The sequence below is a fragment of the Leptospira fletcheri genome, from assembly GCF_004769195.1.
GTDB lineage: Bacteria > Spirochaetota > Leptospiria > Leptospirales > Leptospiraceae > Leptospira_B > Leptospira_B fletcheri.
This window is the reverse complement of sequence record NZ_RQET01000009.1, coordinates 1-57,671: the sequence shown is the minus strand read 5'-3', so window position 1 is coordinate 57,671 and position 57,671 is coordinate 1. Positions and strand designations below refer to the sequence as shown.

Genomic DNA, 57,671 nt, shown 5'->3' with positions numbered 1-57,671 from the left:
TTCTCCCCGAAACCGGATCCAGGACATAGGTGCGGTGCAATCTCCAATCGATGAAGTTGATCGGATAAACGACCAAATCGGGGCTTAACTCCAAAATTTTTTTCCGGAGAAGATACGCGTCCAAAGGAGTCATTCCTGCATAGGAAAGAAATTCCGCCTCCACTTCTTTCCCGGACAATGCGTACACCTCGCTTTCCAATAACGATCGATCCAAAGAATAATGCGCGATGCTCGACCCGACGATCAGTATGCGGAATTTCGTCTTCGGCTTCTTTCGAATCCGGAAATACTCGTAAAGAAAATTGTAGAAATGGTTCGTACTCCAAGCGGACTCGTTCGGCACCCTCCAGATCGCCGCTCCGAAAACGAAAAAATCCAGACAAAAAATCAAAACGATTCCCCCGAATACGACTCCAAGGCGGGAAGAGGAAAATCTTGTCGGAGAAGAATCCATATCGAAACTCGGCTTTTCCAGGCTCGCTTGAAAGAACCGTTTGTCCAGAACTAGTTTCCGTTTTCTTCTTTACCTTTCCTAAGCGTAAAACCAAATTTCCCGAGTGTACTGGATACTTATTTCCTCGATCCTGTTTCTACTGAGCTTAGCCGCGACTTTAGCCAGGTGCCCGGTCGAGATTTATTGGAATCCGGACGTTCTTTATCTCCCTACCGTACTCACGGACGTACTACAAAACGGTGGATCTTTGCGCAGTTGGTCCTTGGCTTCTTCCCCGTACTTATTTCCGGATTTGCCCTTGGTATTTTTATCAAGCGTCATCGCAGGACATCCGTTCTGGGGCTTGGTCGGATTTTCCGTCTTGCAGGTCTGTTTTTTTGTCTGGGCCTTAGGTAGATTCCTAAGGACATTGGAACCTCAGGTCCCGAGTCTATACAGTTTTTCTTACGCGTTATTGACCGTTTCCTTCCTGCTTTTACTCGCCGAAAAATTTCCGGTCCTTTACCTGTTTCTCGTTCCCACGATGCATATCGGCGCCTTTCTCACCGCACTTTGGGCCTGGCCGTACCTGTACAACGAAAAGGCCCCCAGAATGTTTTTTTTTCCGACCCTCTCCCTGCTCGTAATGTCGGATCGATTCCTATTGTTAGAATTATACGTACCGGCTCTTCTCGCCTGGGCACGTCGTTACGGCAGAGGAGGCCTGGAATTCCCCACAATTTCCCTCAGATTTTTCCTTTCCGGCCTGATCGGATTCGGCCTCCACGCGCTTTTGAGGACGTTTTTGTCCATGCAGGCACCCAATCGATTGCCGATCCTGGAAGCTTGCAAACGGAACTTGGAAGATTTTTTCCAGTGGGTGCTGCACGGGGAACTACCCGGGATTTTTCTATTTTTTGCACTTTTGACCGCAATTTGGGCTTTGTTTCGGGGAAAAGAAAGAGGATTTAGCTTCGGATTTGCCGGGTATTTCCAACTGATTTTGATCGGAATTCCGCCTTTCACCGGGCTATATTCGGACGAAACCGGGCTTCGCTATACCGTCCCTGCATTTTACATGGTACCGGCTCTTTTGGGAGCGCTGGTCATTTCCCGCCATTTGGGCAAACGCAAGAATTCCAGAAACGTAGCCCTTCTCGGCGCCATACTAGGACTGGGAGGATATACGATTTTCAGTTCCCCCAAGTCGTTGCAGGAAAGTTGGATCTTCGCAGGAATTCCCACACCGCCCGAAGCGAAATGCGTGGACGAACTCCACCGGACCGAACCGTTTGTCTCCGTCGTTGCGGATGGAAAAACCGCTAAAAGAATCCTAGTCTATTCCCGGGAAAAAATCAGAGCGATCTCCGTAGACTACAGCACCCTCGAAGGCTCCCATCTTCTTTCCAACCGGGAGTGGTACCTATTTCCGCCGGAGGGACCTTACGCAGTGATTCCTGAAGGATTGGGAGAAGCGAGAGTCCGGTCCTTTTATGGAAATCCCGATCAGATCCTGGAATGCCCGAATGACAACAAGGCGGTTTGGATTTACACGGAACCGAACACCATCCGGAACCTACTGCAAAGACCTTTTCAGAAAACGAAATAGAGAAACGGCTGAGATTCCGCGGATAAAAGAACCGCCGACACCAATGCGGTCACGATTCCGCAGGTAAAAATCCATGCAGGCAAACGTTCCAGCCAGCAGGTAAAACTTCCTCGGCTTTCCTCTCTTTTTCCGATCCAAGTCCCCAGAAGAAACAAAAGCAAGCAGCCGAAAAATATTTTGAGCGACTGATCCCCTGGAGAAACTCCTGCGGAGGAAAGAAAAAACAGCTTCGAAAACACCGCTTGCGTCCGCCCCCAATCGGGAGAACGGAAAAAAACCCAAGCAAGAACCACGGAGAACACCACTACGCACCTGTAGAGAAAACGAAAAACGGAAGAATCGAAAGCGGATTGGAAAAGGGAAAACCGAGCAAAAAATTTTTCCAAGGCAAGAAATATTCCATGAATTCCTCCCCAGACCACGAAATTCCAACTAGCTCCGTGCCAGAGTCCGCCCAAGAGCATGGTAACGAATAAATTCGAGTACGTACGGACCTCTCCGTTTCGATTTCCTCCGAGAGGAATGTACAGATAATTCTTCAACCAAGAAGAAAGGGAAATGTGCCACCGCCTCCAAAAATCGGAAAAGTTGGATGCCAAGTACGGCATCCTGAAATTTTCTGTTAAGCGAAATCCCAAAAGCAGAGCGGAGCCGATCGCAATATCCGTATATCCGCTAAAATCGAAATAAATCTGCAAAGCGTAGGCAAAAACTCCTACCCATGCGAAGGCGGAAGAAACAAAAACGGGATTCTGAAACAGTACATCCGGCAAAACGGCGATATGGTCCGCTAAAACCGCTTTTTTCCAGACACCTACCACTAATAAAACCAAACCAGACCGGAAAGGGAAATCTTCCCAAGAAAGCCAACGGTCCAGCTGGGGCAGAAACTCCTTTGCGGGAACGATCGGACCGGCCACCAATTGAGGAAAAAAAGAAAGAAATAAGGCGTATCTCCAAAAGCTCCGCTCCGGGGGAATCACACCTCGGTACACGTCGATGGTATAACTTAAGGATTGAAACGTATAGAAAGAAATCCCGACCGGCAGCACCACATTCAAAGCCGGCAATGCAGAGGAAAGCCCAAATGCCGAAAATAAGGCATTCGCACTTTGCAGGAAAAAGCCGTAGTATTTAAAAAACCCGAGAACACTCAGATTCCCACAAAGAGAAAGAAGGAGAAGTCCCTTTTTCCTCCTAGCAGAAGATTTCTCCATAGCCAAACCCACGGAATAATCCAAAACGGAAGTGGCCAAAATCAAACTCCCGAACTTGGGACTCCAGGAGAAATAAAACAAATAACTCCCCACCAAGAGGAACGGAAAGGGAATCCATCTCGGGAAAAAGGGTAATCTGGGTAAAATCCACCGTAAAAGAAAGATGCATGCGAAGAAAAGAGAATAAAGCGGGGTTGTAAAATTCATCCAATTTTTATGATTAAAATTAATCGATTAATATAAGGCATGCACGACGTAGAATTAAGATTAAAATTAGTCATAATTAATTAAAAACATAAATATTGATATATATTAAGCATGTTTATATGATTGATTTTAATCGTCAGACGGTCCATTTGCATTTTACGCCGCAATTCGGGCAAATCGCAGTAATTTCAGCCTTAACCCGCCTTCCTTTAGGGGTTTCCACCTTGCCAATCGCCACAAATTCAAAATCTACTCCCTCCGGGACATAATGTCCAGACCCATAGCGAGCAGAGCCTTCGATTAAATTTGAGCAAGCATGGCATTTTACCCTTAACTTGATGACTTCGGCCATACGTAGATAATTCCCCGCGGGAAGGCAAAGGCAAGCAGAAATACCACCTCAAATGCGCCAACTTCTCAGGCGCAGGAATTTTACCTACACATGACAATATTTCATGAAAATACAGGTGTATGAGTGTCTCGGGAACCCAGGTTCCTTGATTCTCTGCAACCCTTTCAACGGCTTCTGGTGCCCCTTTGTCGGAAGCTCTTCTACTGCTCTTTTTTCCAAGCCTAAGGCCAGTATAGCCCAGCAATGGGCACCGAACCTCAACCGAAAAGGCCGAGAAGCCTTAAATTCCTAAAGCCACCGCAGAATCTGCTACCCTAGAATGACCAAAAGCCTATCAAATATTTCCTCAGAACCCAGCCGGTGGTATTCCCAAAAAGCAGGGAGCGATCCTTGATGCCGGAATCTGCCCTCCCTTCGGCATTGCCCAGAGAAAGTCACCCACTCCACAGACTTGGTAAAGATAGACTGTCTAATTTTAAGCATTTTATTTGAGGGTCAATCCAAGCCTTTTCCGATCCAATGCCCATGATGGAACCCCCTTTTTGTAATTCTTGCTTGATTCGCTTTTCTCCAGGAAAACGAAAAATTTCTCCCCCTGAAAGCCCTGGCAAATGTCAAGGTTCGATGCTTAAAATCAGGCATTTATGCTTTTGCCCATTTTCTGCCAGTGGATGCCAGTCTCCGGGCGGGAATTGCTGTTTTTTGCAGGCATTTGCCGGTAAACCGGCAGATAAATCAAAATTCGAACGGATTTACGGCAGGGATTTTTTTCCTGTGCTACGCACAGGCCGAAATTCGATTTTTAGGCTCTTTTCCGTTTCGGAGGGACTTTCTTTTCCAAGGAGGATTTTGCAGCAGGAACATTCTTTTTTGCTCCTTTGCTTTCTAAAGCGTCCGCGTCAAACGTGACGTCTAGACCTTTTTTCTTATTTCGTTTTACCATATAAACGAAGTGTCGGACGTACTGTGCATAAGGCTCCGGAACGGATTTTGGATCGAACTCGAGGGGATTTTCCAAAAGGGAGCGCACAACTGCTTGGTTCAGATCTTCCTTGCTCGTTGCCATCAAGGTTTCGAGCCTACGAAGGATTTCGTTATCGTTCACCTCCATCGTAAGCTTTTTCATCGCATTTAGGAGCTTTTGAAACGAGGTCCGCTTTACCTTGGCAGCCATATTATGGCTTAGAATTTCAAAGGAGTCAGAAATCACAAGAATTTCTAGAATTTTAGTGCATTTGTGATCGATGCAGTCTTGTGTAAAAGGTTAGAAAAAGCTCCGACTTCAGAGAGTTTGTCGGAACGAAAATCCCGGGAGAAAGTGAGGTCTCCGCTGGAGCAGCACTCCCCGCATAGATAGCAATTCTTCTGCCTTGCTCTCCCTAACTGAAAACCCAAGCCCAGCGGGGAATCCTTGTTTCTTTCTCCCTTTCGCAAATCGTTCCGACAGGGAGAATTCCGACGCCATCACTCTTTGCACCCCTGCACTTTTAGGCAGAACAGAGATCTTCGCTCTGGACGACTCCAAGAGCAAGGTTCCGCTCGCGGGGAAAAGTAAGAAGGAGCACATTTCTACGGAGATGTTTTCAGCCGAAGGGAGAGAAACACCCAGCTCTTCTCCTAAGCCATACTCCAGATCCGAAAGAACGAACATCTTCTCATCCTCGGATTCGGAAATTTGGCGGGAGAATAGGGGCGCGCAAGTAGATCCTAAAGACGTGGATAGACCCGAAAAGGAATCCTCACCGACATGCAGACGATCCGATCCGGAAGCCGAAAAGGTTGCCACCAAAGACCGCATCTTAGGCTCGAAGAATTTCGAGCGAATCGAATCAACATGGGAACCGGGAAGAGAGAGATCGGAAAAAGCAACGGTCCGCAAATCGACTCCATCTCTCAAAACGGAAGGAGAGCATCCCAGGATCCGAGAGGACTTGGAGGAAATTTTTTTCACCTCTAGAGACGCGGTCTTTTTTTGGGAATCCCGAGAAGATGGTCGGACAATATTTTCCAGATCGGGGAAATCCGAAAGCCTCTCTTGTTCGGAATAGGAAATGCCTTCCGCCAAAACGGAATCCACTTCGGCTTGATGAATGATTGCAGAATTCGAAGAAATTTCCGAATGCGAAATCGAAAAAGAAGCTTCGGATCTTTTTTCTTCTGAAATTTCCTCAGAGGCGAAGACAGGAAAGCTCACTACGCCAAACAGCGCAATAAGCAAAAAATGTGCCAATTTTCCCTGTCTCAACCCAAAAAACATACGAATCTAGGAAGAAATTAGCCCTTTTTGTCAGAAAAGGAAGCATTTTTTGCCGTTTTTCGGAAAAATTAGGCAGATTTTCGGAAGAGCCTCTTGGTCCTAAGTTTCCATTCCCAAAGGACGATTTCCTGTTCTTTCGACCCGACCTCTCCCTGCTCTTTTTCTAAGAGCGCATAAACCATACTCGCAATGTCCCGGGAAAAGCCTTTGTCCAGTTCCGATTCGAATTCGACCTCTTTCATTTCCAGAATCATGCCGACCAACCGGAAGCCTTCATCAAGATTTTTTAATTTAAGCTGCCAGGCCTTCAGCTCTTCCTTATTTTCCTCGTTGCGAATCATAACTCCCAAAAAGGTGCGGATAAAAATCACCTCTTCCGGACGGAGAGAAAAATCCAGGAGCAATTGTTTTACTTTTTCCAGCTCCAGTTTTCGGAGATGCACTCTGGCCAAGAATACCGGATTGGTGGAGTGCATATTCAGATTCCCTTTTTCCAAGAGATCCGTAGCCCGAACCTTATTAAAGTCTACGATACTGGATTCTTCCCTAAGACTTCTTTCCAGCTCCTCTTTGCCAGGCATGATCCCGCCCGGCGCTTCCAGTTTCTGTGCCACTTTTCTCTTGATGATCAGCATGTTCAAAGCGGGAAATCTGATCTTAAGAGTCACTAAATCCTGACGGGGAAATTCTTCGTCCAAAACCAAATGGTGAAGCTCGACTCCTTCTTCCTTTGCGCGCAAAAAATCTTCGCTTTCCCGGTAGTGGAAAATAATAACAGGAAGGATATCGCATTCACTTCCGCTATTCAGAAATATGGTACGGACCTCGTTGCCAGAACTAGCGTGCTGGTAGGGAATGACCATTTTTCCTTGCCGAACATTCACAAAGCTGAGCTCTCCTAAGCGGAAATGGGAGAGGTCGAATTCATCCCCCAAAAAAGCGACCCTAGGAACCGGAACTACGATCGATTGATTTTTTGCCCCCTTGGGAACTTCCGGACCCTTGGAGGTAAATACGACGTAGGTCATTTTTGCCAGCCGGACCTTTACAAGAAATCCGCCGGGCGTCTTTCTTTCTTCGTATAAGGTATCTAATTCCAAAATTTTACCCCAGTCCCAGATTTTTTAATTTGTACTGAAGGGAGCCCCTGGATATCCCGAGCGCCTTAGACATGCGGATCTGGTTTCCGCCGAATAACTTATAAGCCAAAAGAATTTTTTGCCTCTCCAATGCCTCAACGGCCTTCCTTAAATCCAAATCGTCTGCATCCGGAATGGAGACTCCTTGAGGGCGACTGATGGTCTCTGAAAACCCTAAAAGTTCTCTCCCAGAAGTATGCAAAACTCCTTCCTCTATTAGATTCCTAAGGTCCTCTAAATTTCGATTCATTTCCGGGTGAACCAAATGAGTCCTAGCTTCCTTAGATAAGACCAGATCTCGACGCCCTTGCGCCTCCTTGGCCTCTTCAAAAAAAAGGGTTACCATTTCTTCTCTATCCTCTTTGGGCCAATTGCTCCAGATGGGTAATTCTATAAAATTGGACTCTAAGAATGATCGAAAAAAAACGAGCTCTTCCTTGGGAGAAATTTCCGAATTTTCCAAAAAGACAAGCCGAGGCCGACTTCTTTCTGCAATCGAATATTCATATAATAATTTTTGCTGCAGGGCCGAATACTCCTGGATTTTCTCAAAAATGAGGGTCCCTCCTTGGACCATGGTTTCCCATTCTTCCAGTGACTTTTCCAATTTCCCGGCTTGCTCCGGAAGCACCCCAATCACCAAAAATCCCCGGTCCGCGGATTCGTTTCGGTGCAACCATTTGGCCAAAGTCTTTTTACCGGAACTTCTGGGTCCACGGATTTTTAACATGCCCAATTTGCGATAATTGTCTAGAACCGACTTTCCCCCTCCGCTCATTCGAAATAGCAATTTCCCCATGCAGCTCCATCTTTCTTCCGTAGCTTCGCGAGAAGGGGCAAAACCGGCAGACGCCTCTTTTTTTTCGCTCCTGAATGACCGAGCGATATTTTGACAAAGAAGGGCCAAGAGCATGGTCTGCCAAGGCTCAGGAGGAGAGGAGAGTTCGATCAATAAAAATCCTTGGAGCTTTTCATCCAAATAAATTCCGGAAAGCAAACATCCTTCGGATCCACTCTTATACAAACCGGAAGCTTGGTCTTTCGTAAGAAAAAATGGAGATCTCTCCGATTCTAAAGACTGCCGGACCTCGGAGCCCCTGGACAAGAAAGTATAGAAAAAACCTTCCTCTCCGTACCCCAAGGATGCGACCTCTTCTAAGGACCCTGGCTCAAGATCGGAGGCAAGGACCAAAAGGCCCACTTCTCCTTTTAAAACCTGCAGCAAATACGGAAAAGTCTCCGGGAGTAAAAAGCGAAGCTCTTCTGCAGAAATGCTTCCATAAATTAAATCCCGAACACTGGGCTCCATGTTGGAAGATTGTTTAAAATTAAGCATGGCGTCAACCATGTACCGATCAAATCGATTACGTCGGACGTCCGACATCGGAGATAAAAATCAAGGGCCTCATATTTTTGTCGCCGGTCCGAAAAATCTTTTTTTCGGAGAATGTGTTGAATCCACTCTGCCCTTCTTACCAATGGGAAACTGAGCCCAGGAAAATTCCGTTGCCTGAGCCCCAATTTTACGTTCGCATAAGATTTTTCCTAATAAAAGTCGATTCGTTAGAAAGAAATTTACCTCTCGTAAAGGTTAGGATGTCGGACATCCGACAATTGAAATACAAGGGACCAGAATGATCGTAGTATCTATAGCCAATCAAAAAGGAGGGGAAGGCAAAACCACCACCTCCCTGAATCTAGCATGGGGGCTAGCCCGCCGAGGAAAAAAAACCCTGATCATAGACATTGATCCGCAGGCAAATTCCACGGGTATTTTTTTGAACCCGGACAACTTGGAAAAGTCCATGCACAACATTTTTCAATCGAAAGCAAAAGTGCGGGATGTAATCGTTCCCACTCACGTAGACAACCTTAGCATAGCTCCCTCCAAGTTGACTCTGGCGGAAGCGGAGACAGTTGCCGCAATTGTCGACGCCCCTTACATACTCAGGGACGCTCTATCGGACCTGGAAAAGGAGATAGATTTTTGCATCATAGACTGCCCTCCCAGTCTTTCCATCTTTACGATCAATGCCCTCGTGGCTTCAAATTATGTGATCATACCTTTACAGGCGGAAAAATTTTCCGTAGATGGAATCCTCGGTTTGCAGCAGACGATCAACAGTATCAAAAAAAGGATCAATCCCGGGTTAGAAATTCTAGGCGCCTTAGTCACCCAGCTCAAGCCTCAAACACTTTTAACAAAGACCATCATTCCCGTGCTTACAAAATATTTTAGGATTTTTGAAAATAGCATCTCGGACGGAGTCGCGGTAGGAGAATCGCATCTGGCCAAAAAATCGGTCTACGACTACAATAAATCCAGTCGGCAAGCCCAAGAATACGAAGGCTTTGTAGAGGAGTTCCTAAATGAGCTCAAAAAGTAAACGGTTAGGTTCTCTGGCCGATGTCTTCCAGGCAGAAAAACTAGAGGGCACGATCCGCAAAATCCGTTTAGAAAAAATCCGCCCTTCGGAAAACCAGCCCAGGCAAGAAAGAAAGAAAGGGATCGAAGAACTCGCCCAGAGCTTGCAAAAGGACGGACTCCTCCAGCCCATACTAGTTACAAAACAATCAAACGAAGAATTTTACACGATCATAGCGGGAGAAAGGAGATACCACGCCGCCTCTCTCTTAAATTGGACGGAAGTGGAATGCAAAATCTTGGACCGGGACGCAAAGGAAACGTTTCGACTTGCGATCATCGAGAATTTACAGAGGGAAAACTTATCTCCGTATGAAGAGATTGAGGCAATGAGCCATCTGAAAATCACCTTCTCTTATACGGATCTAGAACTTGGTAACTTATTCGGAAAAAGCAGAAGCTACATGACGGAATTGCTCGGTATCGCCGGTTTAACCAAGGAAGAATTGAAAGCTTGCAAAGATGTGGGCGTTGAAACGAAAAACCTGCTCGTCCAAGCGGCCGCTGCCTCCAAAAAAGGCACCTTCCAGGATTTTATACAAAAATTCGGAGCCGGGGAACTAAAGACCGTCAAGGACGCCAAGTCCTTTAACCGGGCAGAAGACACCCTCTTCCCCTCCGACACATCCACAATTTCGCATAAGAACCAAGAAATTTCTATCTACCCGTACAAATTGACCAAAAAAGGGAATTCCATCCTACTTTCCTGCGAAGACGAAGCGTTTTTACAAGAGCTTTATAAATTCGTAAGAAAAGAGATCCCGAAAAAATTCGGCAAATCTCCTTAATCGGAATCCGATCTCTTAAAATTCAAATTCCTTAACATATATTGTTAAGCGAAATATAAGTACAAACAAGTACTTAGCAAAAGATTTTTACTGAAAACAATCAAAACTAGCCAATGGGATTGACAGAGAAAAAAAGCGAAATATTATGTGACATAATATTCTAAACGGAAATGTAGTACTTTTCTTCCATCCCGAAGGGAGAAAGGGTTCTCTATATTCTGTTGTCCGGAAATAAAAAACTCCCCTGGAGAATTCCAGGGGCCGGACCTTCCCGAAGGAATGTTGTTGGATGAGACATAATGATTCCTATGTCGGATAATGTCAACTCCCTTCGGATTTTTTGCTTAAAATTAATTTTTTGCTCTCGGGGGCAAAAAGGATCCGTGGCATGGGAGAGCATACTCCATACATCAAATTCCTTTCTGAAATCATCGATTCCGGTGTTTGGGCACGGCTTTCTTCCGCGGCAAAGACCTTATACCTAGTTCTGCTTAAATTTAGCGATCATACCTTTAAGCCCGTATGGCCTAGTAATGAAATCCTGCTCAAGCTCACTGGACTAAAAACCAAAAAGTCGATCAATGAAGGAAAAAGAGACCTGGTAAAGGCCGGCCTACTCCAGTTTGTTCCCGGCACAGGGCATAAGAATACGATGTATTATTTCTGCTTTCATTTTCCCGGTTCTAAAATTCCACCCCAGGGGGGTATTTTTGGAAACCCCAGGGGGGTGGATCGGGATCTCTCAGGGGGTGGCGTTTCCCCGGCCGAGGGGGTTCCGGCAGTATCCCCAAACAATATAAATATAACCATTCACAATACCCAGAACCAAAAACCAAATCCGCGGAAAGACACGCAGAAATTGTCTTTAGATACCCTTTCTTCTGAATACGGGCCTGCCATTCTATCGGAAGCCATGGAAATCGCAAAGGCCCAAAACCAGGAGAGGAATCTGTACTATCTTCGAGGGATTTGCAGGAACCTATCTGCTTCTCAAAAACAGCCGAATTTTGAGCACAACTCGGAGCGATCTGGAGAAAGGGTGGAGCCTACTTCCAGACACTACGAGGCATCTTGGCAAGGATTTCTAGATTGGTGTGCTGGGCTCCTTTCCCCTTCTAGCGTGGCCGTGTTGAGAAATATCCGAGTGGAGCCGGACGGAAGAACCCTTCTGTTATTGGATCCTGTGCCCTCCTCCTTGAGGGCTATCGTTACAAAGTACTTCACAGACACAATCCACCCATCGATACTGGTTATATTTTCGGCAAAGCACGAGGAGAATCGTACGAGAGTATGAAAACGAACGTTTTGCCATTCGAGCTTATGCTTCAGTTTAAAAAAGACATTCCGAATCTACTTTCTGCGATTGCAGGAGGAAGAATTTCGGCAAATTTGAAGGACCAACTTAAACCCGTATGAACCAAGATTCCATCCGAATCAGTCACCCTCAGCCAGTAAAAATCCGAGAAGTTCGGACAAAAGGATCCTTTGACTTGAAAGAAGGAAAACTTCGGGGATATTCCGAAAGTTTGGACACGCCAGGAATAGGGATTTTGACTCTTGCTTTGGCGGAAGGGTCTAGTTTTAATCAAATTAAGTTGCATACCTCGGACCCTCAGGCTTCTTTCTTTCCGGATACGTTTCGATTCGAAGTTTCTCTGGATGGAAAAGTTTGGGAGCCGATTTTACAGGAAACCGGTTTTCGGCGTTCCAATCGAAAATTCGGCCAGTGGAATTTCTCTCTTGTTCGTGCGAATTATCTGAAATTCGTAAGCAAGGTCTCCGAAAAAGAAGGGGGAAAATGGAAGGTCGCCATCGCAGATTTAGAGGTGGGGATTTCCGGAATCGTTCAGGTGGAAGTAAGCTCTGAGCAGGACAGGCTCTGGGTAAAAGAAAATCTGATCGATGAACGTCCGGATTACGGATGGGCTTCCCATGAATCCGGGCAACCGAAAGAGGAATTCTTTCTGGTGGATTTAGGCTCCATCAGTCGGGTAAACGAACTTCGTCTACTTTCGCCCAAAACCATTCCTACCCTTTTTCCCGAAGTTTTTACGGTGTATTATAGTGAAGACGATCTTACCTGGAACCAGCTTTTGGAAGAGAACCAATTTCTTTCGGAGCCGGGAGTTTGGTACCAGTGGCGGTTTTTGCCCACAAACATCCGGTTTTTGAAATTCGTCTCCCGCCCCGTTAAGGCCGCAGGACAGGAAAAATATTCTACTCGGATTGCGGAAGTCGAACTATACGCTTCTCCGTACCTAAGCGATCTTACGCAAAAGCCGACTGCGGAGCCCCTTCCGTATGCGACTGTGCTTCGCTCCGGACTTGTCCGTTTGGCAGTGGATGGAGAAACCTCGGAAGGTGCCGCAGTTCAGGCGAATGACAGAAGGCTTAGGGATTCTTCCACCGAATACAAAGGAATCGTGGAGCTTGCTTCGGACGGAGAGGAAAAGGAAGGAGTGGTCGTCCAAGGAAACGACAGAAGGCTCAAGCACTCTACGGAAACTTCCTTCGGTTTGGTGAGACTCGCGATGAATGCCGAAACTAGGGCAGGTCGAGTTGTCCAAGGGAATGACGATAGACTGAAGCTTTCCTCTACACAATCTCCGGGAATTGTGGAACTCGCCGAAAACGGAGAGACCAAGGAAGGGGTCGCGGTCCAGGGGAACGATGACAGGCTCAAGCACGCGAATTTCGAGAGATTCGGGTTGGTCCAACTTTCTCCTCCGGGAGAAGCGAGTCCTGGAAAAGTAGTCACTTCCGATGATCCTAGGCTGCGTGCCGCTACCACCCAATCCCCCGGGGTGCTCAGATTTGCCGCCAGCGGAGAAGAGGCTGCGGAAGCGGCCATCCAGGGAAATGATAAGCGCCTAAAATTGGCCACCGCTCAATCCTTCGGGATTGTACAGTTGGCTCGCTCCGGAGAGAGCAAAGAAGGAGTGGTTGTCCAAGGAAATGACGAAAGATTGAGATCCGCCAGTACGGAATATCCGGGAATCGTATCGATCGCTCCTAAAGGAAAATCCATCCCGAACCATGTGATTTCCTCCGACGATCCTCGCTTGTCCGATTCCAGAGACCCGAAACCTCATTCCCACGAGTACGCTCCGATCGAGCACGACTTCAATTCCCATTCGGGATTTCTCAGATTAAAAGGTTCCGTGGAAGCTTCGTATCTGAATATTTCCCCTCCTCCGGAAAATAACGGCGTAGTCTATGCCAGAAACGAGAGCGAGAAAGGATCCGGAATCGTCGGCGCGGGACGGAACATCGGTGTTCTTGCCTACGGAGAAAAGTTCGGAGCTCGGGGAGATAGTTCTTCCGGTGACCGGGAATCGGCAGGTGTTCTGGGTCTTGCAAAAAGAGGCTTCGGAGGATGGTTTCATTCCCGATCGGGGTATGCGGTGTATGCCAGCGGAAAAGGGATTCCGTCTTTGAACGAGACTGGCTCCGGAAGAGCGGTCTTGGCGGAAGGAGAATCCGATTTTATTGGCACCGTGTACATGCAGACCGGAAACGGAATCGATTGTATCGCAAGATTTTTTCCGGTCCAATCTTCCGACGTCATCGGCGAAGGGGATTGGTTGGTCATGGGAGAGGACGGTCGTCTTCATAAATCCAAGAACCCGAACGCGACAAACGTAGTCGGTGTTGCCGTAAAGTCGGCGGCGTTAGTTCTGGGAGAAAAACCCCACGTAGAAGGGCAATGGTTGGTCGCGATTTCAGGCGTGGTTCCCGCTTGCGTGGAAGCCCAGTCCCATCCGATCCATCCGGGAGATCTTTTAGTGGCAGGGTTGACGGGAGGCCATGCGGTCAAGGTCGCTTCCGAAAATTTAAAACCGGGCTCCTTGGTCGGAAAGGCTCTCGGTTCCCAAAAAAGTGGACGGGGATTGATTCCCGTTCTTTTGAGCTGCGGCTGATATACTCGCGGATTGCGGATTCGCAGATAAGGAAAATATGAAAAAGATCCTAGAAATTTATAATAATGCTAAGGGACCAGTGTACTCTTTCGAGTTCTTCCCTCCGAAAACGGATGAGGGAGAAGGCAAATTGACGGAAACTTTGAGGGAACTCTCCCGTCTCCAGCCAGGGTACATTACGGTTACATACGGAGCCGGAGGTTCCACTCGGGATAAGACCATCCGACTGACTTCCGATTTGGCCAAACAATTCGATGTTCCGGCTGCAGCCCATTTTACCTGCGTCGGCGGGAACCGGGAAGAGATCCGATCTATTTTAGGAGAAATTTATGCTTCCGGAATCCGGAACCTGATGGCATTACGGGGAGATCCTCCAAAGGGTCAGGGAGAGTTTCAGAAGGCCGAAGGCGGTTTCGGACATGCGAGCGAGTTGATTTCATTCATCAAATCCGAAGGCTTCGACTTTTGCATCGGAGGAGCTTGTTATCCCGAAAAACATCCGCAGGCTCGGAGTTTGGAAGAGGACGTAGACAATCTCAAAAAGAAAGTGGACGCAGGGGCTTCCTATTTGGTTTCCCAATTGTTTTTTAAAAACGAGATTTTCGAATCCTTTCTCGGTTTGGTACGTAAGAAAGGGATCTCCGTTCCCGTGATTCCGGGGATCATGCCGATTACTTCCTTTTCCCAAATCGAACGATTTCGCGCCATGGCTGCCTGCGAATTTCCTGCGGAACTCCTTTCCGATCTGGAGGAAGTCCGCAATCGTCCCGAGGAATTCTACAGAAGAAGTTTGAATTTTAGCGTCCGACAATGCAGGGAATTGCTTTCTTTGGGCTCCCCGGGAATCCATTTGTACACTTTGAACCAATCCCACGCCAGTTACGACATTGTTCGGGAATTGGAAAATTAGGCCAAAGATCAGAGCGGAGCGAGGGAAGAAGGCACCAGACCGGTTCGGATCGCTTCCTGGTGCAGGTGTCGGATCGCGTTTCTTCCTTCTGTGCCTAGGCTTCTGGTAAAGTCGTTCACGTACAGTCCGATATGTGCGTCCACGACCTCCCTGCTCGTATCTTGGGAGTGTTTGAAAATATAATCGTACGTATTTTCCCTGTTCCGATAGGCAAGATCCAGGCTTTCCTTGATGGAACCGTCGAATTCTTCCCGGAATGTTTCTCCCAACTCTTTTCGGACGGCGATGCAACCTAACGGAATCGGGGAACCGCTGGTTTCTTCCCACCATTCCCCTAGGTCTCGGACCTTTTCCAGTCCTCTTTTTTCGTAGGTGAATCTCTCCTCGTGGATGACGATTCCGAAGTCCGCTTCCCCCTTGGTTACCTTGTCCAAAATCAAATCGTACCGCACAGGAACGGGATCGTACTTCCCTTCCAAATACAAATGGGTCAATAAATTGGCTGTGGTCCAAAGTCCGGGGACTAGGATTTTTTTTCCTTTAGGATCGGATTTCCCCTCTCCTTTTCTAGAGACGATCAAGGGCCCGCAACCTCTGCCGAGCGCCGCTCCCGAATCCAAAAGGGAATATCGGTCTGCCACATGAAAAAAGGCTGCGAAAGAAAGTTTGGAGGCGTGGAACTTGCCTTCCTTTGCGAAGCGATTCAGTTGCTCCACATCGTGCAGTTCCTCTTGGATGGAAAAGGGAGCTTTCGTCTTTCCGGAAATCAAATGATAGAAGATGAACGTATCGTTCGGACAAGGAGAATAGGCCAGGCTGATCTTCATGTTTCCAGCGAAATATTTTTCGCCGCTTTGGAAACGAAAAAAGGAGGAAGGCCTGCCGGATTCCGATGAAAATGGAAAAACGCCGACCGGCGTTCGGATTTCTTTTGGAAAAAAACACCCTTATATTCCCGAACCTTCCTCCCAAAATCCATACGATCGCCATGGATTTGGACGGCACTTTGTTGGATTCTCGAGGGAGAATCTCCAGTTTAAACTCGTACGTTCTGAACTCTGCCCTCGAAAAAGGAATGCGCCTGGTGATCGCGACCGGAAGGCGTTTCTCCTCCACCCTGCCCTTTGCTCGCGAATTCAGAGGAGATCTTTTCGTGATTTCCAATAACGGCCAGGTCATGAGGGAAAGTCCGTCGGGAGCTCGGGTCTCGGAAACCTATCTTTCTTCCGAAACGATTGCCGCGGTTTTGGACTCCGGAAAAAAAGAAGGTTTCGATCCCATCCTGCATGTGGACCATTACGAAGAGGGAATAGACATTCTGGCGGAGTCGCCGATCACGGACCCCAGATTTTATAATTACTCCGGCGGAGATACCGAGAGAAGTAGAGTGGTGGAAGATTGTTTTCTGCACGGGAGCGATCGGGTCCTCGTGGCCTGCTTTCTGTCCCAAGACAAGACTCGCTTGGAAGAATTGGAAAGAAAGCTCCTTGGTCTACCCGAGGCGGCAGAGTTTCGGACGGTTTTGACCCGGATTCACGGAGTATCCTTTTGCTTGGAGATCCTCGAAAAGAATTCCTCTAAATGGTCTGCGATTTCCTCTTTTCTGAAAGCGAACGGACTCGACCCTTCCGGAGTTGCCGCGTTCGGAGACGAGAAGAATGATTTGGAGATGTTGTCCCATGCAGGATTCGGCTTTGCGATGAAAAATGCCGTACCGTATTTAAAGGAATTCGCTCCGTATCACACTCGTTATTCGAACGACGAGGACGGAATCGCGATGACTCTTCTGGAATTAGGAATTCTTTCTTTTCCGTAACGGAGTTTCTTTTTTGATCGGAACGACTCTGCAAGCGGAGCATGCGTCTTCGTAACATCCGAACCGGATTTCTTCCTCGGAAGTTTTTCCGAAGAGACTTTTCAGAGTGGATAAAAAAGGAAAAAGAAGATAGAGAGCTGTCGCTCCGACGATTGCGTGCACAATCCAATCTTGTATCTGAGGTTCCCAGATCATAGGGCCATGTTGAAAATGGTTCTCAATTGCGGCAAGCAGAATATTTTTGAAATCTGCTGACAGTATTTTGACAAAACAGCCTGCGAATTCGGTATGCTCTTAGAAGAGATGTGGTCCACACTTAAGGTGTTTCATTCTGATTTCGGACAAAGGGACGGCTTTGTGCCGCCCGATGCATTTTCTTGGAAGACTTGCATGAGAACCGTATGGGTGACCGATTCACGCATTCATCCGGAACGGATTTCTTTACCGCAAAATTGGGAAGTAAAGACAGGGTACGAAGCCTATCGACTTCTCTTAGAAATTATCTCGGGCCTCAGGTCCAAATTGTTCGGAGAAACGGAAGTCTTAGCTCAGTTCCGTCAGAGATTCCAAGAACTTCCCGACTCAGCCTTCGGGGAATACGTAGCGAAACTCAGAGATAACTTGATCGAAGATTGTCGTTCTCTCCGCTCCGGTTATCTGCAGAATTTAGGCGAGCAGTCCTATGGTGGATTGGCGCAAAAATACATTTCCGGTTCGAATGTTCCCGTTCGGGAGATTTCCTTGTTGGGAACGGGGCAATTGGCCGAGAAAATGATTCCCTGGTTAAAAAGCGGAGGCAGACGAGTCAAAGTCGTAGGCCGGAATCCGGAGCGCTTGGATTTTTTTGCGAATTCTTTTTCCGTCTCTTCGCAACTCTGGGAAGATTGGTCTCCCCAGGGAGAAGCCTGGGTCATCGCCTCTCCGGTTCCTATGGGTCCCTGGCAAAATCGTCTTCGTCCTGGAGATTTGGTCTTGGATTTCCGGGAAGTTCCTTTGGAAACTTCTTGGCCTGATGGAGTCGTTTACATTTCCTTTGCGGAAATGATGTCCTCCTTGAAAGAGACCGAAGAAAGAACTAAAAGAGTGAGAGAAGAGCTGGACGTCGTGCTGGCTCATCTTTTGGAAGAAAGAGAACTAGAAGCGCATCAATTCGTATTCGGTTGGGAAGACCTACCTTGTCCTTCGTTCTGAGAATCGGCTCCCGAAAAAGTTCGCTCGCAAAACTCCAATCCTGCCTCGTACGCGACGCCTTGCTGAGATCTCGTTCCGACTTACAAGTGGATCTTTTTTTCAAAGAGGCCAGCGGAGACCAGGACCTCGTCACTCCTTTGTGGAAGATGGCGTCCCGCGGAGTGTTTACCCAGGATTTGACCCGGGAGTTGACGGACGGAAACGTGGATCTGGTCATCCATTCCTATAAGGATTTGGATTTGGAAGGCCATCCCGGTACGGAGACGATGATGGTCTTGCCTCGCGCGGACCAAAGGGACGTATTGCTTTGGAAGCGATCTTCTTTTGAAAATCCTCCGGAAATCTTGAACGTTCACTCTTCGAGCCCGCGTAGAGAATACAATCTTTCCGCATTTTTGCCGACCGCCCTCCCCTCCAGATACAAAGGAAAGCCGATCCAATTTCATCCCGTGAGAGGAAACGTGCAAACGAGGGTGAGGAAGTGGATGGAAGATCCTTCCATTTCCGGACTCGTAGTCGCCAAGGCGGCTTTGGACCGACTGCTTTCCGCGGACTTTTCCTTTTCCGATCTGGAGGAATACGTCGAGGTACGCACACAACTCAGGAAGATCCTGGACGAACAGATGTTCATGGTCCTTCCTTTATCAAAGAATCCGAATGCTCCGGCACAGGGCGCGCTCGCTGCAGAGTTCCGCGCGGGCGACGAAAGGGTTCGTGAACTCCTTTTGCCTTTGCGTGATCCGCAGGAAGAAGCGGATGTCGCGGAGGAAAGAAGGTTGCTTTCCGGTTTCGGTGGAGGGTGCCACCAGAAAATCGGCGTGGCAGCCTATTCTTCTTTTGCAGGCACTGTTTTATTTTTAAGAGGGAAAACCGATTCAGGTGTCGTTTTGAATACTTCCGTCCGCCTACCTGTGGAAGACTTTCCGAAGCCGGTCGATTCTTCCCGGATTCTACCCGTAAAAAAATTCGCCTCCGGGAGGGTCAGAATTCCCCTCCCCTCTTCTCCCCCTCCCGACAGATTTTGGTTCGTAGCTCGAGCGGACGCGTTTCCGGAAACTTGGCCGAATCCGGATTCCCGAACGATATTGGTCGTGGCGGGAACGACAACCTGGGAAAAATTAGCGGAAAGAGACATTTGGGTCCATGCATCCACGGATGGATTGGGGGAAGAAAATGCGAAGTCTCTCGAAGTTCTCACGGGGTCGAAACCGGATTTTATCAAGCTGACTCATGAGGAAAGTGGGATCGTAGAAGGAGCTTGGAGAAGGCTACCTACCTATAAGGTGGAATGGAAAGAAGAACCTTCGGATCTCTCGGCATACACCCATTTTTTCTGGATGAGCGCCTCTCAGTTCGCCCGAGCCTATAAAAAGGATCCTTCGATTGCGGACAAAATCCATGCGACCGGGGCCGGCTCGACGTACTCATATATTAGAAATGTTTTAGGAACTCCGGACAGGATATTCGCGTTTCCGAATTACGAATCCTGGATGACGGCCTGCGTCGGAGAAATTCCGGAGTTCCTGAAAAAGGAAAGTGGAACCCAATGAAAGAATCGTACGGAATGGGATTGAGAAGAAATCGGATCAGCCCGACTCTCAGAAACCTTATCTCCTCGGAATCTCTCCATCCGAAAAAATTGGTACAACCGCTTTTTGTAGCGGAGTCTTTGGCCGATCGCGAAGCCATGTCCTCCTTGCCGGGAGTGTTTCGGGATACGAAGGAGACCGTCTTGTCCCAGATCGAATCCGATCTCAAGGCGGGAACGGAGCATTTTCTTCTCTTTCTTGTCCCGGGGCATAAATCCGATCATTCGATCCCTGTTAAGTTTTACGAAGAAGCGATCGGCGGGATCAAAAAGAAATTTCCGGAAGCCTTTCTTTGGATAGATACCTGCTTGTGTTCGCTGACGACCCACGGTCATTGCGGCCTATTGGACAAGAAAGGTCGGATAGACAACGATAGTTCCGTCAAGAGGCTTTCGGAGATAGCGCTTTGTTATGCGAATTCCGGGGCCGATGGAATATCTCCTTCCGACATGATGGACGGAAGAGTCGCTAGTCATCGGAGGATTCTGGACTCGAACGGTTTCGAGGACGTTCCCGTCATGAGCTATTCCACTAAGTTCAAAAGTCATTTTTACGGTCCGTTCCGAGAGGCGGCAGAGTCGACTCCGGGACACGGTGATCGTTCCTCTTATCAGATCGATGTGCGTAACCGGGAGGATTCTCTTCTGTCCTCCCTTCGGGACGCGCAGGAAGGAGCCGACCTGCTCATGGTCAAGCCCGGCATGACGGCCATAGATCTGATCCGTCCGATCCGAGAAGCGACGGATCTTCCCGTCGGAGCTTACCAAGTCAGCGGGGAATACGCCTCCCTGGCTCTTCTCGCAGAAAGCGGTTTTTGTAAATTCGAGGATGCACTGCGGGAAACCTGGCAGGTATTTTCCAGGGCCGGCGCTTCCTACCTGATCACGTACGCGGCTAGACGCGGAAAGGAGATCCTCTCTTGAAATCATACGGCAGCTCCGAAGAACTTTTTCTAAGGGCCAAGAAAGTGACTCCCGGCGGAGTCCATTCCCCCGTCCGTTCCTTCCGATCCGTAGGAGGAACTCCTGTTTTTTTCCAAGCCGCAAAAGGCCCGTTGTTAACCGACGTTTCCGGTAAGGAATATCTGGATTATTGTCTGAGTTTCGGGCCTCTTCTTTTGGGTCACAGGGATCCGGAAGTGGAGGAAGTCGTACGGGAAACGGCGTCCCTTGCTTGGAGCTTCGGAGCTGCGGAACCGTACTCTCTCGAACTCGCCGAGTGGATCGTCTCCCGGATTCCGTGGGTGGAAAAAATCCGCTTCGTAAACAGCGGAACGGAAGCGGTAATGAGCGCATTACGCGTCGCTCGAGCGGCGACGGGAAGGAACAAAATCCTGAAGTTCGACGGTTGTTACCACGGCCATCTGGATTCTCTTTTGGTCAAAGCCGGTTCGGGCCTGGCGGGGGAAGCCTCTTCGGATAGCGCGGGCATCGGTTCCGAATGGATCGGCAATACGCTGGTTCTTCCTTTGGACGACGAGCGCGCCGTCGTGGATCTATTCGACAGGGAAGGAAAAAACATAGCCGTCCTAGTACTAGAACCTTTGCCGGCCAATTACGGACTCTTGGTGCAGAGGAAGGAATTCCTGCAAAAGATCGTAGAGATTGCCCGGAGTCACGGAGCCTTGGTTCTCTTTGATGAAGTGATCAGCGGGTTTCGCGTGGGTCTAAAAGGTATGAGCGGCGAGTTGGGAATCCGACCCGATCTTGTCACTTACGGAAAAATCATCGGCGGGGGATTTCCCGTCGGCGCCTATGCGGGTCGCGCGGATCTATTGGATTTGGTCGCGCCGCAAGGACCGGTGTACCAAGCGGGTACTTTGAGCGCGAGTCCGTTCGGAATGAGAGCTGGCTTGGCGACACTGGTCAAATGCGAACGGGAAAACGTTTATTCGGTTCTGGAAGAGAGGACGAAACGATTGACGGAAGGCATGCTTGCAATCTTCCGAAAATACGATCCTGATAGCGATTGGTCCTTTACCGCGCACTCTTCCCTGTTTTGGTTCCATAGGGCGACTCCTTCTCCGATTCGGACGGTCGATTCGATCCCGAGCGGCCATAAGGAGGCCTTTGCAAACGTTTTTCATCTATTGTTAACCGAAGGGGTTTATTTGGCTCCGTCCGGATACGAGGTGGGTTTTACGAGTTTTGCCCATACACCGGAGATCCTCGACAGGACCTTCGATTTGGCGGAAAAGGCATTCAAAAAAAGTAAAGTTTAAGTCCATGTCCTTCTGGAAATACAAAAAAGTCGTCTTGCCCGTAGCCTGGGTACTCATTACGGTCTCTCTCGGGGCTTGGTGGCTTTTTTTGGGACTCCGTCAGAATCGAATGGCCACGGAATTCGCCGCTCGGCTGGGCAAGAAGGCCGAACCGGAAGTCCTGGATAAATTGGAGCGCCAGAGTCTGATGATCAAGCTGGAAGGAACGTTCTTCCTTTTCATGCTCGTATCCGGAGGGCTTACCCTCGTTTGGTTGACGTTCCGCGAAGACAAGCGTAACAAGTTGATCCACGACTTCTTTTCCACCGTGACCCATGAGATCAAAACTCCGTTGGCTAGTCTGCGTCTTCAAGTGGAAAGTCTTTTGGACGAAGGTTCCAAAACCGCCCGGGACAAATTGCTCCATCGACTGCTCAAGGATTCGGTGAGAATCGAATCCCAGATGACCAAGGCGTTATATCTAGCTAGCTTGATGCGCTCGGAACGTTTGTATCTGGAAAACACGGATTTAAGCGGTCTGGAGCAAAGTCTTAGAGAAGACTGGACGGAATTAAAACTGATTACGGACTGGAAAGAGAAACGGGTCCGGGCCGATCGCAAGGCTCTGGAAAGTGTCTTTCGGAATCTTCTGGAAAATTCCCTCCAACACGGCCGAGCTACGGAGGTCCATATCTCCTCCGAAGCGGCCCCGAACGGAAGAGTGAAATTCATATTCGAAGACAACGGATCCGGATTTAAAGGGGATTCTAGATCCTTAGGACGTCCCTTCGTAAGACACACATCCACCAGCGGAAGCGGAGTCGGTCTGTACATCGTCAAAAAACTGATCGAAAAGATGAGCGGGAATTTCGTACTGCGTCCCGGTTTTTCGGACGGATTCCGCGCGGAATGGACCCTACCCTCCACGGAAAAAAAGGTTCCTACGCAATGAGAGAGAAACTGTTGCTCGTGGAAGACGATCGCTCTTTGGGAGAAACCCTGAAAGAGAGGTTGGAAAAGGAAGGCTACGAGATCGTCTGGACCGTATCCGTCCAATCCGCGAAAGTATTGGCTTTGGAAGCGAAGCCGGATCTGGTGCTATTGGACGTACGTTTGCCTGACGGAGACGGGTTCGAATTGGCTGCGGAGTTGCGGAGTCGTAAGGACTGCCCTCCTTTTCTGTTTCTTACGGCCCATTCCGGTGCACCGGAAAGGTTGCGGGGGTTCGAGCTCGGCGCCGAGGAGTTTATTCCGAAGCCTTTCCATCTAAAGGAACTTTTGATTCGAGTGAGACACGTATTAGAATCTCATAAACATTCCTTTCGGGAAGCCAGATATTCCTATCGCGGTTACCTGCTCGATTTCTCCGGATATGCGATCCGCTCTCCGAAAGGAGAGGAGACCCGGCTTTCCAAAAGAGACTGTGCCCTTTTGAATCTCTTGGTGCAAGAAAGACATAGAACCGTGAGCAGAGATGAAATTTTAGACCGCCTTTGGGGAGAGGAAAAATTCCCCACGAACAGAACTATAGATAATTCCATTGTTCGTCTTAGACAAGCCTTCGAAGACCAAGGCGAAGACGCGATCCGATCCGTAAGAGGCGTCGGTTACCAATGGACCGGAGATTTACAGGATGCCTAACCCGAAATTCGAAAATGCGCTTCGTTGCCTGCCGCAGTCGGTTCCGCCGATCTGGATGATGAGGCAGGCGGGCCGTTACCATTCCCATTACCAGAATTTAAGAAAGAAACATAGCTTCGAGGAGCTCTGCAAGATCCCCGAGTTGGCCGCAGAGGTGGCCTTCGGTCCGGTCGACGATTTCGGTTTTGATACCGCGATTCTATTTTCCGATATTCTATTTCCGTTGGAAGCGCTCGGGATGGGTCTAAAGTTTGGGGACGAAGGTCCCAAGCTGGGCTGGCAACTCGGCGGTTTGGAAGATCTGAAACGGATGCATCCTTTGGAGCAGGCAGTGGATTTTATGGGATTCCAAAAAACCGCAGTCTCTTTGACTAGAAAACGGATTCCGGAAGACAGGTCCTTGATCGGATTCGTCGGAGGAGCCTGGACCCTTTTCTGTTATGCGACCTTGGGAAAACACGACGGAAATTTGGTCCTTCCCAAAGTCTCTAAATCTTTGAGGCAGGGGTTCTACGAAAAAATCATCCCTTTATTGAAGGAAAATATTCGTCTGCAATTAGAGGGCGGTGCGGAAGTAGTGATGGTGTTCGATACTGCAGGTGGAGATTCTTCTCCGGGATTTTTCGACGAGGCGATTTTGCCTCCTTTGAAGGAATTGGTGCAGGCATTTCCCGGAAAAATCGGCTATTACGCCAAGGCTCTCCCCTCTCCGAGTCTCGATAAGGTGCGATCCCTTTCCGGGCTACTTGGGTTCGGCGTGGACCACCGCATCGACCTGACCGAGCTCTTCGGAAACGGAAGACAATTCATCCAAGGGAATTTCGACCAGGCAATGTTATTCCTGGATCCTGTCGATTTTAGGACGTATCTTTTGGAATGGCTCCGCCCTTTCTTGGACTTGCCGCCGGAAAAAAGGGCCGGGTGGGTTTGCGGTTTAGGTCACGGGGTCCTTCCTAAAACTCCGGAAGCGAATGTAAGAACCTTTGTAAAAACCGTGAGGGAGGTGTTTGCATGAAATCGCAAATCGACTTGATAGAAAAATACGACGTTCCGGCCCCACGCTATACCAGTTATCCGACGGTTCCTTATTGGGAATCCGACCCGACCCGAGCGGAATGGTTGGAGGCGATACGTAGAAGGATCCTTCCGGAGGATTCCTCCGTTGCGTTGTATCTGCATATTCCGTTTTGTGAAACCTTGTGTTCTTTTTGCGGATGCAACACTTCCATCACGAAAAACCACACGGTCGAGGAACCGTACATTGCGACCTTGCTGGAGGAATTCCGCAATTATACCCGGGAAGTTCCCGAATTGACCAAGAGGGAATTGCGCGAACTTCATTTAGGCGGGGGTTCCCCCACCTATCTCTCCGAGGAAAACTTAAAGGTTTTATTAAGTACGATTCTGGAATCCTGGAAGGTCTCCTCGACTCCCGAGTTTTCATTGGAAGTGGATCCTAGACGCACGCGTCTAACTCAGTTGGAGTTGTTGAAGGATTTCGGTTTCAAAAGAATCAGTTTGGGCGTTCAGGATTTCGACCCGGAGGTCCAAAGACTGGTCAACAGAATCCAACCTTTCGAGCTTACGGAAAAGATCACAAACGGAGCGAGAAAATTAGGATACACTTCCGTGAATTTCGATCTTATTTACGGACTTCCCCGACAAACCAGCGAAAGTGTCCGTACGACGATTTCCAAGACTCTGGAACTGCGCCCGGATCGTATCGCTTTTTATAGTTACGCTCACGTCCCTTGGATCAAAGCGGCCCAAAGACTTTTTACCGAAGAAGATCTTCCGAAAGGATCCGAAAAACGGGAATTGTACGAAATCGGAAGGGAGATGTTCCTGAATGCGGGGTATAAAGAGATCGGAATGGATCATTTTGCCCTTGAATCCGATTCTCTTTACTCCGCCTCTTTGGACGAAACATTGCATCGCAATTTTATGGGGTACACGACAAGACCCACGGACTTGCTTCTCGGTCTCGGAGTGTCGGCGATTTCGGATAGCTGGGATTGTTTCCACCAAAACGAAAAAATCCTGAAAAAGTACCAACGCAGGATCCACGAAGACGGATTCGCACTTTTAAGAGGACATAAACTGACTCCGGAGGATTTGGAACAAAGGGAGTTGATTCTCAGACTTTCCACCGCAGGTCGTGTGTCCGTTCCGGAAAAGATTTTCGACGAGGTGAAACTCTATTTGAGCGTCATGGAAGACGATAATCTAATCAGATGGGAAGGCTCCACCCTAGTGCTGACGGATTTGGGCAAGCCTTTCCTACGGAACGCGTGTACCGGTTTGGATTTGCGTTTGAGAAGAAAAGTTCCCGAAACGAAGGTTTTCTCTCAGTCCATCTGAACATTGTCCGCCGCCCGATTGTTTTGTAAAATGGGGTTGGAATTGGCGATTTAGAGTTCGGAAATAATTTTTTTTCCGTCCAATATTCGGGGTTCCCGAATGCGAGAAGCGCTTCTGCGGTTGCCAAGATTTTAGAATGGTTTTAATTACGTTTCGAAAAATTGTCTTCTTTTTGATCCTGCTTTTATTGCCGGCCGCGGTATTTCCGGTCACGATTCTTCTTAGAGAAGGCGGAAAAGTAAAAGGGGATATGGTTACTCAAAACCAATCCACCGTAGTCATCCAGACAGAGTCCGGCAAAAGAACGATTTATAAAAATCTTATACTCAAGGTTCTATACAAGGACGTTAACGACGACGAAGAGGAAAAAATCCGCATCGCCGAGGAAAAGAAGATCGCGACCGATAAAAGGGACGCACAGTTACGTGAAGTTGCCCGGAAGCAACAAGTCCAGCAGCAGTTGGAAGAAGCGGAACGATTAAAGAGAGAAGAAGTTCAGCGCCGGCAGGCCGAGGTTCCGGTGCAGGATGCTGTCGACCCGAAAAAGGCGCTTTTCCGCTCCGCGATCCTGCCGGGCTGGGGCCAATTCTATAGTGATCGGAAAATGTTCGGGGTGCTTTGGCCTACTTTGATGGCGGCTGCGGCTGTCGCTTCCTACGACAAATACAGAGTCTATCGTAACGCCATGAGGGACTATGGCACCATCGGAAATCCGTATTCCGAAACGGCGCTCTTAGGCGGTGCGTTAGGAGTCACCACCTTCTACACTCCCCCTGTCCTTCCGGATCCGATCAGCCAATATTACTTCGATCAAAACTACAACCTAATCCACCAGAAACGCGTAGAGGCCGACCGGGATTTTCAACACTACCAGGACGCTCTTTATGCTTTGGGCGCCATCTATGTTTTGAATCTTTTGGACGCGTATTTTTTGGCAGGATACGGTAGAAATTTGGTCAAGGCATCCGACGGAAAAAGTTCCGGTATGATCTTGTCCGCTCTTCCTTCCAATACGGGTATGTCGAATCTGGGATCGTCCGGTTCTTCCTCCACTTCCTTTTCCGAAACCAAATATACTTTCGGGTACCGCTTCACTTTTTAAGAAAAAGTTTGATATTTCTTAGTCTCCGATCCGGTTCTTTCCTCGAATCGGAGAGGGCAATGTTATTGCCAGAAGTTTCAAGGATTCTACCATGTATCCGTGGCGAAACAGATCCCAGATCAAATCGTTATAGGCGCCGGATTTACCGGTCTTGTACACGCGTTCCTCGCGTTGGAAAAAGGGGAATCCGTGTTGGTATTGGAAAAGAAGGATAGCACAGGAGGCTTGATCCATTCCGTCAGAACGGAATACGGAATCGTGGAGACTGCCGCGAACGGCATCCTGAATTCCTGGCAGTTGGAAAAATTGGCCGCACGTTTGGGTTTGGATCTACTCTTTCCGGATTCTGCGGCCCAAAAAAGATACATCTTCGCGAACGGCAAACCCAGAAGGATTCCGTTGAGTTTTTCGGAAATCTTGAGGGTTCTATACGGAGCTTTCTCCAAGCCTTCCAAACCCGAGCCTGGGGAATCCGTGTTCCATTGGGGCAAACGGGTGTTAGGCGAAGCGGCAGTCGCAAAATTGCTGGAGCCTGCCCTCGGCGGTATCTATGCAGGAGATTTGGACGCGATGTCCGCGGAATTCGTCTTCGGAAAGTTTCTACTCCAAGACCAAACCCTTTGGAAAAACATGATGGCTTATTCCAAGTCCATGAAGCTTCAGCCGAAAGTATTGCCGGGAAGAAAAGGAACGGTCAGCTTTCGCGGAGGGATCGGTACTCTGATCGGAGCGTTGGAAGCGAGAGTGACCCAAGACGGAGAAATTCGTTACGACGAGGAAGTGACGAATCTAAAGGATCTTCGGAAGAAATTTCCCGGATCTAAGATCACGATCGCTACCGGATTGAATTCCAGTCTGAGGATATTAAAGGGGGAATTTCCGGAACTTAAATCCTACCAAGGAGTGCTGGAACTTTTGCCCGTGGTTAGCGTGACCAGATTCGGAAAAGATTCCGTCCTCCAAGGAAAGAAAGGTTTCGGGATCCTCTTTCCCAAGGATCACAAAACGTTTTCCTCCGAATTGGGCGTGCGAGTAAGAGGGATTTTGTTGAACGATTTCATTTTTCCCAGTAGATCGGAAAAAGGAATACACTCCGAGACGTACATATACGGAGGAGCCGGTGACAGAGAGATCGCGACCAGGTCGGAGGACGATATCATAGGGATCGTAGAAGAGGATCGGAAAAAACTTTTACCGGAAAGTTCGGGCCCGCTCAATCATTATGTGACCGTATGGAAGGAAGCTATTCCCGTTTACGGACCTCAATTGTATTCCTTTAATAAGGAACTTGATCGACTCTTGCCGCCGGAAATCAAAGTGGAAGGTAATTTCAGGCAGGGTATCGGTTTGAAATCGATTTTGGAACGGGCTTACGCCGTAACTTGAGGATGGACCGGGGGAAAAACGGATGAAATACGACGAACTGGAAAAATTGAACGAGCTGAAACAGAAAGGGGCGATTTCCGAAGAGGAATATGAAGCCGAAAAGAAGAAAATTCTAGATTCCCCCTACCCTCGCGCTAACGAGCGCCTTGGGATGACCGTAAACCAGTATTGTATGGTGCTTCATCTATCTCTCTATTCCGCTTTTCTGTTTCCGGGAGTGGGCTTGCTCGTCCCATTGATTCTCTGGCTGATCGAGAAGGATTCGGATGCGGAAGTAGACGCTCAGGGAAAGATCGTGGTCAATTGGATGATCAGTTCCGTAGTTTACGGAGTCGTCCTCGGGATTCTCTGTCTAATTCTGATCGGCATTCCTTTTCTGATTTTGCTCGGTGTGTGTTATTTGATTTTTCCGATCATAGGAGCCATCAAGGCGGCCGACGGTGTCAGATGGAAGTATCCGTTCAGCATCTCTTTCTTAAAGGACGAGTCGGCGGCCTAAATAGAATGATCCTTACCGCTCGGCGATGCATCTCGTGTTTTCTTTTTTGGGATCGTATCCGCCTCTCGTAAAGCAGAGACAGGATTCCCTCGTCCCTCCTCTTTCTAGATCGAGTTTTGTCTCGAATACGAATTTGCTTAGGGCTTCTAAAAAGGCAGGGTAGCATCCGAGGGCCGGGATCCTGTAGTATTCTCGGATTCCGTTAGCTACGGCGTGTTCTCTGATTTGCACACCTATTTCTTCGAGCGTCTCGAGATGGTCGCTGACGAAGCTGATCGGATATACCGCTACTCTTTCGATTTTTTTCGTTCCTAACTCCGCGATTTTGTCCAACGTATTCGGACTTGTCCACTTGGAGGGGCCGACCCTGCTTTGAAAGGACAAGTGAACATTCCCCGCGAATCCTTTTTCTCTCAAAAGTCCTTCCAGGTCTCGTGCGTTCTTTTCGATTTCGTTTAAGTAGGTATCTCCCTTTCGGATCAATCTTAAGGGAATCCCATGCGCACTGAAAATCAGATCGATATTTTGCCAGTTTGTAACCGGACTCTCCCCGAGGTGGAGGAAATCTTCCCGCTTCAATTTTCCTTGGAAATACTCTAGAATCAGATCACGGACGGATTCCAGGTATTCGATTCTGTCCGAAAAAGGAAGGACCCAATTGGGATGACCGGCCGGGCAGAAGCCTAAGCTTTTCTTTAACAACATGGCCGTGGATAGCACGGTCGATCTGGAGTATTGAGGGTATAGAGGTAAAATGATCGTTCCGGATCTTGGGTCCGTCCAGTCGGGTCCTAGCTCGCGGAGATCGGGATATCCGCAGCTCATGGCGATTTTTACTTCCCATTTTTCTCCGGATTCTTCCAGTAATTTTTTAAGAGCCTCCGCTTGTTTCTCCGTCTCGGAAACGAGAGGAGAGCCCCCTCCGAATCCCATAGAGGCGTAAGTTTCCTGTACTTTTTTGGATCTAGACGATGCGACTTTCTTTGCCAAGGGCATTCTTAGAAATTCGGGTAAGGGTAGATCGAAAACGAAAGGATCTTCGAAGAGGTCCGATAGGAATTTCGGAATTTCGTCCGGTTGTCGCGGTCCGCCTAAATTGAGGATAAGTAACCTGTTTTTCAAATTGCCTCTGTTTACTTTGAAATCCATTCCAGATAATTTGTGATCGAGAATTCTATATTGTATTGTTTCGTACTTAAGTAGTTGCGGTAGCTGCCTGCGCTGTTCGATAGGATGTCGCTTGTGCTGATTCCTCCGGCCGTTCGGAAACTTCCCGCGCCGTACAACCTGTTCTCGGTCAAGCGAAGGAAAAACAGCCAGGAATTCCAGATCCTCCCGCCTCCTAGATTCGTTTCGATGCCGTAGCCGGCGGCATTGCCTATGAAATTCAGATTTCTTTGGTAATGATAGTCCCGGAAATGGGAGAACCAGGTGCTTCCCATGAAGCTCCCTTCGAAAAGCCAGGCCCCGTCGGAATATCGGTAGCCGATCCCGACAGGTATTTCCCAAGTACTGTTGGAAAAACTAAGCCCGATTCCAATCGGCCCGTAAAAGATGGGATTGGATGCGATCCATTGGTTCACATCGTAAAGATAATATTTGAAGTAAGTATAGTGGATTCCGGCGGACAAAAAAAGTCCTTTCCCTTCTTTTCTGCCGTCGGGATCGCTGTCGCCTAGATAGCGTCGTAAAGTGAGACTGATTCTGTCCTGCTTCATTTTAAGTCGCCCTCTGCCGTCGGCAAAGTTCTTAGTGCCGCTGAACGTATACGGCGTATCGTAAAAGCTCCACTCTCTGAACGAAAACTTATTCCCTCTTTCGACCGAGAAGTTTGCCATTGCGAAGTCTTCGTCCCTCCCCTGCCCTACTCTAGTATTCCGTCCGTTAGTTCTATAACCGGCGGTTAACTCCCATTTTTGCCACCAATGCCTGAGCTCTATCCCGCCGTAGGAAAATTCACGACTATACGTGATCCTGGATCCTGCCTCCGCTCCAGAAAGATTCGGGTATTTGGTACCGGATTCGAAGATATGCTGTCCTCCGTTCTCTCCCGCGAGCACGGTCGCGGAAGATCGGCTCCAAAACCCTTTCCAGAATCCGATTTTCGCTTCCGGAGAAGATCCTATTTCGGCCACTTTGCCGTTTTGTACCCCAAGCCGGGGTTCTTTTTTAGGGATTTCCTGGGAATGTATATTCGAGGCGATTGAGAATAGTAAAAAAGGAAGGAATATCTTTAAAATGCGCGAGTATTTCTTTTTCATCGTTTTTCGGATCCGGGGAGGGTGAAACGATTTCACCCCAGTTCGAACCCGGTAAATGATTCTACTAGTCTCCTCCCCTACCCGCCTCCAAGCAATCTCGTTTTTTCGCCTTATCCGATGGAATGAGACATAGGTTTGATTGACAAAACGGATCAGTAAAGGGATCAAGAGGCTAAGGTTCCGGAAAAATGAAAGATAGGGTGTTGGAAATTCGGGAGATTCTCTCGGTGTATGCGGTCTCTTCCGAAGAGGAATTTCGCCAAAAGGCGGAGGCTTGGAATATTCCGGTCCAGGGCAAGGGGAAGTATAAAGAGGAAATTTTAGATAAATATTTCCGGAAGAAGAGGAAAAGCGGATACGAATCAATTGTGATCGCGGTTTCGAATCAAAAAGGCGGCGAGGGTAAGACCACAGTTTCCATTTGTCTTGCCGAAGCCTTGGCCAAATCGGGAAAAAAAGTCCTGTTGATCGATTGGGATGCTCAGGCAAATATCACCCAACTGTATGTCGGCCAAGTCGAGAAATCGGTATTCCATTCTCTAGGCTATCGGGGCGATTCGACGATTCCGATTTCCGAAATCGTCCTGAATCTTGCTCCCGGCTTGGATCTAATTCCGTCCTCCATTCATCTGGCGAATTTTACGACTCCGTACGAACGCGACGACTTCGAGTTATTGAAGGACGCCCTGCTGCCCGTCAGGTCGTCCTACGAATACGTCATCATAGACTGCCCGCCGTCCCTCGGTTTAATTCTGGAGAATGCGCTCATTGCCGCGGATCTAGTCCTGGTTCCCATTCAGACGAGAGCCTTTAGCGTTCAGGGGTTGAAGGATTTGCACGGCACGATAGAAAAAATCCGTAAGAAAGCGAATCCCGATTTGGGGTTACTCGGGGCGGTACTGAACCAATACGAGGATTCCAGGGCGTTGTCCGGGCTCGCGGACGCGATTCGGAAATATTTTCCGGTTTTTGATTCCGTCGTGTACAGGAGAGAGGCGATTCCTCAGTCACAGGCGAAACGGAAGTTGTTATCCGAATACGACCCGAAGGCGATGCAGATGTTTTCCGCTCTGGCGGAGGAAGTGGTAAGGAGGGCGAATGGCCAAGAGAGCTGAGTTTGCCGGTATGGATCTGCTGACGGCGTTCGGCGGAGAAGAATCCTCGCGGAAAGAGATTTCCGTCGGAGATATACAGCCGAATCCCGAGCAGCCTAGGATTTTCGGCAGGGAAGAAGTAAGCGATCTGACAGAATCTATGCGTCGCCTGGGTCTAATCGAACCCATCGTAGTCCGGAGAGCGGGTAAGAAATTTCAGATCGTGGCGGGGGAAAGGCGATACCAGGCCGCGAAGATTTTGGGATGGAAGTCCATCGCCGCGGTGGAAACCGACGCGTCCGAGGATCGCTGTTACGAGATGGCTCTGGCGGAAAACGAAAAGAGAAAAAGTCTGAATCCCTGGGAAGTAGGGAGAGCGATCCAATATCTGCGCAAGGAAAAAAAGAAAACGGCCGAAGAGGTCGCCAAGTTGCTAGGCTATACGGAAAGGTATGTGAAACAATTGAGTTCGATTGCGAGGTTGGATCAGAAGTCTGTCGGTGACTTGTTGCGCTCGGGAAGAGAGGCATCCGTAAAAAATCTGGAAACTCTCCTGAAAAAAAAGGAAGGTAGGGGGGGTGAAACGATTTCACCCCGGAAGGTCCCCGATCGTGTAATCCTGGATTTGAAATCTTTACCCTCGAAAACCAAGGATTTATTCCTGAGAGATCTTTCTACTTTAAAGAAAAAATACGGAATTCGCTGACCGTTACGCAGCGAGTTTTTATTCGTTCTCGTTCGGGAAAAATTTTTTTCATTGGATAAATTCGAGCGTCTGTAAGCCTTCCCAGAAAGGTAGGCGAAGTTCGTTTAAGGTGCAAATGAAAATAGGTATTATCGTCGGTTCGCATAGGAAAGAGTCCCAATCCGCCAAGGTAGGGAATTTTCTGGCTCAGAAATTAAAGGACATGGCCGTACAGACTTGGACTTTGGACCTTGGCAAGACTCCGTTACCGATTTGGCAGGAAAGTTTTTGGGACGGCGGTCCGGAGTGGGATTCGATTTGGAAACCGATAGACTCCGAACTTCGCGGGTGTGAAGGCTTCGTAACGATTAGTCCGGAATACGCCGGGATGGCCAGCCCCGCGTTGAAGAATTTTTTTCTTTATGCAGGAACCGTTCAACTGGGCCATAAGCCTTCCCTTCTTGTGGGTGTTTCCGCGGGCCGCGGAGGCGCTTTTCCCGTGGATGAACTGCGGGGCAGTAGCTATAAAAACAGCAAGCTTTGTCATATTCCGGAACAACTTCTGTTTCGAGATACGGAACATCTCGTAAATCCGGGGGACCCGGTTTCCCAAGAGGATTCGTACATCAGAGAGAGAAGCACGTATGCGCTTCGGGTCCTTCTTGCTTACGCCGAGGCCCTTTCCGAAGTCAGGGAATCCGGTGTGACGGACGACCCCAGGTTTAAAAACGGAATGTCCTAAGTCTGTTGCCCCTTCCTTAAAATGCGACGTAATGCGGTGGAGAGCGCTTCCCATACGACCCAAGGGATGGCCAGATTCAGGATCCAAGTCGCGAAATAAAACGGGATTTGAGCCCATCTCGGATCGAACGGATTGTGCGCATGGAAAAAATGGATTAGGACCGGGTGGAGGAGGAAGATTCCTATACTCCCCCGTCCAAGAGCGCAAAAAATCCGATAGGGTAGGGGAGGGGGACCTGCGGTCTCGATTTTTCTTCCCCAAAAAAAGAGGACCAAGAACATTCCGAGCGGATAGAAAACGAGGTGGTTCGATACTTCCATCGAAAAGCGGAACGTCAGAACTAATACGGTCAGCGAATAGACTACCAAGGAAAACGTCAGGAATTTCCAAAAGCCCGAAGCGTCCGACGTTTTCGGCATGAGGAGAGCTTCGAACTCTTCCGGGCGCTTGAATTTTTCGGAGGAGAGAACTCCGACCGTAAAGAAAATTAGAAAGTGGGTGAGTAGGATCGGCTCCCAGCCTTTGATTCCGAGATCGAAATAATCGAAAATATGGTTCGATACGACGTTCAGGAAGAGAGTCTCCAGGAGCAGGGCCAGCCACGGAATTCGATTCGAGGCCGAGAGTAGAAACGGGAACAAGACGTATGCCTGGACCATCAGAGGCACGAAATAATACGGAGCAAAGATCGACCCCTGTGCGTACGAAGTCAGCCAGGTCTTCCCATCCGGAGGGAGCCCGTATTTTAGGCCCGCGGCGATCAAAAATACCAGTGTGTACGGCAGGATCAAGCCTAGAATCTTAGGTTTCGTGTAAGAGGAAAAACTCGAGTACGAGAGGTAGATTCCCGATGATATAAGAAAAGCGGGTACGGAAAATCTAGCTAGATTCGAAACGGCTAAGGCCCAATCGGAGAACGGCTCTTGGGGTCCGAAAAAACGATAGTACGAGGATAAGTGTATGGCCACAATTCCGGAAATCGAAACGCCTCTGACGAAGTCGACGACGGCACTCCTGGTTTTCGTTCCGGAATGCGTCTTGGCGGCGCGACTTTCGAATAGGCCTCGAAACGAGGGAAAGAGGAGTAATAGGAAGGCAAGGAGGAATAACCCGAGGCCTTCTAAGCCCAAAGAAAGGATAGAATTCATCGAAACGTATAGTCTATTGTACTAGCGGGTTGGCAAGCTAGTTCGAAACGCCGAATTATTTTAACAGGGGGTGGAATGAATAAGATCGTAGTGCAGTCCGGACAAATCATTTTTAGGGAAGGGGACAATAATAATTCCATGTACATCGTTCTTTCGGGAATGGTGGAAGTCTTCTTCACTCATAAGAATACGGCCACTCGCCTGGCCTTGATGAAAAAAGGCGACTTTTTCGGTGAAATGGCTCTCTTCCGCGCCAAGCCTCGGAGTGCGACTGCGAGAGCGGTCATGAACACCGAGTTGGCAAGCATAGAAAGCAAGCAGCAACTGGAGAAATACCTATTGTCCAACCCCGAATTCGCCGCAAAAATGGTTCGGATTTTAGCGGATCGCCTGGCGAATACGAACGAACTTCTGATTTCTAAGTTGAACGAAATCACCACTAAGGAAATCGAGTACCAGATCCAGGAATAAGGATCGACTGACAGGAATTATGCGGAGAAACGCGCCAGGGTCAGTAAGTGATTTTGTCTTTACCCGCGGATTTGGCTTCGTATAGGCGCGCATCGGCGATGGAATAAAGGTGTCCACCTTCCTCCGAGTCGAGCGGATATTCGGATACTCCCCCGGATACGGTCACTTCGAGGCCGAAATCGTTTTTGGATGAATTTCTGAGATATGTGCGGAATCTTTCTATCGCCACGGTGGAATTTTCGCGGGTGGTCTCCGGAAGTATTACCGCGAATTCTTCTCCTCCCACTCTGCAACTGATGTCCTCCGTACGGAACGCGTACATGAGAGTTCCGGCGACAAGTTTTAGAATATCGTCTCCGAAGGAATGGCCTTTGGAATCGTTGATTCGTTTGAAATTGTCCAAGTCGAAAAGAAACAGGCAGAAGTTTCTCTTATAACGTCTGCTTCTGTTGATCTCCTTATTCAACACCAGATTGAAATAGCGACGGTTATAGATTCCGGTGCCTTCGTCTATGACCGCATTCAGGATAATCTCCTCGAAGGAATACATGTCCACAATCTTGGGATTTTCGATCAGCCTGTTCTTTAGATATATATAATCCAATAAGGCGACTACGAAGTTCATGCTTCGGCCCAACTTGCGGCTTACTTCCTCCGCGTGGGCATAGATTTCCTTCCATAGCGTTCTCGCTTCGGATTCCGGTAGGTCCAGATTGGCGACGATTCTGAAAAAATCCGAGTAGAAGTAGTCGTGCTTCTTGCCCATCTCCTCAAACTTGCTAGCTAAGCCGGAGAGGGAAGTTTGTCTATCGTTGACGATTTCGAGTATTGCGGTTTTCCGTTCCGAGGAGGTCGGCCCTAGCCCTTTGAATCGGTCCCGCATTTCGAGAAGTTCCGTTCTTGCCAGATTGGCCGCGGTTTCTTGGGCGCCTAGGATGCTCTCCGCCTCTTTGAGTTCTTCTTCCCCGAGACGGGAAACACGTTCAGCTAGGGCTAGGAGTTTCTTGAGTCTTTCGATCTCCCTATCTTTCGTATTTAATTCGTCTTCGAAATTTCGCATGTTATCGGGGGAATGTCTCGGTATTTCGTTCTTTTGTAGAGCTATACGTCATTCTTTTATGAGGTATTTTACTGGTAAAATAATTCCTTTCCCGTCTAGCTGGTAAATCAATTTAATGAATAAAAAGGACCTTTATTACAATGTCGGAAAGTCGGGTCTCTAAAAAAGTGATTATTACGGGAGCAAGTTCCGGAATCGGTAGGGAACTCGCTTTGATTTACGGAAAAGCAGGTCATGATCTTGCTTTGACTTCCCGGAAAAAGAAGAGCCTGGACGACCTGGCAAAGGAGATCCGGTCGGCCGGAGGGAAGGGCAAAATTGTCACAAAACCCTTGGACGTTTCGGACACGGACCAGAACTTCAAGGTTCTTCCCGCTTTCATCAAAGATCTCGGAGGTTTGGACCTGTTCATCGCGAATGCGGGTATTTCCACGACTTCTTCCTTCGGACAAAAGAGTTTCGAGGCGGACAAGCAAGTGATAGAGACGAATTTGATCGGCTTGATGGCGGGCGCGTCGGCGGTATTGGAATTTTTTAAGAAACAGAAAAGCGGTCAGATTGTGGGAATTTCTTCCGTGGCTTCGTTCCGCGGACTACCGGGCTCCTCCAGTTATAGCGCTTCCAAGGCGGGAGTGTCCACGTACCTGGAGGCTCTGAGAGGCGAGGTTCGAAAATACGGAATTTCCGTTACGGTTATCCATCCAGGATTTATCGATACGCCCATCAACCAACAATTAAAGAGTCGCCCTTTCGTGGTGCCCGTTTCCGTAGGCGCCAAAAAAATCCATGATCGAATCGAGTCTAGAGTGCGTTCCGCGATCGTTCCTTGGTTTCCCTGGGCCTTTGTCGGAGCACTGATGAAGGCGGTGCCCGAATTTCTTTGGGAGAAAATCGGGCTTAAATAGGTCGGATTTCCATGCAGTCTTCGGAAGAACAATCCCCCGAGATCAAAATCAGAGTTTTGTTCGTTTGTCTGGGGAATATCTGTAGGTCCCCCGCGGCAGAAGGCGCCTTTCAGGATCTGGTCAGAAAGAAAGGAATCGAGAGATATTTCGAAATAGATTCCTGTGGAACATCCAGATACCACCTCGGTGAACTTCCGGATATGCGTACGCGCCAAGCGGCGAGAAAAAAGGGGATCGAATTGGTCCATCGAGCCAGGCAATTTCAGAAATCGGATTTCGATGCGTTCGATCACGTTCTTGCTATGGATCGCTCCAACCTGAAGGATCTATTGAGTCTTGCGTCGGGAGAGGAGGAAAGAAAAAAGATCCACCTCTACCGGAAATTCCAAAAAGGGGAAGGAAAGGATTCGGACGTCCCCGACCCATATTATGGAACTTTAAAGGACTTCGAGGAAGTCCAGTCCATCGTTTCCGAGGCCGCCGAAGGTCTGCTGGAATTCATCTTAAGTAAAAACGGAGTCAAGTATGCCCCATAAAACGGAAAAAAAGAAGGTGGTGATCATAGGAGCCGGTTTCGGCGGCTTACAGGCGATCCAGAAACTTTCCCAAAACGAATCCGTAGAAATCATCGTTATAGATAAAAAGAACCACCACCTGTTTCAGCCTTTGCTGTACCAGGTCGCGACCGCAGTGTTAAGTCCCGCGGACATCGCGATTCCGACGCGTTCCTTGGTCGGTGACCGGGAAAACGTCACCGTCTATCTGGGAGAGGCGGAAAAGATAGACATTCAGTCCAGGAAGGTTTTCTTTCAAGGACACTCGCAGGATTACGATTATCTCATTTTGGCCGCGGGAGCGAAATCCAGTTATTTCGGAAACGACCATTGGAAGGAATATACCACAGGTCTGAAGAATCTTAAAGACGCTCTCCGGATCCGGACGAAACTTTTGCTTTCGTTCGAACGAGCGGAACTGGAGGAGGACAAGGACGCGGCCAAGGCGCTTTTGAATTACGTAATCATCGGCGGAGGCCCCACCGGAGTGGAATTGGCAGGCTCTATTGCGGAGCTTTCCCACGAGATCGTAAGGAACGAATTCCATACGATAGATCCGGCTTTGTCCAAAATCACTTTGATCGAGGCTTCCCCACGGTTGTTGGCGACATTTCATCCGTCGTTAAGCGAATTTGCCAAGAAACGTCTGGAAAAGAGGGGAGTCGAGGTGCTCGTCGGGACCAAGGTCACGAATATCGACTCGGAGGGTGTGCATTTGGAAGGTCGAGTGATTCGGTCTTCCAGCGTGATCTGGGCGGCGGGGGTCCAGGCGAACGAGATCAGCAAATCCTTGGGCACGGCCTTGGATCGTTCGGGCAGGGTGATCGTGGACGAATTCTGCAATATAGAAGGGCATCCGGAAGTGTTCGTGATCGGGGACATCGCTTCCTACTCCAAAGGTTTGGAGCGCCCTCTACCAGGAGTCTCTCCGGTGGCAATGCAGCAAGGACGTTATGCGGCATCCTTGATCAAAGGGGACTTGAAGGGGAAAAAACGATCCCCCTTTAAATACGTGGACAAGGGAAGCATGGCCACCATCGGTCGGCAGGACGCAGTCGCTCAGGTGGGAGTTTGGAAGATGAAAGGGTTTTTCGGTTGGTTGGCTTGGCTCTTCGTACACTTGTTCTACCAAGTAGGGTTCAAGAACAAGGTTTCCATCATGATCACTTGGGTTTGGTCGTACATGACTTTTCGCGCGGAAGCGAGATTGATCCAGGACGAGGTGGGAGCGGAAGGAATTTCCGATCCGGTTTCGAGATAGATCGTAACGATCCAAGGCATAAAAAATTCTTGAATCCGATTTCGAAGATGGAAGGATAAACCGCAATGCATGTAGACGCTTGGCGCGGTAAAACCGTCGTAATTACCGGAGGGTCCTCCGGAATCGGGGAATCCCTTCTCGGAATCCTGTCTAAGATTCCTTGCAGGGTCATCAATCTTTCCCGGTCCAAGCCGGATCTGATCGCGAAGGCGGAAAAGAAACTGACCCAAGTATCCGCGGATCTTTTCCATATTTCGGCAGATCTCTCCTCGGAAAAGGAAATCAATAAGGCGGCGAGTAAGTTGGCCAAGATCACGGACGGGGTGGATGTGCTCTTCAATAACGCAGGCATCACCGCGCACTCCAGGTTGGACCAGACGCAGATGGAGGCGTTTCGGAAAGCGTTCGAAGTGAATTTTTTCGGTCCCGTTCTTCTTACGTTACGCTTGCTTCCCTATATCAAAAAAAAGAAAGGCGTGGTAGTCGTGACTTCCACCGTAAGCGGTTTGTACGGAATTCCGGGAAGGAGCGCCTATTCCGCTTCCAAAGCTGCTTTGCACGCGGTCATGGAGTCGGCTCGGATCGAGTTGGGAGAAGACGGACTTAGATTCGTGATTTTTTGTCCTCCTTACACAAAGACGAACCTTAGAGCCAACGGTTTGGACGGGGACGGAAATCGTTTGGGAGAATCCCATTACCAGGGGAAAAGCAAAACCCCGGAAGAAGTAGCGAGAAGAATGATTCGCGCGGTAGAGGATCCGAATTCCAGATTGGTGGTCATGGATAAGAGCGGATTCTTTTTGAAATGGATGAGAAACATCTCTCCGTCGTTTCTGGAGAAGGTATTGTTTCAGAAGTTATACAAAGATTTTCATTGAAGGTAAGCCCTTTCGAGTATGGATACGAGAAGCATTGTCAAGGAGTTCCGGTACGAATTCCCTTTGGAAAAAGTTTGGAGCGCGGTTACGGTAAACGAAGAGTTGATCCATTGGTTGGCGGACAAGGTTACCGGTCGTCCGAAGATCGGAGCCAAGTTTTCCTGGACTTGGAATTTGGGCCCGGAAGGAGAGCTGACTTCCAACGGGATCTATAAGAAAATCGTTCCGTTCGAGGAGTTGGTCCTGGAATGGGAGGATCATCCCGCCGGGTCCATCGAGCTGAAATTGGAATTCGAAAAAGACGGAGACGGGGCGACCATTCTTCGTTTAACGAATTCCGGTTATCCGAGCGGCGAGAAGTTCGACCATTGGATCGAGGCAGCTTCGGAAGGTTGGGACGACGAGAGCATGAACCTTCTGGAATATCTGAGAAGGAATTGAGTGCGAGGCGGCTCTGTCCGGGATTGCCTAGATCCAATTTTCGATCTTGAGGCCCCGGATTTTTTTGAATTCTTTTTCATTGTTCGTCACAAGGATGTATCCGTTAGAGACGGCTTGGGATGCTATCAGAAGGTCGTAAGGTCCTATCGGATTTCCCGATTTTTCCAATTCAGATCGAATTCTGGCGGAAATCTCGGTTTCTTCCCTGCCATAGGAAAGAATATTCAAGTAATTCAGGAAATCATCTAGCGCTTTCTTATTTTTCTCAAAAAATCTGCTTTTCTGAACACCGTATCGAAGTTCAAATTCCGTGATCGATGAAATATAGATGTTTTCTAATTCTATTTTCTTAAATTTCTTATAAACGGAGTCCGGCCTCTTATTGATGATATAAATGCAGATATTCGTATCTAAAAGAACCTTCGTCATATCGAATCGCGTTGCTCGTATTTTTTAGGCTGGTTCCGCTCTAAGGCTAAGTCCTCGGAAAACTCATTCAAAGTATTCCAGAATCGATCTAAAGCGTCATCCACTGGGGTTAATATTACGTTTTCTCCTTCCTTTCTGATATAGACCTCACGCCCTTGGAATCTATATTCTTTCGGTAGCCGAACCGCCTGACTGTCTCCGTTTTTGAATATCTTTGCTCGATTCATATATATGCTATAATATATATGAATCGAGTAGTCAATCGGTTTTCCGGGAGGAAGTTTCAAAGCCTCTCCCAATTGTTTCTAGCATGGCCAACGGTATCAAGGGATCTTCCGAATAAAACCCATTCGACCAACGACAGATAAAAATTAGGCTATGACAAATTGTGAAGAATCCGTATTTGCTAAGGATTCTCTTTTTCGAAACGTGCTAAAGTATTCCGTATTTGGAGTCGTTTTTTGTTTTTGGGGAAGAAGCCTCTTGTATAGACGAAATTTCTCCGGCGAAAATAGGACAACAACCGTGTTGTCAGGATCTTCAAATGCTTCTTTGAGATACCATTTGACACTGTCGCTTAGATCTTCCAGAGCTTCCTCTATGTTCCGTCCCGAGCCAACTTGGCTTAAGGGTAGTACTTCCGCATAATATAAGTTTTCCGTATCGTTTTTGATCTGATAAATTAATATAGGTAAAGAGCTTTCTCCGCCAGGGGCTTGGTGGCGAAATACGATTGCTCCCGCTTTTAGAGGGATTACATCCGCTTTGAATCTCATAACCCTAAGTGATTCCTTACCAACAGAATCTATCTATTCGTTGGTATATTACCCGTTCTTGGATTTATCATCACACTTTAAAAAAAATCAAGTCAATAGAAACCCTACGAAAATTCTACTAGCTTTGATTCTTTCTAAGTGTATCTAAGGGGAGGCTTGGGTCTTCTTTTCTTCCAGAAGAGGAATTTTTGCTCCGACCGCTCAGGGGCAGCGAGGCGGGGACTCTGCCCGTCCGGGCAGAGTGTTGTTAAGATCCGGTCGGGGAGGAGCGGTTATTGGATTTGAACTGTGTTGTTGGTAGATTGGGTACCGCCTTGTTTGAAGAGGACTACATAGGTCCCGGCATTCAGCGTCGTAAATGCTGAATTGACTGTCGGACCAGATGGGTTAAAATCACTTACTGAGACGGGGGTGATCGGAACGTTTGTTGTCGAAATTGGACAAGATCCTTTCAATATATTGAATGTACCTGCCGGAGCGGAGACAGTTATAACATCTCCCGGATTGACGGTAAACATTATTGTACCTTCATACTTGCCGTCTTTTGCAATGTATGTGGTGGAGAACGGCACGGTTTGGCCCTTGGAAACTTTGGCTAGAGGGTAGGAAAATTGGCTGAGGCCGTAGCTGTCCCCACAGGCAGTGTTGCTGGCGTTGTTGAGTAGGGTGTAGAGTGTGAGGTTGTCGCCGTCTTTGTTGCTGCTTTTGTGGCATCCGGAGAGGGTGAGGGCTGCGATTAATACTAGGGTTGCAAAGGTTGCAATGTTTTTCATGGGGATCTAGGAATCTCCTTCTTTTGGCCCAAGAAAATGTTCATTTGACGAAAAGTCTACGACTTTGTGGTGGGGGACTCTAGATTATTTTGGGTTTTTTATCCCTTGAGGGGGGTCGTTTATTAAAAAATTTACGAATTTTTGAGTCTCCGGCGGGTGAATTTTGTTGCCAGGATCGAATTCGTACGCGAAATCTGCATCGGTACGTTCTTTTTTTATGCAGTCGGCTCGGAAATTTTGTTTTTCTCTCTTTGTGGCAGGGGTTGCTTTTGTGTTCTGCTCTTGCAGTCCGCAATCTCCCGGTTACGGTCTTTTGGCCGCTTTGGAGGGAATGGTGACGAGCCAGGCGAATTCCGGAACGAGTTTTCCTTCCAATCCTCTTCCCTTTGTGGGCCATGCGTTTTTTCTCCCCGGCCAAACCGTGAATCTGAATTCCGCTAATAAGGCGAGCGGTGGGGGGATCGTGGTGGATCCGAGTAGTGCGGGTTCCACTTTGGGGATTGCCACGGAAGGGAATGGGGTTCCGAATCTGGTCTTTTTGTACAATGGGAACACGAATCCATACGCAGTGGATGTGAATGGGGACGGGGTTCCGGATTATTATTTGTGTTATAAACCGGATGGGAGCGTGAATCTGACGACGGGGATCAACTGTACCGGAAATGTTGTGACCGTGGTTCCTGGCCAGGGATTCGACACGACCGGTAACGGGGTGGTGGATAACCCTATGATGGCTCGGGAGAAGGCGGATACGATTGCGCCGAGCAGTTCGATCACTCCCGTTCCCGGGACGTACGGAGGGGCTCAGTCGGTGACGATTTCCTGCGCGGACAATGTGGCTCCGGGGAACTTGGATTACACTTTGGATGGAAGCACTCCTACCTTCAGTCCGGTCCATGGGACGATTACGAATCCTCCTAAGACGACGTTTGCGGTAGGCGGGAACGGGAACGGGGACGGGACGTATACCGTGGAATACAGGTGTAGAGATTTAGCGGGGAATGTGGAGGCAGTGCATACGGCCACATACATCGTGAATCATACGATTCCGAACATCACGATCGTGAATTCTTTGGGTTCCGCGTATTTGAGTACCAATGCGGGTGCGATCAATTCCACTACCTTCAGTTGGAAGTCGAACCAGGCGGGGTCGTATTCGGTGCGCTTGGGCGCGACGGGTTGCACGGACGGAACGATCGTAGGGAGCGGCACTGTTGCGGCAAATTCGGCACAGACCACTTTTGTGAATGCGAGCCAGTTGGTCGCCGGAGTGAATCCTATTTTCGTATGCGTGACTGCGGGGCAAACGGGGAAGTTGTCTTTGACCGTTACTTTGGATAACCAACCTCCTACGGTGACTCCGAATCCGGGGGGTGGAGGGTATGGGAGTTCTCCCGTTTCGGTGCAATTGAATTATTCGGATAATGTGAGTACGGCTTCCGGGTATCTTGTGGCTTATACTACGGACGGATCCTTGCCTTCCATCAATACGGCCACGCAAACGATCACGAACGGGATCGCGTATTCCTCGAGCACTCCGATTTCCGTAAAGACGACTGCAACGATCCGTTATCTGGCGATGGACAATGCTGGGAATTTGTCCACTCAGGGTAGCGCGGTCTATACGATCGATCCGAATCTTCCGACGGTCACGATCAATTCGTACCCGTCCACCCAGGCGGTGAACGGGAGTACGGACGCTCAAGTCAATTGGCAGTTCGGGGTGCAGAGCGGAGCCTCTTATAAGGTGCTTCTGGGAGGAAACAAGTGTACCCAGGTGCAAACGACTAGCGGTACCGGAAGTACTAGCACGACCACGACGAATTACCAGGGTCCTTCCGGGGTTTTGTACAGCACGGTTTCGGATTGCGAGTGTAATAACGGGACCGCCTTGGCGGGCTCGAGCACGGCGTATGCGAGCGGGAATGTGGTGGTTTCCAGTCCGAATGCGAGCATTTTCGATATCCAAGAAAATGTTCCGGTGGTGACTACGATGGCGAACTTGAATTTTACGGCAGGTAAGAATTCGATCGTACTTTGTGTGGCTAACGAACTGAACCAAGCGCATTACGGAAGCGTGGTGGGTGCGATCTGGAAGGACACCTTGGCTCCGACGGTGACTTCGGTGAGTCCGAGCGGGGGGGCGACGGGAGTGAATCCGAAGCCGGGGACGATCACCCTGACGTTTAGCGAGCCGATGAACCAGAGTTTGGCTCCGGGGTTTTCGATTACGGCTTATACGGCCAAGGCGGGTCAGCTTTGGCAGACATTAGATATTACGAATATTCAGTATTCCTGGACGAGTCCGGACACGTTGCAGGTCCAACTCCCTTGGAAGTTCTTTCCCGAAAACGCGCTTTTGCAATGGTCCCTGACGGGCTCGAGTATGAAGGATGTGATGGGGAATGTGATGGCCTCGAATGCAAGTATGGCATTTACCACCACGACGTACGAGGCGGCGAGCGGGACCTGGTTTGGCCAAGCTGCTCCGTCATACAATCCGACTCCTGTGACGATTTTTTCCGGATTTCCCTCGGATTCCGTGACTATAGACAATAGCACGCAACTGTATTGGAAAACCGTTTCGGAGACGGTTCCTACGGGGGCTTCCGCTCTTACGTTTTATCAGGCGATCAACGCTTGTTCGTATCTGAATGCGGCGAACGCGAATGCGGGGTTTGCAGGTCGAACGGACTGGAGGTTGCCGAGTTCCACGGAGTTGCAGTCCATCCAGGATTTTACCATTGCAACGACTCCTCCTCCGAACGCTGCTCCTCCGGCCATCAACTCGACCGCTTTTCCGTCCACTGCTCGGGGTTGGTACTGGACTTCGAGCGTATTTGCAGGGGATCCGAGCCAGGCTTGGTATGCGGATTTCGGAATGCCGAATACGACATTCGTGAACGGATTGTTGAGCGGGGCGAATCCGCCTTACGCGGCGATGTATCTGCGGTGCGTGGCGGGGAGATGAGGGTATGATGGGATTTGCTTGGCAGGCATTGAAATCTTCGGTCCGGCTCGGTTTGCTGTTTTGTCTGTATTTGCCCTTTGCGGATTTGGGTTTGGCGGCGCCCACGGCAAGGTTTTCCGTTGCGACGAGTAGCGGTTCGGGGGCATCGGTTCCGGGGGTGTTGAAGGATAGCGCCACGGGTCTGTATTGGCAGAAATGTATTTTTCCCCAGACTTGGAATCCCAGCAGTTCGGCTTGTGCGACCCAGAATCTTCCGAGCGGTGTGCCTAGTACCTCCGCGGTGGATTGGGGCAGCGCGACCTTCGGCAACGGGTATTGCACTAAGATGTACGGGAGCGCTTGGAGGCTTCCGACTTTGCTGGAGCTTCGGTCTTTGTTGGACCGTTCCAGAGTCAACCCCGCCATAGACTCCTCCTTTGACCCGGGGTCTGCTTCCGGCGGGAGCGGGATCCCGGACTTTTTTTGGACTTCGAATCCGGTCCAGTGGTTGAATCAGACAGGGTACGCGTGGACCGTGAATTTTTATTACGGGTACGTGTATTTTACCTCCTCTACAAGCAATCCGTATTATTTAAGGTGCGTGTCCAGTACCCAGCCGCCTTGAGGCGCTTCGTTTTTTTTCATTCTATCCAAGCGAAAAAACAAATGATCTCCGTTTTTGCGGAGAAGAGCATTCGAGATTATTGATGGATCGGTTTGTCGTATGAATCGTAGAGAGAAGTATTTCTTTTTCCTCCTCCTATTCGGGTTTCTATTTTCCTTGGATCGAGAATTGGAATCCCAATCGACGCCGCCGATTCCGCAGTTGAATTCCCCCAGTTACGCTGCGGGGGGTTGGAACCAGCAGATGCAGTCCACGTATTCTGCGGCGAACGGAATGAAGAACATCACGAACTGGGACGCTTTGGTGCTACAGGGATACGGGGTGTTGCAGTCGGAATGGGAGGCCCAGATCCAGGCACAAATCAGCAACCAGGTGAGCCTGGTTCATACGCAGGACCAGTTTCAGAGCGTACAGGATTATAAGAATTATGTGTATGACGCGCTGGAGAGCCAGGCTTCCCAATTGTTGACCCAGTGGCAGGCGGATGCTGAGGTATCCATCCAACTGCAAAGGAACCAATTCATAGACACATATTACGGAGGGAATCTTGCGACAGTCACGAACCTGAAGAACCAATTCGACGCGGAATTTCAGGCGGTGGTACAAGGGAATTCCCCTACGTTAAGCACTACCGGAGGGAGTAACGGGTTTTTGACGAATTCCCAGCTTTCTTTGCAGCAATTAGAACAACAGTGGTACAGTCAGTACAACACAAATATCCAAAACGGTCTTTGGAATTACGAGCAGTCGTTGCAGGCATTGAATACGAATTACCAAAATCTGTTGAACCAGATCGCGACCACGAACGCGCAGTATTTGTCGAACATCAACCAGATCCAGTCGTACGAGGCGAACGTGAAGGACCAGGTGAAGACGACGATGGACGGGTACCAACAGTTTTTGAACGGGAACAGTCTGTTTTGGAATTCCGTGAATGTCACGTACGACTCCGTGTCGGGGACGTATTTGCCAGGGATCTGTCCGTCGGGAGACACTTGTAGCTATTATCTGTACGATACCACGAGCGGACAGTTCGTGTCTACCTGTCCCGCCACGGACCAATGTACGACTCTTACGTACGACAATTCGATGAATGCCACGACAGGGCAGGTGACGGGGTACATCAGTTCGAGTTGTGCCCAGGTGGTGGGGACGGCTTGTACAGCGGACTCTGCCAAGTCGGTGGCGGTGCATACGTCCTTGAACGCGGACGGACAGGCCTTCCAAAAAGTGATCAACGATATAGAGACTGCGATCACACAGGGGATGACCTCTCTTGCAGTCTTTGATACCACGAAGGGAACGCTGGTGAGTTATCCCCAGAGTTGCTTGAATCCCGGAGAGTCCTGTGTGACGGGATCGTACAATACGGCGACGCAGAAATTTTCCACGTCGGCTTGTGCGAGCGGGGCTGCGAGTTGCGTGCAGGCAATTGTGGACAATACGACTCCTAGCGCTTTGACGGGGATGTATTTTAGCAGTACCTGTCCGACGGGGGATGCGAGTTGTGTGACCTGTCCGAGTACGGGGGGAGTGGCGGATACCTGCCAGATCCAGTCGTACGAGGCCTCCTTGGCGTACGCAGCGAACGAGATGTCTACCTTTTTGCTCAATGAACAGGCGCTGGTACAGACGAATGTGGCTCACTATCTGAACGGTACCAGTTCCAGCACGGGGGCAATGACGATTAACATGTCGCTTTTCGATTATCAGTTTGCGACAGGTACAGCGGCGACCCAAGGGGTTGCAGGTTTGGCTGTAGAGATCATGCATTTTATCGACGGAACAGTGAGCGGGACGGATTTTTCCAATTGGTTGATGAATGCGTATTCTGCCTCTCTGACCGGGACCTGTGATCCGAACAATTTCGATTCCACTAGTCCGGCCTGTTTGTTCCCTTTTTTTTCCGGGGCAGGTGCCGCATACGGGGGAGCGTCTAGTGCGAATTTCTTTCCTGGGATGACGATTACCGGGGTGAACATGCCCTCCACGAATTTGCAGGCGATCAATTTGAATCCCGCACAGTACTTCAATAATCCGCAGGCGTATTGTTTGGGGAATGCGGGATGTGCCCCCTTGCCTTTTGTTTATGCCTATGGAGCTGTGACCGCTCTGCCCTATACGCCCATTCCGGGGGGGCAGTATTATAGCAACAACCGCACTTGGAGTGATCCAGGGTACGGAAATTTTTACAATTATACGGACAATGAACTCTGGGGGGTGTATGGGGTCTATTACGGTGCGGCTACCATGTATCACCAAACGGACTCTATACAGATCACTCTCAGCTTTAACGAGCAGGACAATAATTCCAGCGCCAGTGCGGCGACTTGGCAGAATTTGCTGACACAGCTCCAGGGATTTTCCGCCAACTGGACGAATAACGTATTGCCCGCGGTGATGAATTGGTCGGGGCAGGTGGCGAATTATAACGCGCAGTATGCGACTTGGCAGACGACTCAGGGGGCGTTACTAGCGCAGGCACAGAGCGATTATTCCAACGCATTGGCCGGATTGCAGAGTAGCGAGACGGGTTGGCTGACCCAGATGCATGATTTGCAGGCAAAGACTTCTGCTTCTTTTTTGGCGGCGAATAACGCACTAAGAGACGGAAAGAGCCAGGCGGATTTGAGCGCTTTGTCTACGGAACTGTTGGGGAATCTGACCCTGTCTCGTTTGGATTCCGGAAGCGGGTTGGCGCAGTCGTCGGGGGTACTGGATACTTCCAAACTCTTTGCGGGAGAGGCGTCCAGTTTGTCGAATGTGAACCCGAATACGGGTTTGCCGAATTTTAGTCTCCTCGGGATTTTTAGCGGAACCTTCGGCCAGTCGGTGGCGGGGCTTACGAACCTGTCCTTGTTGTCCTCCACGAACAACGCTCTCCTGAACGAGAAGATGAATTATATGCAGCAGATGGTCTCGAACTTGGCGGGACAGCAGGCGTTTACCCAAAACGGGGAGCAGCAACTCTTACAAGACCGTCATTTGTCCACGAAAACGGTGGGGCAGGAGAAGGATGCCAAGACATTCCTCACGAATTCCGACGGGCAGTATGTAAAATGCGACGCGGGCGGGGGGAATTGTACCGCTTGTGCGGACCAGAGTACCGGTTGTGAGACGATGGATTCTCTCATCACTTCCGTGTGCGGGGATTCTTTGAGCACTTGTACGAAGTACACCGCGAACAAGTACACGAACGTCCACATGAACAAGGACGGGGACATAGAAATGGACCAGGCGGTGTACACGGGAAAGGCCACGTACCAAGGGTCCTCTAGTTCCTGCGGTGGGGGAAGCGGAGAGGCCTCCGACGCGAACGATTATTGCTTTAATACCCAAAACCAACACCTGACCATCAAGGCTCCTCATGCTACTTTTATGATGGGGAACGGGATGAATTCCGTCGGAAACATCTTCGATACGAGCCAGGCTGAGGGGAATCGGATCAGTTCCGTCATCAATTCCAGCTTTAAACACGCGAGCGACTTTTTCGGAGTGAACAATTTTTCCACGGCGCTTCTGGCGAATCTCGCGAAGACGGACCATGCGAATAGCCTGAATGCGGAGGCAGCAGGGAAGAGCGCGGGCGACCAGGCCTTTGTTGCGGGGATCGTGGAAGCGTACGTAAACTATGTTGCGAACGGCGGCCACGGCATGAAGGGCTTTGTCAAGATGGAAGTTCATAATCTGGTGCAGAACGCGATCACCACCCTTCTTGTGAATACATACCATTTGTCTCCGGATGTGGCGACTTATCTAGCCGGAGGTCTGATCGATTGGAAACAGGCCCAGCATGCCAAGCATGAACTTAGGATCAACGCTTGGAAAAACGATCTAGAGGGAATCGCTGCCGGTGCGGCACTGGCTCCTTTCGGGGGTCTGTTTGGAATTACGGGAGTTTTGACTGGAGAAGCGGTCGGACCGGGGATGGGGAACGTGTTTACCGGTCTCAATAATCGTAGCGATGTGGAGGCCATCCGGCAATGGAGGCAGGACAGGGAAAACGTAGTGGGTCTTGCAGTCACCCTGTACGGAAAAGAGCATAACTGGCCTCCGGACCAAATCGCTTTGGCGGCACAGTGGGCCAACGACTTTGTACATGCTCGGGACGCGAAGGCGGAGTTGGGTTGGACGGGGCCCATGCTTTCCGTAGGTAGGCTCATGGGGGTCATGAGGAATCTGGAGGCTCCTTTTGCGGAAATCGAGGGAGGGCTCCTAAAATTCGGAGCGCACTTGGGGGGCCAAGCAGGGCTCGTGGGTCGTCATGCAGAGGAACATTTTGACGATAATGTACGATTCGGAGTCAATAACGCAAAATTAAAAGCAGACGTAGACGCGATTCACCAGTGGAAGACGGACAAGGTGAACATGGTCGGAAACTACGTCCAGCAAGTCGGAAAAGCGAACGGTTGGTCCGACGAATACACCCAAGCCATGGTACGAATTGCGGAAGGATTCGTGATCCGACAACAAGCAAGAGCGGACTTGCGCAAGACGAGATTGACGGACGAATTTGCCTTAGGACCGCTAGCTGTCCTGGACCAGGTCTTGTTTAAGGGAGGGATCGAAAGTTTGGTCTCTCGCGGAGTCAAGGGGATCTTAACCACATTTGCAGATGTAGGTCATTCCTTAGGACTTGTATCCGACCAATTCCGGTCCGACACGTATGCAAATACTTCCGTGTGGAACGATAAGTTTACGGGAGCCTCCTTACAAGCTGCGACCCAGGCCGGAAAAATCGACAAGTCCTACATCAAATCCCAAGAGAGAGATTTATTATTTACCACAATCGCGGCGATTCTGGATCCGAACGGGAATCCGAATGATATCAAGAATTTCGGTAAGCTTCTGGAAGGGTACATGGACCAGAGGACCGCGAAAAAAGAGGCCCGAGAACAAAGGCTGAAAGACACGGAGCAGGTGATCGAAATCGCAGCAGCTGCGGCATTTTCCGTATGTACCGCAGGAGCGGGATCTGGAACCATGTTTGAGGTACTGGGCCAGGTCGCAATGAACGTCGGAAGGTTTTCGATGACTTACGGTCAAATGATTGCGTCTGCCATCAGCATTACCGCCCAGACGGTTATAGGCGGAGAGCTTGGAGGAACGAACGGAGCCATTGCCGGTCTTGCAAACGGACTGCTCGGAGCTGCGACTCTTTCCGGAAACTTGCCCGTTTCCGGCTTTGTGTCTTGGACACCAGGACATAGCGAGAACCTACTCACCGGAGAAGCCGGACAGAAAGGAGGCTGGGGAGGTGGCTTCTCTGCGAACATAGGCGGATTTGGTGAAAAAGACATGGGAACGATCGGCTTTACATATGCACCCGGGACAGGGTTGGATGTAAATGCGAACTACGCTTTCGGAGGGAAGAGTTTCCAAATGCCGGCAGGGTCGTTTGTGGGGATAGACATCAACACGAAGACAGGGAACTACACGGTGAACGGAGGGTATGACTTTAACCCAGGTGGAGAAAACCATGTGGGGATGACAGTCTCCGCGAGCAGAGACGGATCCGCGAACGCAGGGGCCTTTTATAATTATAGCAAACAGGACCCGCAGCCCGAGCCAGGTAGTAAACCGGTTCTTGGTGCAGACGGAAAGCCAGTGCCACCACCTAAATCGTTCATGGGTAAAATGGGAGCAGTTGGAGCAGCCCTCACGATGTCGAACGATGGAACGTTTGATTTAGCGGGTCAATGGAAGGGAGTGAACGTAGCAAGCATGAGCTATGATACCAACACCCACAAACTGGGACAAGTTCACGGAAGCGGGACTTTCTTTAGTGACTTTGCGAGCTCGGTAGCACAGGAGAACGCATCCAATAACATAGAAAAGCAACAGAAACAAATGGATGAGCCGACGGGCAAGCTTCTCGTGAAGATGGGAATGATGTCGGATGAGGAGAGATTGAATATCCTCAATAGCGAAGGCCCGGGAAAGCTGAACGAGATGTTCGATACATATAAGAAGAACATGTCGGATAGCGGGAATATAGAGCAATGGAAGAACCAAGTGAGCGCAGCAGGGGATGCCCTTGGAATGCGAGTCCAGTTTGACGAAGGGAAGTCTGCGAAGACAGCATTAGAGAGCGCATGGAATCGATTTAAGGGAGATGTGTTCGGATCGTTTGGGATCGCGAACGACGGATCTAAGTCATATTCAGCGGGGAAAGATGAGGAACCGAGTGTGCTACGAACGAAGACTTGCTTTGACAAGTCAGTAGAAGTAAAGACGACAAAGGGATACAAGTCTTTCGGAGATCTGAGACTCGGAGATGAAGTCTATTCACTTAACGAAGAGACTGGAGAAATAGAGATCCAAAAAGTAACGGAATTATTCGTACATAATGTACGTTCCGTGCATGAGATTGACTTTGAAAATAAAGCATCGATCAAGACGACTTGGAACCACCCATTTGCAATCCAAAATAGGGGTTGGGTGAATGTGGAAGACATCCATGCGGGAGATCGCAGTATCACAGGAAATAGTATCCGAACTGCGATGATGAAGTCTCTTGCTATTGGCAACGGAATTTCGATTGGAGCATCTATCGCTGGTTCTTCGAATACCGTTAGAATCACTCAAACGAACTGGCAAACGGAATCCAAAGGGACTTTAGGGATCCGGAGAATAGAAGAGAAATCCAGTACGCAGAAAGTGTACAATATAGAAGTAGAGAAGAATCATAACTACTTTGTACGAGTGGGCAAGGAAGATGTGCTTGTGCATAACTACATAGTAGATGTGCGGTTAGAGAAGATCCCAGCAGAAGACTTAGCAATGCTGAGCAAACCGAATTCGGATCCGAAATATAGCGAAATTAAATGGGGTGATAAGACTTACAATCGAGTGATCGAAAACGGAGCGGTTCGATACGAAAGACAGGGAGCGAACGGCTCTAAAGAAGTGCTCCGAGTTTCCTCGGCTGGTTATATAGAGCAAAAGACGGTTTGGGGCGGATTTATGGGCCTTGGAGGAAAAGAGTCTAAGGCATCTTATTACAAGGCAAACGAAGTCAACATAGCTGAAAGAAACTCTGATAAAGCTAATGGAGTTAAAGAAGAGCCATTGGCTCCGTATGAAAAGGCAGCGGATAGCCGTTATGTAACGGACAAATTAAGTAAGCTTTGGTCGGAGAAGGGAATCGACGGTTCAAAATACGGATTTGGAATGAAAGAACTGCGACAAACGAATTCTTATAGTAAAGAATTAACGTTAGTAGATCACGAACTGGAGTTTACGAAAGCTAATAAATCGCAGGTAGAAGGAGCGGCAGCTAGGATTCGTAAATTAGAGGTGGAAAAATCGAAACTTACGAATGCCTTAGATAAGCTCTACGAGTCTGCTAAAACTGCCTATACTCAAGTAGGCTACGATTCCCGAGACAGTAACGGAAGATATACGGGAGAATTTGCGAAGTTTAACAAGGAACCGAAAGAATTCGGAAGTTCCGGACAAGATGCGAACCTTCTGATGAACGAAGTCCGTATAAAAGCGCAAGCGGTCTTAGGGTTTAAGTCTGGAACGGAGAGGGCAAGGATGGAGGAAATCCTTGGTAGCTTAAACTCTCTTGAAGTGCAGCGTAAGATGAGTACGAAACAAAATAAGATTTCAAGAGAGGAATGGATCCGAACTGCGACTCGAGGACTGGAGGACGTATCTGAAAAGCCAGGAGAATCTCGTGAGAAATACATGGAGCGCTTGAATAGCGTAGAGGCGGGGGCTCAGGATCGGACTCGAGGAACAGCGGTTCAATTATCTGTAGCAATTGAATTGCTACAGAGAGCTTTTGAAAGGGGCGATTTAAAACCTGCCATTCCTCATGATGCACCTGACTATGCGCAAAGACTAGAGAACTACAAAAAGTTCGTGAAGTTTGTTGAGGGAGGCTGGAGTCCGGAATTAGGAAGTAAGACAGCCGCAGAGATTTGCCGGACCTATACGAACTACCTCCAAGCAGTGGAAGGAAAAGTAACGAAAGCGAGCTTCGTAGAATGGTATACATATAAAGGAATCAGTGGAGACTTGGGCTTTAGCCAGGGTGCTCCGGTGGTTGACTTGGGGCATACTCCTGGGTTTTCTAAGTCCTGGGGAGTGGAAACGGAAGGTTCTAACAACTTTGCGAGTGTCCGTTTGGATCCGAAGACCGGCGAATTAAGAGGAATTGTGAATCCGATCCCATTGGATAGCTTGCGGCAGAAATTGGCAGAATTTCCGGTTGGCAAAGTGATCCAAGTTTACGACGATACCGACAATACCCCTGGAGCGAACCACTTTTGTCTTTGGTTGAAAACGGAAGATGGTTGGGTGAATTACAACCATACGGGTGGTGAATCTGGCGGGGTTAGGCGCGGTAAAACGATTAAGTTTAACGAAAATTTAAAAGTGTTTAAGATCTACTATTAGGAATATTTGAATGAAAGCTTTGTTTTTTCGCGGATTTTTACTTTTTACCTTAATCCTTGCAATTCAGTGCAAAGAGAAGGACGAACAAAAATCAGAACCGCAAAATAATTCTACTACTCAGCAGGAAGTAAAACCAGATAAGACTCCAGTTTTATTAAAATTAGCTAATCCTTCTATCAAGAGCGTCTATCATATAAGTTATGCTGCTCCTTGGGTAAAAAAACTTAAAACCGAAGGTAGGTACGGTATTTGCGCGGAAGTCGATCCAAAGAAAAAACTCTTTAAGATTAAGTTCGAAGGGGAAGACAAAATCTATTTGATCAATATGACCCTTGTCGATGAATCAAAATTTTCTTTAGCGTATGAGGGCGTTCCTCTTTACGATGGTATATTTGTAGATCGAAAGAAGACATTAGGAATCTATATGAAGTTTTCGGAACCCGGTTCTGCGATTGATCCGTTTGCGTGGGGAGATGATGAAGTCCCTTCGGATGGTTATCAGATGGATAATCCAATCCATGTAAAAAATATGAGCACTGTGATCGACTGCGAGATGGAGATTTTGATTGCAGGTTGCTTGGAAAGTCCAGAACAAAATCAACCTTGGAAAGATTGCCGTCCTCCTGGATACAATAATCTGAAGAATTAGTTGAGGCTATAAAGGAGAACTCACTTTTACATGAAAGTATTCTTAAACGTTTCTTTTCTTCTTTTAGTCGGCGGGGTAGCATACCTCGCTTTTCTATTGAAGCAAAGTGCGAATCTCCAAGATACGGTTGAGTTTAGTAAACCTGGCGATCATACAATGCCTGGAACAGAAATTACATATCTGATTTTAAAACGTCCCAAGAGTATTTTGGGAGGTAATAGATATTATTTTGCAGGCAAGAGATTGAATGACGAGATTCCTTTTGTTCAAAAGTATTCTCCGATCTTAGATTCTGAGAAAGATAAATTCGATAAGATCAATGATCTAAGCGGATGTGGAAATGATACCTACATTATCACATTAAAGATAGGTGAGACTTTAAGTTATAAGAAGTTTAATATCTTCGATACGAGTCCGCAGCAGACGGACGAAAAGGGCCTTCAGGTTTGTAGGCGAGGGAAAGGATGAAAGGCCTTAAAGATATAAAACTCAACGGAATCCCGGCTTCTGCCGGGTTTCGTCGTATTAGGGGGTAAGCTGTAAGCCGCTTTACAGGAAAAAGATGGAAATCATCGGATTCACAATCTTGCTAATACTGATAACATTGTGGGTTGAACTCATTGAAAAGATTCTCACATACAAAACCGCGAAGGATCGAACCGTGGTCAAGTTATTGGGGGGTGAAGAGGATTTGGTTATTGATGATGAACACAATAACTTGACCGAAGGCGAGAGCCTGACCCGAGGCTACGAAGACAAAGGCATCATAATAGAGAAAAAAGTGAGGGACGCGGCCAAACAGTTGTTAGGTGAATTCGGAGGGAAGAGTTTCCAAATGCCGGCAGGGTCGTTTGTGGGGATAGACATCAACACGAAGACAGGGAACTACACGGTGAACGGAGGGTATGACTTTAACCCAGGTGGAGAAAACCATGTGGGGATGACAGTCTCCGCGAGCAGAGACGGATCCGCGAACGCAGGGGCCTTTTATAATTATAGCAAACAGGACCCGCAGCCCGAGCCAGGTAGTAAACCGGTTCTTGGTGCAGACGGAAAGCCAGTGCCACCACCTAAATCGTTCATGGGTAAAATGGGAGCAGTTGGAGCAGCCCTCACGATGTCGAACGATGGAACGTTTGATTTAGCGGGTCAATGGAAGGGAGTGAACGTAGCAAGCATGAGCTATGATACCAACACCCACAAACTGGGACAAGTTCACGGAAGCGGGACTTTCTTTAGTGACTTTGCGAGCTCGGTAGCACAGGAGAACGCATCCAATAACATAGAAAAGCAACAGAAACAAATGGATGAGCCGACGGGCAAGCTTCTGGTAAAGATGGGAATGATGTCTGAAGAGGAGAGACTGAGTGTTCTAGAAACCCAAGGCCCGGGTAAGCTGAACGAAATGTTCGATACATATAAGAAGAACATGGCGGATAGCGGGAACATAGAGCAATGGAAGAACCAAGTGCAGGCGGCCGGGGATGCAATTGGAATGCGAGTCCAGTTTGACGAAGGGAAGTCTGCGAAGACGGCCTTAGAGAGCGCTTGGAACCGATTTAAGGGAGATGTGTTCGGTTCGTTCGGGATTGCGAACGACGGGTCCAAGTCGTATTCCGCGGGGAAGGATGAGGAACCGAGCGTGTTACGAACGAAGACTTGCTTTGATTCCGAGATTGAGGTAAAAACACCTCGCGGTTATCAGAAGATTGTAACATTAAACAAACATGATCAGGTGTACACTGTCAACGAAGAGACTGGAGAGATCGAGATCCAGAAGATCACCGAGACATTCGTGCATGAAGTACATTCAGTTCACAATGTATATTATGATACAGATGAGAAGGTGACAACCACCTGGAATCACCCTTTTGGAGTGATCGAAGCAGGAGAGAGAAGTGGAAACTCAGGAGTATCCGGTACCATCTGGGTGAAGGCAGAGGACCTACACGGAGGTGATCGTAGCATCACAAGAAGAAGTATCCGAACTGCAGAGACCAAGAGAAGACTTGCAAGAACGCCAGTACTAGCAGCATCATTGCATGGAATCCAGAGCGAGAGATTCGAGAAGACGAGCGATTGGAGCCATGAGAGAGAAGGAACGCTTGGGATTCGTAGAGTAGAGGAAGAGAATCGCAAGGAGAGAGTGTACAACATAGAGTTGTCTGGGAACCACAACTACTTCATTTATGTGGGAGAGGATCTTGCGCTTGTACATAACTATGCGAAGGAGCAAACAGAGCAAGTTTCTGCAGCCTTAGCCAGAACGGAGACCTTGCTAAAAGCGTCGAATGGTGACCAAGAACTCGTAAACAATTTGGAAGGCTTGAAGAATTTAGGAAAGGAATTCAACAAGAACGCTTTAGAAGCGACACAAGAAACGAACCGGTTGCAGTCTAAAAGCTTTTTGGAAAGACAAAAGCAGGAGATGTCAGTTAAGAAGTGTACAGTGATAGTATTCGGCTGACATTTCTTCAGAAAGAAATTTCCTAATTTTCTAAAATTGGTTCGTCGTTTT

51 protein-coding genes (1 of these 51 running past the window's edge) are annotated in these 57,671 nt (G+C 48.8%); 34 read left to right on the top strand and 17 right to left on the bottom strand.

The genetic code is table 11. The features are described from left to right. Positions 1 to 454, bottom strand: partial view of a hypothetical protein gene (locus EHO60_RS12365; protein ID WP_135768517.1) — the start only. Its footprint begins 1,094 nt before the window's first position; the window shows 454 of its 1,548 coding nt (coding positions 1-454); its start codon is at positions 452 to 454; the stop codon falls past the left edge of the window. A 103-nt stretch (positions 455 to 557) separates the two neighbouring features. Here EHO60_RS12365 and EHO60_RS12360 point away from each other — a divergent pair, with 103 nt between their 5' ends. Further along, on the top strand, positions 558 to 2,042 hold the full coding sequence (locus EHO60_RS12360) for a hypothetical protein (RefSeq protein WP_135768516.1): 1,485 nt from the start codon (positions 558 to 560) through the stop codon (positions 2,040 to 2,042). Here EHO60_RS12360 and EHO60_RS12355 read toward each other — a convergent pair. The 6 genes from EHO60_RS12355 to EHO60_RS12330 form a co-directional block, all read right to left on the bottom strand. Continuing rightward, on the bottom strand, positions 2,027 to 3,466 hold the full coding sequence (locus EHO60_RS12355) for an MBOAT family O-acyltransferase (protein ID WP_135768515.1): 1,440 nt from the start codon (positions 3,464 to 3,466) through the stop codon (positions 2,027 to 2,029). The two genes, EHO60_RS12360 and EHO60_RS12355, sit on opposite strands and share 16 nt — an antisense overlap. Positions 3,467 to 3,602: 136 nt before the next feature. Continuing rightward, positions 3,603 to 3,818 carry a hypothetical protein gene (locus EHO60_RS12350; protein ID WP_135768514.1) on the bottom strand — a complete coding sequence of 72 codons (216 nt, stop codon included), beginning with the start codon at positions 3,816 to 3,818 and terminating at the stop codon, positions 3,603 to 3,605. 802 nt (positions 3,819 to 4,620) lie between these two features. After that, positions 4,621 to 4,992, bottom strand: coding sequence for a phosphatidylinositol phospholipase (locus tag EHO60_RS12345; protein ID WP_167880227.1), 372 nt, complete (start codon positions 4,990 to 4,992; stop codon positions 4,621 to 4,623). A 108-nt stretch (positions 4,993 to 5,100) separates the two neighbouring features. Next, the gene (locus tag EHO60_RS12340; RefSeq protein WP_167880215.1) at positions 5,101 to 5,883 is read right to left on the bottom strand and encodes a hypothetical protein; all 783 of its coding nucleotides are present in this window, start codon (positions 5,881 to 5,883) and stop codon (positions 5,101 to 5,103) included. Between the two features lie 260 nt (positions 5,884 to 6,143). Then, positions 6,144 to 7,175: a hypothetical protein gene (locus EHO60_RS12335; RefSeq protein WP_135768512.1), complete on the bottom strand. Its 1,032-nt coding sequence runs from the start codon at positions 7,173 to 7,175 to the stop codon at positions 6,144 to 6,146. A 4-nt stretch (positions 7,176 to 7,179) separates the two neighbouring features. Then, positions 7,180 to 8,550: a helix-turn-helix domain-containing protein gene (locus EHO60_RS12330; protein WP_210409369.1), complete on the bottom strand. Its 1,371-nt coding sequence runs from the start codon at positions 8,548 to 8,550 to the stop codon at positions 7,180 to 7,182. A 298-nt stretch (positions 8,551 to 8,848) separates the two neighbouring features. On the opposite strand from EHO60_RS12330, the gene EHO60_RS12325 reads away from it, so the two are divergent. The 6 genes from EHO60_RS12325 (at position 8,849) to metF (ending at position 15,257) form a co-directional block, all read left to right on the top strand. Further along, complete coding sequence (locus tag EHO60_RS12325; protein ID WP_135768511.1) at positions 8,849 to 9,601, top strand: ParA family protein; 753 nt, start codon at positions 8,849 to 8,851, stop codon at positions 9,599 to 9,601. After that, positions 9,585 to 10,427 (top strand): ParB/RepB/Spo0J family partition protein, encoded by an 843-nt coding sequence (locus EHO60_RS12320; RefSeq protein ID WP_135768510.1) that lies wholly within the window; start codon positions 9,585 to 9,587, stop codon positions 10,425 to 10,427. Before EHO60_RS12325 ends, EHO60_RS12320 begins: the two co-directional genes overlap by 17 nt. A gap of 388 nt (positions 10,428 to 10,815) precedes the next feature. Beyond that, the gene (locus tag EHO60_RS12315; protein ID WP_135768509.1) at positions 10,816 to 11,721 is read left to right on the top strand and encodes a helix-turn-helix domain-containing protein; all 906 of its coding nucleotides are present in this window, start codon (positions 10,816 to 10,818) and stop codon (positions 11,719 to 11,721) included. Further along, positions 11,718 to 11,843 carry a hypothetical protein gene (locus tag EHO60_RS17325; RefSeq protein WP_281283057.1) on the top strand — a complete coding sequence of 42 codons (126 nt, stop codon included), beginning with the start codon at positions 11,718 to 11,720 and terminating at the stop codon, positions 11,841 to 11,843. Before EHO60_RS12315 ends, EHO60_RS17325 begins: the two co-directional genes overlap by 4 nt. After that, the gene (locus EHO60_RS12310) at positions 11,840 to 14,347 is read left to right on the top strand and encodes a discoidin domain-containing protein (RefSeq protein ID WP_135768508.1); all 2,508 of its coding nucleotides are present in this window, start codon (positions 11,840 to 11,842) and stop codon (positions 14,345 to 14,347) included. Before EHO60_RS17325 ends, EHO60_RS12310 begins: the two co-directional genes overlap by 4 nt. 37 nt (positions 14,348 to 14,384) lie before the next feature. Next, complete coding sequence (gene metF / locus EHO60_RS12305) at positions 14,385 to 15,257, top strand: methylenetetrahydrofolate reductase [NAD(P)H] (protein WP_135768507.1); 873 nt, start codon at positions 14,385 to 14,387, stop codon at positions 15,255 to 15,257. A gap of 8 nt (positions 15,258 to 15,265) precedes the next feature. On the opposite strand, the gene EHO60_RS12300 is transcribed toward metF, so the two are convergent. Further along, the gene (locus tag EHO60_RS12300; RefSeq protein WP_135768506.1) at positions 15,266 to 16,084 is read right to left on the bottom strand and encodes a 1,4-dihydroxy-6-naphtoate synthase; all 819 of its coding nucleotides are present in this window, start codon (positions 16,082 to 16,084) and stop codon (positions 15,266 to 15,268) included. A 161-nt stretch (positions 16,085 to 16,245) separates the two neighbouring features. On the opposite strand from EHO60_RS12300, the gene EHO60_RS12295 reads away from it, so the two are divergent. Then, entirely contained in the window at positions 16,246 to 17,073 is an 828-nt protein-coding gene (locus tag EHO60_RS12295) for an HAD family hydrolase (RefSeq protein ID WP_135768763.1), read from the top strand. On the opposite strand, the gene EHO60_RS12290 is transcribed toward EHO60_RS12295, so the two are convergent. Next, on the bottom strand, positions 17,050 to 17,235 hold the full coding sequence (locus EHO60_RS12290; RefSeq protein ID WP_246028298.1) for a hypothetical protein: 186 nt from the start codon (positions 17,233 to 17,235) through the stop codon (positions 17,050 to 17,052). The two genes, EHO60_RS12295 and EHO60_RS12290, sit on opposite strands and share 24 nt — an antisense overlap. A 141-nt stretch (positions 17,236 to 17,376) precedes the next feature. On the opposite strand from EHO60_RS12290, the gene EHO60_RS12285 reads away from it, so the two are divergent. The 11 genes from EHO60_RS12285 (at position 17,377) to EHO60_RS12235 (ending at position 29,042) form a co-directional block, all read left to right on the top strand. Then, positions 17,377 to 18,264 carry a glutamyl-tRNA reductase gene (locus EHO60_RS12285; protein WP_167880226.1) on the top strand — a complete coding sequence of 296 codons (888 nt, stop codon included), beginning with the start codon at positions 17,377 to 17,379 and terminating at the stop codon, positions 18,262 to 18,264. Further along, entirely contained in the window at positions 18,249 to 19,814 is a 1,566-nt protein-coding gene (locus EHO60_RS12280) for a hydroxymethylbilane synthase (RefSeq protein ID WP_135768504.1), read from the top strand. Before EHO60_RS12285 ends, EHO60_RS12280 begins: the two co-directional genes overlap by 16 nt. A 14-nt stretch (positions 19,815 to 19,828) precedes the next feature. After that, on the top strand, positions 19,829 to 20,776 hold the full coding sequence (gene hemB, locus EHO60_RS12275) for a porphobilinogen synthase (RefSeq protein WP_167880225.1): 948 nt from the start codon (positions 19,829 to 19,831) through the stop codon (positions 20,774 to 20,776). Next, positions 20,773 to 22,074 (top strand): glutamate-1-semialdehyde 2,1-aminomutase, encoded by a 1,302-nt coding sequence (hemL, locus tag EHO60_RS12270; protein WP_135768502.1) that lies wholly within the window; start codon positions 20,773 to 20,775, stop codon positions 22,072 to 22,074. Before hemB ends, hemL begins: the two co-directional genes overlap by 4 nt. 4 nt (positions 22,075 to 22,078) lie before the next feature. Continuing rightward, positions 22,079 to 23,005 (top strand): sensor histidine kinase, encoded by a 927-nt coding sequence (locus EHO60_RS12265; protein WP_135768501.1) that lies wholly within the window; start codon positions 22,079 to 22,081, stop codon positions 23,003 to 23,005. Beyond that, positions 23,002 to 23,694 carry a response regulator transcription factor gene (locus tag EHO60_RS12260; RefSeq protein WP_135768500.1) on the top strand — a complete coding sequence of 231 codons (693 nt, stop codon included), beginning with the start codon at positions 23,002 to 23,004 and terminating at the stop codon, positions 23,692 to 23,694. Before EHO60_RS12265 ends, EHO60_RS12260 begins: the two co-directional genes overlap by 4 nt. Then, positions 23,687 to 24,709: a uroporphyrinogen decarboxylase family protein gene (locus EHO60_RS12255; protein ID WP_135768499.1), complete on the top strand. Its 1,023-nt coding sequence runs from the start codon at positions 23,687 to 23,689 to the stop codon at positions 24,707 to 24,709. Before EHO60_RS12260 ends, EHO60_RS12255 begins: the two co-directional genes overlap by 8 nt. Then, the gene (hemN, locus tag EHO60_RS12250; RefSeq protein WP_135768498.1) at positions 24,706 to 26,055 is read left to right on the top strand and encodes an oxygen-independent coproporphyrinogen III oxidase; all 1,350 of its coding nucleotides are present in this window, start codon (positions 24,706 to 24,708) and stop codon (positions 26,053 to 26,055) included. The genes EHO60_RS12255 and hemN overlap by 4 nt, the downstream gene beginning before the upstream one ends. A gap of 172 nt (positions 26,056 to 26,227) precedes the next feature. Then, positions 26,228 to 27,157, top strand: a complete 930-nt coding sequence (locus tag EHO60_RS12245; RefSeq protein ID WP_246028297.1) for an LA_0442/LA_0875 N-terminal domain-containing protein — start codon at positions 26,228 to 26,230, stop codon at positions 27,155 to 27,157. 99 nt (positions 27,158 to 27,256) lie between these two features. Next, a complete protein-coding gene (gene hemG, locus EHO60_RS12240) occupies positions 27,257 to 28,543 on the top strand; it encodes a protoporphyrinogen oxidase (RefSeq protein ID WP_135768496.1) in 1,287 nt (428 codons plus the stop codon). Positions 28,544 to 28,565: 22 nt separating this feature from the next. Beyond that, complete coding sequence (locus EHO60_RS12235; RefSeq protein ID WP_135768495.1) at positions 28,566 to 29,042, top strand: DUF4870 domain-containing protein; 477 nt, start codon at positions 28,566 to 28,568, stop codon at positions 29,040 to 29,042. A gap of 12 nt (positions 29,043 to 29,054) precedes the next feature. On the opposite strand, the gene hemH is transcribed toward EHO60_RS12235, so the two are convergent. Next, on the bottom strand, positions 29,055 to 30,164 hold the full coding sequence (hemH, locus tag EHO60_RS12230; RefSeq protein ID WP_135768761.1) for a ferrochelatase: 1,110 nt from the start codon (positions 30,162 to 30,164) through the stop codon (positions 29,055 to 29,057). A gap of 11 nt (positions 30,165 to 30,175) precedes the next feature. Further along, positions 30,176 to 31,303, bottom strand: a complete 1,128-nt coding sequence (locus EHO60_RS12225; RefSeq protein ID WP_167880217.1) for a putative porin — start codon at positions 31,301 to 31,303, stop codon at positions 30,176 to 30,178. A 188-nt stretch (positions 31,304 to 31,491) separates the two neighbouring features. Here EHO60_RS12225 and EHO60_RS12220 point away from each other — a divergent pair, with 188 nt between their 5' ends. The 3 genes from EHO60_RS12220 to EHO60_RS12210 all read left to right on the top strand — a co-directional run bounded on the left by EHO60_RS12220 (position 31,492) and on the right by EHO60_RS12210 (position 33,824). Further along, complete coding sequence (locus EHO60_RS12220; protein WP_135768494.1) at positions 31,492 to 32,418, top strand: ParA family protein; 927 nt, start codon at positions 31,492 to 31,494, stop codon at positions 32,416 to 32,418. Further along, the gene (locus tag EHO60_RS12215) at positions 32,402 to 33,103 is read left to right on the top strand and encodes a ParB/RepB/Spo0J family partition protein (protein ID WP_135768493.1); all 702 of its coding nucleotides are present in this window, start codon (positions 32,402 to 32,404) and stop codon (positions 33,101 to 33,103) included. Before EHO60_RS12220 ends, EHO60_RS12215 begins: the two co-directional genes overlap by 17 nt. 115 nt (positions 33,104 to 33,218) lie before the next feature. After that, on the top strand, positions 33,219 to 33,824 hold the full coding sequence (locus tag EHO60_RS12210; protein ID WP_135768492.1) for an NADPH-dependent FMN reductase: 606 nt from the start codon (positions 33,219 to 33,221) through the stop codon (positions 33,822 to 33,824). Here EHO60_RS12210 and EHO60_RS12205 read toward each other — a convergent pair. After that, complete coding sequence (locus EHO60_RS12205) at positions 33,821 to 34,972, bottom strand: acyltransferase family protein (protein WP_135768491.1); 1,152 nt, start codon at positions 34,970 to 34,972, stop codon at positions 33,821 to 33,823. The genes EHO60_RS12210 and EHO60_RS12205 overlap by 4 nt on opposite strands. Before the next feature lie 75 nt (positions 34,973 to 35,047). Here EHO60_RS12205 and EHO60_RS12200 point away from each other — a divergent pair, with 75 nt between their 5' ends. After that, positions 35,048 to 35,443 carry a Crp/Fnr family transcriptional regulator gene (locus tag EHO60_RS12200; RefSeq protein WP_135768490.1) on the top strand — a complete coding sequence of 132 codons (396 nt, stop codon included), beginning with the start codon at positions 35,048 to 35,050 and terminating at the stop codon, positions 35,441 to 35,443. A gap of 40 nt (positions 35,444 to 35,483) precedes the next feature. Here the strand turns inward: EHO60_RS12200 and EHO60_RS12195 are convergent, their stop codons facing one another. Further along, positions 35,484 to 36,503 (bottom strand): GGDEF domain-containing protein, encoded by a 1,020-nt coding sequence (locus EHO60_RS12195; RefSeq protein WP_135768489.1) that lies wholly within the window; start codon positions 36,501 to 36,503, stop codon positions 35,484 to 35,486. Between the two features lie 140 nt (positions 36,504 to 36,643). Between EHO60_RS12195 and EHO60_RS12190 the strand changes: the two genes are divergently transcribed. The 5 genes from EHO60_RS12190 (at position 36,644) to EHO60_RS12170 (ending at position 40,542) form a co-directional block, all read left to right on the top strand. Further along, positions 36,644 to 37,408 carry an SDR family NAD(P)-dependent oxidoreductase gene (locus tag EHO60_RS12190; RefSeq protein WP_135768488.1) on the top strand — a complete coding sequence of 255 codons (765 nt, stop codon included), beginning with the start codon at positions 36,644 to 36,646 and terminating at the stop codon, positions 37,406 to 37,408. An 11-nt stretch (positions 37,409 to 37,419) separates the two neighbouring features. Beyond that, positions 37,420 to 37,944 carry a low molecular weight protein-tyrosine-phosphatase gene (locus EHO60_RS12185; protein WP_135768487.1) on the top strand — a complete coding sequence of 175 codons (525 nt, stop codon included), beginning with the start codon at positions 37,420 to 37,422 and terminating at the stop codon, positions 37,942 to 37,944. Next, positions 37,934 to 39,223 (top strand): NAD(P)/FAD-dependent oxidoreductase, encoded by a 1,290-nt coding sequence (locus tag EHO60_RS12180; RefSeq protein WP_135768486.1) that lies wholly within the window; start codon positions 37,934 to 37,936, stop codon positions 39,221 to 39,223. Before EHO60_RS12185 ends, EHO60_RS12180 begins: the two co-directional genes overlap by 11 nt. Before the next feature lie 65 nt (positions 39,224 to 39,288). After that, on the top strand, positions 39,289 to 40,101 hold the full coding sequence (locus tag EHO60_RS12175) for an SDR family NAD(P)-dependent oxidoreductase (protein ID WP_135768485.1): 813 nt from the start codon (positions 39,289 to 39,291) through the stop codon (positions 40,099 to 40,101). An 18-nt stretch (positions 40,102 to 40,119) separates the two neighbouring features. Beyond that, positions 40,120 to 40,542 carry an SRPBCC family protein gene (locus tag EHO60_RS12170; protein WP_135768484.1) on the top strand — a complete coding sequence of 141 codons (423 nt, stop codon included), beginning with the start codon at positions 40,120 to 40,122 and terminating at the stop codon, positions 40,540 to 40,542. Between the two features lie 27 nt (positions 40,543 to 40,569). On the opposite strand, the gene vapC is transcribed toward EHO60_RS12170, so the two are convergent. From vapC to EHO60_RS12150, 4 genes are all read right to left on the bottom strand, one after another. Further along, a complete protein-coding gene (gene vapC / locus EHO60_RS12165; protein ID WP_135768483.1) occupies positions 40,570 to 40,971 on the bottom strand; it encodes a type II toxin-antitoxin system tRNA(fMet)-specific endonuclease VapC in 402 nt (133 codons plus the stop codon). Next, positions 40,968 to 41,198: a type II toxin-antitoxin system antitoxin VapB gene (gene vapB / locus EHO60_RS12160; RefSeq protein ID WP_135768482.1), complete on the bottom strand. Its 231-nt coding sequence runs from the start codon at positions 41,196 to 41,198 to the stop codon at positions 40,968 to 40,970. The genes vapC and vapB overlap by 4 nt, the downstream gene beginning before the upstream one ends. Positions 41,199 to 41,342: 144 nt before the next feature. Then, positions 41,343 to 41,747, bottom strand: a complete 405-nt coding sequence (locus EHO60_RS12155) for a hypothetical protein (protein WP_135768481.1) — start codon at positions 41,745 to 41,747, stop codon at positions 41,343 to 41,345. 272 nt (positions 41,748 to 42,019) lie between these two features. Then, positions 42,020 to 42,520, bottom strand: a complete 501-nt coding sequence (locus tag EHO60_RS12150; protein ID WP_135768480.1) for a hypothetical protein — start codon at positions 42,518 to 42,520, stop codon at positions 42,020 to 42,022. Between the two features lie 271 nt (positions 42,521 to 42,791). Between EHO60_RS12150 and EHO60_RS12145 the strand changes: the two genes are divergently transcribed. The 6 genes from EHO60_RS12145 (at position 42,792) to EHO60_RS12120 (ending at position 57,620) form a co-directional block, all read left to right on the top strand. Then, positions 42,792 to 45,491: an Lcl domain-containing protein gene (locus tag EHO60_RS12145; protein WP_167880216.1), complete on the top strand. Its 2,700-nt coding sequence runs from the start codon at positions 42,792 to 42,794 to the stop codon at positions 45,489 to 45,491. A 4-nt stretch (positions 45,492 to 45,495) separates the two neighbouring features. After that, a complete protein-coding gene (locus tag EHO60_RS12140; protein ID WP_135768478.1) occupies positions 45,496 to 46,095 on the top strand; it encodes an Lcl C-terminal domain-containing protein in 600 nt (199 codons plus the stop codon). Between the two features lie 99 nt (positions 46,096 to 46,194). Further along, complete coding sequence (locus tag EHO60_RS12135) at positions 46,195 to 54,504, top strand: TIGR04388 family protein (RefSeq protein ID WP_135768477.1); 8,310 nt, start codon at positions 46,195 to 46,197, stop codon at positions 54,502 to 54,504. A gap of 10 nt (positions 54,505 to 54,514) precedes the next feature. Then, positions 54,515 to 55,153: a hypothetical protein gene (locus EHO60_RS12130; protein WP_135768476.1), complete on the top strand. Its 639-nt coding sequence runs from the start codon at positions 54,515 to 54,517 to the stop codon at positions 55,151 to 55,153. A gap of 30 nt (positions 55,154 to 55,183) precedes the next feature. Next, entirely contained in the window at positions 55,184 to 55,621 is a 438-nt protein-coding gene (locus EHO60_RS12125; RefSeq protein ID WP_135768475.1) for a hypothetical protein, read from the top strand. Between the two features lie 94 nt (positions 55,622 to 55,715). After that, positions 55,716 to 57,620, top strand: coding sequence for a TIGR04388 family protein (locus EHO60_RS12120; protein WP_135768474.1), 1,905 nt, complete (start codon positions 55,716 to 55,718; stop codon positions 57,618 to 57,620). Positions 57,621 to 57,671 lie beyond the last annotated feature (51 nt).

Bases quoted from the DNA above. Each gene is read 5' to 3' on its own strand.
- EHO60_RS12140 (WP_135768478.1), top strand. From the start codon at position 45,496: ATGATGGGATTTGCTTGGCAGGCATTGAAATCTTCGGTCCGGCTCGGT.
- EHO60_RS12200 (WP_135768490.1), top strand. From the start codon at position 35,048: ATGAATAAGATCGTAGTGCAGTCCGGACAAATCATTTTTAGGGAAGGG.
- metF (WP_135768507.1), top strand. From the start codon at position 14,385: ATGAAAAAGATCCTAGAAATTTATAATAATGCTAAGGGACCAGTGTAC.
- vapB (WP_135768482.1), bottom strand. From the start codon at position 41,198: ATGAATCGAGCAAAGATATTCAAAAACGGAGACAGTCAGGCGGTTCGG.
- hemB (WP_167880225.1), top strand. From the start codon at position 19,829: ATGGGATTGAGAAGAAATCGGATCAGCCCGACTCTCAGAAACCTTATC.
- EHO60_RS12195 (WP_135768489.1), bottom strand. From the start codon at position 36,503: ATGCGAAATTTCGAAGACGAATTAAATACGAAAGATAGGGAGATCGAA.
- EHO60_RS12185 (WP_135768487.1), top strand. From the start codon at position 37,420: ATGCAGTCTTCGGAAGAACAATCCCCCGAGATCAAAATCAGAGTTTTG.
- EHO60_RS12225 (WP_167880217.1), bottom strand. From the start codon at position 31,303: ATGAAAAAGAAATACTCGCGCATTTTAAAGATATTCCTTCCTTTTTTA.
- EHO60_RS12330 (WP_210409369.1), bottom strand. From the start codon at position 8,550: ATGCTTAATTTTAAACAATCTTCCAACATGGAGCCCAGTGTTCGGGAT.
- EHO60_RS12285 (WP_167880226.1), top strand. From the start codon at position 17,377: ATGTGGTCCACACTTAAGGTGTTTCATTCTGATTTCGGACAAAGGGAC.
- EHO60_RS12190 (WP_135768488.1), top strand. From the start codon at position 36,644: ATGTCGGAAAGTCGGGTCTCTAAAAAAGTGATTATTACGGGAGCAAGT.
- EHO60_RS12130 (WP_135768476.1), top strand. From the start codon at position 54,515: ATGAAAGCTTTGTTTTTTCGCGGATTTTTACTTTTTACCTTAATCCTT.
- EHO60_RS12315 (WP_135768509.1), top strand. From the start codon at position 10,816: ATGGGAGAGCATACTCCATACATCAAATTCCTTTCTGAAATCATCGAT.
- EHO60_RS12170 (WP_135768484.1), top strand. From the start codon at position 40,120: ATGGATACGAGAAGCATTGTCAAGGAGTTCCGGTACGAATTCCCTTTG.
- vapC (WP_135768483.1), bottom strand. From the start codon at position 40,971: ATGACGAAGGTTCTTTTAGATACGAATATCTGCATTTATATCATCAAT.
- EHO60_RS12155 (WP_135768481.1), bottom strand. From the start codon at position 41,747: ATGAGATTCAAAGCGGATGTAATCCCTCTAAAAGCGGGAGCAATCGTA.
- EHO60_RS12125 (WP_135768475.1), top strand. From the start codon at position 55,184: ATGAAAGTATTCTTAAACGTTTCTTTTCTTCTTTTAGTCGGCGGGGTA.
- EHO60_RS12310 (WP_135768508.1), top strand. From the start codon at position 11,840: ATGAACCAAGATTCCATCCGAATCAGTCACCCTCAGCCAGTAAAAATC.
- EHO60_RS12235 (WP_135768495.1), top strand. From the start codon at position 28,566: ATGAAATACGACGAACTGGAAAAATTGAACGAGCTGAAACAGAAAGGG.
- EHO60_RS12320 (WP_135768510.1), top strand. From the start codon at position 9,585: ATGAGCTCAAAAAGTAAACGGTTAGGTTCTCTGGCCGATGTCTTCCAG.
- EHO60_RS12350 (WP_135768514.1), bottom strand. From the start codon at position 3,818: ATGGCCGAAGTCATCAAGTTAAGGGTAAAATGCCATGCTTGCTCAAAT.
- EHO60_RS12265 (WP_135768501.1), top strand. From the start codon at position 22,079: ATGTCCTTCTGGAAATACAAAAAAGTCGTCTTGCCCGTAGCCTGGGTA.
- EHO60_RS12300 (WP_135768506.1), bottom strand. From the start codon at position 16,084: ATGAAGATCAGCCTGGCCTATTCTCCTTGTCCGAACGATACGTTCATC.
- EHO60_RS12210 (WP_135768492.1), top strand. From the start codon at position 33,219: ATGAAAATAGGTATTATCGTCGGTTCGCATAGGAAAGAGTCCCAATCC.
- EHO60_RS12205 (WP_135768491.1), bottom strand. From the start codon at position 34,972: ATGAATTCTATCCTTTCTTTGGGCTTAGAAGGCCTCGGGTTATTCCTC.
- EHO60_RS12120 (WP_135768474.1), top strand. From the start codon at position 55,716: ATGGAAATCATCGGATTCACAATCTTGCTAATACTGATAACATTGTGG.
- EHO60_RS12180 (WP_135768486.1), top strand. From the start codon at position 37,934: ATGCCCCATAAAACGGAAAAAAAGAAGGTGGTGATCATAGGAGCCGGT.
- EHO60_RS12355 (WP_135768515.1), bottom strand. From the start codon at position 3,466: ATGAATTTTACAACCCCGCTTTATTCTCTTTTCTTCGCATGCATCTTT.
- EHO60_RS12220 (WP_135768494.1), top strand. From the start codon at position 31,492: ATGAAAGATAGGGTGTTGGAAATTCGGGAGATTCTCTCGGTGTATGCG.
- EHO60_RS12150 (WP_135768480.1), bottom strand. From the start codon at position 42,520: ATGAAAAACATTGCAACCTTTGCAACCCTAGTATTAATCGCAGCCCTC.
- EHO60_RS12260 (WP_135768500.1), top strand. From the start codon at position 23,002: ATGAGAGAGAAACTGTTGCTCGTGGAAGACGATCGCTCTTTGGGAGAA.
- EHO60_RS12345 (WP_167880227.1), bottom strand. From the start codon at position 4,992: ATGGCTGCCAAGGTAAAGCGGACCTCGTTTCAAAAGCTCCTAAATGCG.
- hemN (WP_135768498.1), top strand. From the start codon at position 24,706: ATGAAATCGCAAATCGACTTGATAGAAAAATACGACGTTCCGGCCCCA.
- EHO60_RS12135 (WP_135768477.1), top strand. From the start codon at position 46,195: ATGAATCGTAGAGAGAAGTATTTCTTTTTCCTCCTCCTATTCGGGTTT.
- EHO60_RS12295 (WP_135768763.1), top strand. From the start codon at position 16,246: ATGGATTTGGACGGCACTTTGTTGGATTCTCGAGGGAGAATCTCCAGT.
- EHO60_RS12215 (WP_135768493.1), top strand. From the start codon at position 32,402: ATGGCCAAGAGAGCTGAGTTTGCCGGTATGGATCTGCTGACGGCGTTC.
- EHO60_RS12325 (WP_135768511.1), top strand. From the start codon at position 8,849: ATGATCGTAGTATCTATAGCCAATCAAAAAGGAGGGGAAGGCAAAACC.
- EHO60_RS17325 (WP_281283057.1), top strand. From the start codon at position 11,718: ATGAAAACGAACGTTTTGCCATTCGAGCTTATGCTTCAGTTTAAAAAA.
- EHO60_RS12175 (WP_135768485.1), top strand. From the start codon at position 39,289: ATGCATGTAGACGCTTGGCGCGGTAAAACCGTCGTAATTACCGGAGGG.
- EHO60_RS12255 (WP_135768499.1), top strand. From the start codon at position 23,687: ATGCCTAACCCGAAATTCGAAAATGCGCTTCGTTGCCTGCCGCAGTCG.